Below are 45,136 nucleotides of genomic sequence, written 5' to 3'. Positions count from 1 at the left end.
TGGTTATTTAAAGAGGGGGGATGCAAATCAGAAGGTAAATCAAATTGAATGCTAGCCCACCAAGCATCTAACATAGCAAGTTCAGGGGAAATCCACGTATCAAAGCATCAGCAATTTTAGCAGCACATACTGATACTGCAGTGGAACGAATCAGAGATCATGACACAATTTTGGCAATTCAAGATACGACAGAATTAGATTTTAGTCCCAAGCCAGTCAGGCATGCCCGTAGTGAAAATCCCCGTAGACAAGGTATGGGACCATTGAGTAACCCAAAAGCTAGGGGTCTAAAAGTTCACACGGTATTGGCAGCGAGTGCACAAGGTGTGCCATTGGGAGTTTTAGACCAAAAAGTTTGGGTAAGAGAGGTCAAACAAGGAGGTAATAAGGAAAAACGGCGACGTCTTGTATCAGAGAAGGAAAGTCAACGTTGGCTTGATTGTTTAAGTGTTAGTCAAAGGCTAGTACCAAATGAAACTCGTGTGATAACGGTAGGAGATAGAGAAGCAGATATTTATCAACTGTTTGCCATGCCCCGGCGACCAGAAAGTGAGTTTCTGATAAGGGCAGCAAAAAATCGCTACACTAAGTCAAATGTGTTTGATGAGTCTGTGATACCTTTATTTGAGGCGATTCGACAGACAGCAGTTTTGGGAGAAATTAATTTAGAGTTACAGCGTACTTCTAGACGTAAAGCTCGTAGTGCTTCATTGAGCGTTTGGGTGAAGACATTATGGTTACAACCACCAGCATATCTTGAGTCTGGGAAATTTGAACCCATTGAAGTAAATGTAATTCTAGCTACTGAGGAATATCCTTCTGTTGGTGAAAAAGCAATTTGTTGGTTGTTGCTAACAACTTTACCTGTTACTTCTTTAGAATCAGCAGTTCAATGCTTGGAGTGGTATAGCTACCGTTGGTTAATAGAGCGTTACCACTATTGTTTAAAGAGTGGTTGCAGGATTGAGGAATTACAGTTAGAAAACGGTGAGAAGATAAAGCGAGCATTAGCCACTTACGCGATTGTTACATGGCGGTTGTTATGGCTGACTTATGAGGCGCGTCAGAACCCAGAACGTACAGTGGATGGTGTTTTGGAGCCTTATGAATGGCAAGCTTTATATTGCAGGATTCATAAAACTAATATCCCAAGTAGTGAAGCGCCAACTCTGGGAGAGTGTGTGCGCTGGATTGCCAAATTGGGAGGATTTTTAGGGCGTAAGGGAGATGGAGATCCAGGTATTAAAACTTTGTGGCGTGGACTTAAACAGTTGCACGATATTACACAAATGTGGTTGTTATTGCGAGAATAAAGGCGATAAATGTAAATAAATATGCGATAAAGGACAAAGAGTAAGATTTTTATGATATTAGATTGAAATTTAACAAAAATACATTAATTGATTGTTTTGTAGTATTTATGTAATATAGTTGTATATTTCAAGTAATGGATATTTTATTAATTGGAAGACGCGCGTCTTCCATGCTGCGTGTCGATAAATGTGAATTATGTTTGGGTACAGTAACTGCTGTTGTAAGTGAATTGCATATTTGATAGTTATTTTTTGGATGTAACTAGTTAATAATTGTAACTATCTAAAAATCTAACTAGTCAATATAACTAGTATGCTGTTATAACTAGTTATATGAATGAGTGAAAATAAATGTCGAGATTATTAGAGCAGAAGATAGATGAGTTATTTGAGTCAACTAAGGGGTTGATGAGTTTTGATCAATTGGAACCTTACTGTGAGCAGTTCAACGATTGGCTTAAGCAGAATACAAAATACAGTCTTAATTCTTTGGGTACAGTATTGTCGCGTCATGGGTTCTATAAGAAGTTCAAGTCAATAAAGCTTGAGCAGGGGAAGAATGGGGTGAGCATCCCCAAACATGACTTGAATGGGAATATAAAGGGCTATGAGTTGCGGCATTATGTAGTTTCGAGGTGTGGTTTGTCTAAAGAAGAGTGGGATAATCGCAACACATCTAACCGGGCGATCGCAAGATTGGAGAACGGGCGAAAGATAGAGCCCAAAGCTTATTTAGAGGAAATTGGTAAACTGCTTAATAGTAAGGACCCCCATGAATTAGCAGTGGGGTTGATAGCAGCGACAGGGAGACGACCTCATGAGATTTTGGCCCGTGCTAAGTTTAGTGTGATTGAAGGTGAAGAATACAAAGTGATGTTTGAGGGTCAGGGGAAGAAGCGAGGAGAAAAACCAGTCTTCGCGATCGCGACCTTGTTCCCAGGAAGTTATGTAATAGAAAAGCTGGGGCAGTTAAGAAATGAAGAGAGCACCAAGGAATTATTGAAGCGAGTAAGGGGGCAGTTCCCGAGAGAAATAGCTCAACAAAATCGTGCTCTAGATTCTTGTAGGAATGGCAGTCTTAATAGTGTGGTGCGTCAAGTATTTGGGGATAAAGATGATAAGAATCCAGTTTTGGCAATTCGGCAAGGAGATGAGCAAGATAATTGTAAAGCTTTAAGAGCAGCTTATGCTTGTTTAGTAATGGAGCGGGATTTATCGGGGTCAATAGGTGAAAAGTTATTATTTGCGGCGCGTCAACTGGGTCATTTTGTAAAAGAATCACCTACAGATAAAGATTTAGCGAATCTTGCGACAACTGTTGGCTACGGGGATTATTACGTTACAGAAGCTGTTCCATTTCCATCTATTTTGAAAAAAGTAAAAACTAAAATTTGTAGTGTGAAGGTAAACGAAGAAGATTTTCAGGTAATAAGAAAGCTGGAATTAGAGTGGGAGCTTGATAGTCAAAGAGCGGTGGTTCATAAGGTATTAGAAATGGCTGTTGAAGCTGTGGAGTTAAAAGAGAAATGCCTGAGACTTGAGCAATTAGAGGAGAAAGTTAAGGAGCTAAGTTGGGAGAATCAAAAACTTAATCGTGAGAATGAGAGTTTGATAAATGAAAATCAAAAACTTGCTGGTCAATTAAAAAGTGTGGGTCGGCAAGAAATGGTGAAGCAAGAAGTAGAAGATATTGATTCTAAAATAGAGCGGATAATTGAGGAGAAATTATCGTTTTTATTGGAGAATAATAAGGTTATTGATGTCCATAAAGCTGAAGTTATTGTTAATGCTCAATCTCAAGTAACAACATTAAAAGTTGATTCATATTGGGAATCGGTTCCCAGTGAAGAGTTGAAAAAGTCGAAAGGAAGGGGGGCGGTAGAGGAGAAATTGAAGCGTTCTTTTCTGGCGATCGCAAATCATAACGACTACAAAGCGCGGGATAATAATGGTCAGCCAGATCAAAGCAAGATGTGGGCGATAACCAATCAAGCATTGCGTCAGCTTAGTGGGTGTAATGGTCAGTTAGTAAAAGTTTGGATGGAGAATCACAGGATTGCGATCGATGACCATCACAATAAATATGGCTTAGGGCAATATCACAATAAGGGTAAGGGTGACATAACCCAGGCGATAAGTTGGTAATGGGTAAACGTATATTTTTCATCTTCATTCATTGATGATTACCCGGTTATTTTTAAATAAAAATACTGAATTAGAACAATGTAAGTTTTAGTTGATACTCAATATCTTCAGACATTAGTTCGCGGGAATTTACCCTAATTAATTTGTCTTGAGTTTTTCAACTTTGCTGAAGTTAAGTACATAGGCATAAAAAAAACCGCCCCTCCCGGTGCCCTTCAAGGTTTTTCCCACTGGACTACTTATCACACAGGGATTTGGGCTTTTCTAGTTCTTCTAGGGAATTCTGTAAGTATTCACGTGTCTTGCGCTTAATTTCAAGGATTTTGGAGTTTTCCATAGCCAAAACTGTTTCAGCGAATCTTTTAGTCCAGGCCCTACCTAGGTGTAAATATCGTGATTTTTTGTTGTCCGAAATGTTCGATCGTCTGTAAACTGCATTTGGATTATAAAGCTTGTAGTAGTGAAATCTTATAAAAATCTTCTCAGTTCCTCTGGTAACTGAATATCGACTAATTGATGACTTATCCGGTAGAACATCTTTCTTTTCAAGTTCAGCTATTTCACCTTCGAGTCGAGATAAATGTAGTTTTATTTCTTCTATATCGGCAAGAGGTAGATTTTCTGATTTGAGTTTCATTCTGCTTAAACAATAGTTCGCGGGAAAATTCCCTAATATTCTCCCATCTCAATAGAATAAGAATGCATTAGATAAAGTAATATATTGTTATTCTATATTTAATAACTAAATAACTGGTTACTTAAGGCAACCTAACTAGTTATTTAAGCAGCCATTAAGATAACAATTTTATGGCGAGTCAATAAATCAATAGAACTAAATATTGATAGGGCTTTTGGGACAGAAGTACTTATAGCTTCCTATTATGCAGACATGAAATTATATAGTAACCAGTTATATTTGTATTGTTTATAGATAACCGGTGAATCTAACTAGAATAGCTTAGGCGTGGAGTAAAATTGTCATAAATATAACTAGTTTATTTTTTGGGGATGAGAGATTATTGCGATCAGAAAACAAGCTAGCCTGAAACCCTTGCCTGATAGTAATTTCAGAAGTCTGCATAAAAACAGATATTGATATATGCATAAGCAAGATGACGCAGATATAACTACTAAGATAAGATAGTTATATATATGAATATCTTATGGGTCAGGCTTATAACTAGGAATATCTGTTAATTTAAATTAACAGATATTCCTAGTTATAAGCCTGACCCATAAGATATTCATATATATAACTATCTTATCTTAGTAGTTATATCTGCGTCATCTTGCTTATGCATATATCAATATCTGTTTTTATGCAGACTTCTGAAATTACTATCAGGCAAGGGTTTCAGGCTAGCTTGTTTTCTGATCGCAATAATCTCTCATCCCCAAAAAATAAACTAGTTATATTTATGACAATTTTACTCCACGCCTAAGCTATTCTAGTTAGATTCACCGGTTATCTATAAACAATACAAATATAACTGGTTACTATATAATTTCATGTCTGCATAATAGGAAGCTATAAGTACTTCTGTCCCAAAAGCCCTATCAATATTTAGTTCTATTGATTTATTGACTCGCCATAAAATTGTTATCTTAATGGCTGCTTAAATAACTAGTTAGGTTGCCTTAAGTAACCAGTTATTTAGTTATTAAATATAGAATAACAATATATTACTTTATCTAATGCATTCTTATTCTATTGAGATGGGAGAATATTAGGGAATTTTCCCGCGAACTATTGTTTAAGCAGAATGAAACTCAAATCAGAAAATCTACCTCTTGCCGATATAGAAGAAATAAAACTACATTTATCTCGACTCGAAGGTGAAATAGCTGAACTTGAAAAGAAAGATGTTCTACCGGATAAGTCATCAATTAGTCGATATTCAGTTACCAGAGGAACTGAGAAGATTTTTATAAGATTTCACTACTACAAGCTTTATAATCCAAATGCAGTTTACAGACGATCGAACATTTCGGACAACAAAAAATCACGATATTTACACCTAGGTAGGGCCTGGACTAAAAGATTCGCTGAAACAGTTTTGGCTATGGAAAACTCCAAAATCCTTGAAATTAAGCGCAAGACACGTGAATACTTACAGAATTCCCTAGAAGAACTAGAAAAGCCCAAATCCCTGTGTGATAAGTAGTCCAGTGGGAAAAACCTTGAAGGGCACCGGGAGGGGCGGTTTTTTTTATGCCTATGTACTTAACTTCAGCAAAGTTGAAAAACTCAAGACAAATTAATTAGGGTAAATTCCCGCGAACTAATGTCTGAAGATATTGAGTATCAACTAAAACTTACATTGTTCTAATTCAGTATTTTTATTTAAAAATAACCGGGTAATCATCAATGAATGAAGATGAAAAATATACGTTTACCCATTACCAACTTATCGCCTGGGTTATGTCACCCTTACCCTTATTGTGATATTGCCCTAAGCCATATTTATTGTGATGGTCATCGATCGCAATCCTGTGATTCTCCATCCAAACTTTTACTAACTGACCATTACACCCACTAAGCTGACGCAATGCTTGATTGGTTATCGCCCACATCTTGCTTTGATCTGGCTGACCATTATTATCCCGCGCTTTGTAGTCGTTATGATTTGCGATCGCCAGAAAAGAACGCTTCAATTTCTCCTCTACCGCCCCCCTTCCTTTCGACTTTTTCAACTCTTCACTGGGAACCGATTCCCAATATGAATCAACTTTTAATGTTGTTACTTGAGATTGAGCATTAACAATAACTTCAGCTTTATGGACATCAATAACCTTATTATTCTCCAATAAAAACGATAATTTCTCCTCAATTATCCGCTCTATTTTAGAATCAATATCTTCTACTTCTTGCTTCACCATTTCTTGCCGACCCACACTTTTTAATTGACCAGCAAGTTTTTGATTTTCATTTATCAAACTCTCATTCTCACGATTAAGTTTTTGATTCTCCCAACTTAGCTCCTTAACTTTCTCCTCTAATTGCTCAAGTCTCAGGCATTTCTCTTTTAACTCCACAGCTTCAACAGCCATTTCTAATACCTTATGAACCACCGCTCTTTGACTATCAAGCTCCCACTCTAATTCCAGCTTTCTTATTACCTGAAAATCTTCTTCGTTTACCTTCACACTACAAATTTTAGTTTTTACTTTTTTCAAAATAGATGGAAATGGAACAGCTTCTGTAACGTAATAATCCCCGTAGCCAACAGTTGTCGCAAGATTCGCTAAATCTTTATCTGTAGGTGATTCTTTTACAAAATGACCCAGTTGACGCGCCGCAAATAATAACTTTTCACCTATTGACCCCGATAAATCCCGCTCCATTACTAAACAAGCATAAGCTGCTCTTAAAGCTTTACAATTATCTTGCTCATCTCCTTGCCGAATTGCCAAAACTGGATTCTTATCATCTTTATCCCCAAATACTTGACGCACCACACTATTAAGACTGCCATTCCTACAAGAATCTAGAGCACGATTTTGTTGAGCTATTTCTCTCGGGAACTGCCCCCTTACTCGCTTCAATAATTCCTTGGTGCTCTCTTCATTTCTTAACTGCCCCAGCTTTTCTATTACATAACTTCCTGGGAACAAGGTCGCGATCGCGAAGACTGGTTTTTCTCCTCGCTTCTTCCCCTGACCCTCAAACATCACTTTGTATTCTTCACCTTCAATCACACTAAACTTAGCACGGGCCAAAATCTCATGAGGTCGTCTCCCTGTCGCTGCTATCAACCCCACTGCTAATTCATGGGGGTCCTTACTATTAAGCAGTTTACCAATTTCCTCTAAATAAGCTTTGGGCTCTATCTTTCGCCCGTTCTCCAATCTTGCGATCGCCCGGTTAGATGTGTTGCGATTATCCCACTCTTCTTTAGACAAACCACACCTCGAAACTACATAATGCCGCAACTCATAGCCCTTTATATTCCCATTCAAGTCATGTTTGGGGATGCTCACCCCATTCTTCCCCTGCTCAAGCTTTATTGACTTGAACTTCTTATAGAACCCATGACGCGACAATACTGTACCCAAAGAATTAAGACTGTATTTTGTATTCTGCTTAAGCCAATCGTTGAACTGCTCACAGTAAGGTTCCAATTGATCAAAACTCATCAACCCCTTAGTTGACTCAAATAACTCATCTATCTTCTGCTCTAATAATCTCGACATTTATTTTCACTCATTCATATAACTAGTTATAACAGCATACTAGTTATATTGACTAGTTAGATTTTTAGATAGTTACAATTATTAACTAGTTACATCCAAAAAATAACTATCAAATATGCAATTCACTTACAACAGCAGTTACTGTACCCAAACATAATTCACATTTATCGACACGCAGCATGGAAGACGCGCGTCTTCCAATTAATAAAATATCCATTACTTGAAATATACAACTATATTACATAAATACTACAAAACAATCAATTAATGTATTTTTGTTAAATTTCAATCTAATATCATAAAAATCTTACTCTTTGTCCTTTATCGCATATTTATTTACATTTATCGCCTTTATTCTCGCAATAACAACCACATTTGTGTAATATCGTGCAACTGTTTAAGTCCACGCCACAAAGTTTTAATACCTGGATCTCCATCTCCCTTACGCCCTAAAAATCCTCCCAATTTGGCAATCCAGCGCACACACTCTCCCAGAGTTGGCGCTTCACTACTTGGGATATTAGTTTTATGAATCCTGCAATATAAAGCTTGCCATTCATAAGGCTCCAAAACACCATCCACTGTACGTTCTGGGTTCTGACGCGCCTCATAAGTCAGCCATAACAACCGCCATGTAACAATCGCGTAAGTGGCTAATGCTCGCTTTATCTTCTCACCGTTTTCTAACTGTAATTCCTCAATCCTGCAACCACTCTTTAAACAATAGTGGTAACGCTCTATTAACCAACGGTAGCTATACCACTCCAAGCATTGAACTGCTGATTCTAAAGAAGTAACAGGTAAAGTTGTTAGCAACAACCAACAAATTGCTTTTTCACCAACAGAAGGATATTCCTCAGTAGCTAGAATTACATTTACTTCAATGGGTTCAAATTTCCCAGACTCAAGATATGCTGGTGGTTGTAACCATAATGTCTTCACCCAAACGCTCAATGAAGCACTACGAGCTTTACGTCTAGAAGTACGCTGTAACTCTAAATTAATTTCTCCCAAAACTGCTGTCTGTCGAATCGCCTCAAATAAAGGTATCACAGACTCATCAAACACATTTGACTTAGTGTAGCGATTTTTTGCTGCCCTTATCAGAAACTCACTTTCTGGTCGCCGGGGCATGGCAAACAGTTGATAAATATCTGCTTCTCTATCTCCTACCGTTATCACACGAGTTTCATTTGGTACTAGCCTTTGACTAACACTTAAACAATCAAGCCAACGTTGACTTTCCTTCTCTGATACAAGACGTCGCCGTTTTTCCTTATTACCTCCTTGTTTGACCTCTCTTACCCAAACTTTTTGGTCTAAAACTCCCAATGGCACACCTTGTGCACTCGCTGCCAATACCGTGTGAACTTTTAGACCCCTAGCTTTTGGGTTACTCAATGGTCCCATACCTTGTCTACGGGGATTTTCACTACGGGCATGCCTGACTGGCTTGGGACTAAAATCTAATTCTGTCGTATCTTGAATTGCCAAAATTGTGTCATGATCTCTGATTCGTTCCACTGCAGTATCAGTATGTGCTGCTAAAATTGCTGATGCTTTGATACGTGGATTTCCCCTGAACTTGCTATGTTAGATGCTTGGTGGGCTAGCATTCAATTTGATTTACCTTCTGATTTGCATCCCCCCTCTTTAAATAACCAAGCCCAACCTGGACGAAGAATTCAAGCTGCTTTACAGCTTTGGGCTAGAGCAAGTAATAAACCATTAGTGTTACTTATAGATGAAATTGACTCCTTGCAAGATCAAGCACTAATTTCTGTTTTGCGACAGTTACGCGATGGCTATCGCGGACGACCAAAAAATTTCCCTTCATCTATCGGATTAATCGGCTTACGTGATGTCCGCGATTACAAGGTTGCATCCGGTGGTAGTGACAGATTAAATACAGCTAGTCCTTTTAATGTTAAAGTTAGTTCCATTACCATGAGAAACTTCAATCCCGCTGAAGTTCAAGAATTATATCAACAGCATACTCAAGATACTGGACAAATTTTTACCCCAGAAGCTACTGCTACTGCCTTCCAATTAACTCAAGGGCAACCTTGGTTAGTTAATGCTCTTGCCAAGGGAGTTGTTGAAAAAATCGTTACAGATAGAAATATTCCCATTACCAAACAACATATCTTACAACAAGCCCAAATATTAATTACTCGTCGAAATACTCATTTCGAATCTCTTGAAAAAATACTCACACAACAACGAGTCAAAGCTATCATCGAACCTATATTAGCAGGCTTAGAATTGGGTAATGTACCCAATGATGATATTCAATTTGTCATTGATTTGGGTTTATGTACCATGCATCCCCAGGGTGGATTAACAATTGCTAATCCTATTTATCGTGAGGTTATTCCTCGGGTATTAACCGTTACTCCAATGGCTTCCCTACCCACTATCGCACCCACCTGGTTAACTCAATCTGGTGAATTAGACAAAGATGCTTTATTAGAAGCTTTTATTAAGTTTTGGCGACAACATGGAGAACCACTATTAAGTACTACTACTTATCACGAAATTGCACCCCACATCGTATTAATGGCTTTCTTACATCGTGTTGTCAATGGTGGTGGTTCTTTGGAACGGGAATATGCCATTGGTAGCGATCGCATGGACCTATGTTTAAAATATAAAACCGTTACCCTGGGAATCGAACTCAAGGTATGGCGCGAAAAGAAACGTGACCCCCAAGCAGAAGGAATCGAACAATTAGAATCATATTTGGCCCGTTTGGACGTAAATGAAGGTTGGTTGTTTGTATTCGATAGACGCAAAAGTGCTCCACCAATTGAAGAACGTTTATCTACACAAGTTCTTACCACACCTAATAACCGTGATATTACCGTTATTCGTGCTTGACCAAACCAAGCTCTTGAGCAGAGAGCTTGGGAGCACCGAGAATGGAAAAAGAAGCAATTGAGTTTGGCGGCATTAAACGTAAGCATAATGAATAACCCGTCCCCCTGCACCCTGCACCCTGCACCCTGCTCCCTGCTCCCCGCTCCCTGCTCCCTGCTCGGTGCCTTATTCACATTATGGACACAGTTAGAGGGCCTAATGCTAGAGAAGCTGACACAGAGTGCCAACGCATCTGAAAGCATTGCTATGAGAGACTTTCAGCCTTTGAATTCAATTTTGCATTAAAACTTAACACAGTTCCTAGAACCGCTTGTATCGGAACTTTTTCATCAAATTGGGGTAGGATTTAAAGAATTTGACACGCAGTTATGGGGTTAATTGAGGTAAAGTTCCGACTCCAAAACTTACATGGAACTTAAAGATAAAACAATGGCACTTCCTGCCAGCTTCTCTAGCAATACGCCTAGAGCTAAATCGATGAAAAGCTTATGTACTGGGGGTTTAGATACTGTATTCCACGAAACCTGATTTCTGCGTCACCTGCGATGCCTCTGAGGCACAAATCGGCATTATGTGAACACCCACTTCACCCATTATCACCCCTTTGGGACGCGTAGTGCAGATCGCACAATAAGCCAAAATTTTAACTTTGTCCGCTGTCCCGCCTTAGGTTGGTAGCCTTTTTTTGCTGCTCATTGCTTGGGAATAAGTCATACACCAAACTCAAATCTATCATTTATCAGCCTTTTAGCTGTTTATTGTCTTTTGTAAATTACACCTTGACCTTTGGTATTCTTCTTTAAGTTCTCACCAATGCCTTCCATCCTAAGTTCCATAAAATAATACCCCATAATCGCTTAACATTACTTACTTTAGTACCTTGTTAAATTTTAGACATAATTAGGCTTGTGGCATTCTACAGTAACTGGTATCTTATTTTTTTGCAAGTCCCTTATTACCTGATTTTTCCTTACTTTCTTCTTACAATTATTTTCTCAATACCTGATTTTATCCTATAGATTTTTAAGATACTTCAATCAAAATAAGAATAGAGCTAAACAAATTGAAGCTCTATGTATGATATTTCTAATTAATTGAGGATAGATTGATGACCGAGAAAAAATCAAAAAATACAAAATATCAACGCACCCGCATTGACGACCTCTCAACCATCGGAGTTGAACTGTCTGAAGCAGATTTACGAAATGTATCAGGAGGACTACCAATAGGAAGGAGAAGAAGTGCTGGAAGCTGTACTGAGCCAGGGATGTGTGATGATGAATAAGTTGAGTGCTTAGTCTAACTAGACTAGTACTCCACCACATTAATTTTGCGGGGTAGACATCCAACTGCCAGGGACTTAGAGTCCCTGCCTAATAGCAAAAGTCCTATAAATAGGACTGATGCAATACCCCTCATAACTAATGTGGTGGAACACTAGTAGTCTGTTCCATAAGTTCTGATGCCTAGGGAACAGATCCCCGACTTCTGAATCAATATCCGCACATTGTAGCAATTCCTAGGATAGAAGTCGGGGATCGCTCGCACCCGCGACTCGTCAAAATTAATGGGACAAAGTACTAGGTTAGGCAGTCGCTCACTGGAAACAACCAACCGAGCGGCTGTACTTTTTTTTAACTAAAGCTAAAAGTGAGGTGCGCTATGCTTTTGATTTTGACAGAGCCATTAGACATTCATGCTGACCATGTTGTAAAAAAGCTTAAAATGCACGGGGTGCCGTTTGTTAGATTCCATCCTGCGGATTTCCCCACAAAAGCTCAGATATCTTTTTCTTGCTCTCCCAATGGACAAACCAGTTATATACTTCATACAGAAGCAAAGACAATTGAACTAAATCAAGTGAAGGCTGTTTGGTATCGTCGTCCTCGGATACCTGTGGTTCACTCCGAACTACTAAATAGCACAGAAAGGGATTCTATCGCGGGAGAATGTCAAGATGTATTAGATGATGTATGGAATTCCCTTAATTGCCTGTTTCTCCCTGCACCTCGTGCAGTAATCAAACGAGCGCAAATGAAAGCTTCACAGCTTAAAATTGCTGGTGCATTAGGGTTCGAGCTACCGCCTACCTTGATTACTAACTCTCCGGAAGACTTGTTAGAATTTTATCGACAACATAACGGTCAAATTATCAGTAAGTTAGCCGGATTCTCCTTTTTTCGGAAGGTCGGTACGCCATTTTGCCGTTACACAGAAGTGGTTTCTAAGCAGGACATCGGCTACTTTCATGACATCCGTTATAGTCCTATGATTTTTCAAGCTTACGTGCCCAAACAAGTTGAGTTACGTGTTATTGTCGTAGGTCAACAGGTTTTTGCAGCTGAAATCCATTCTCAAATTAGCTATCGTACTCGTCATGACTGGCGGCGCTATGACCGCAACGAAACTCCTTATCTTCCCCATGCTCTGCCACTAGAGATTGCAAAGCACTGCATAGCACTCGTAAATCAACTCGAACTTTGTTACGGTGCCATTGATATGGTGTTAACTCCTGAAGGGCGCTACATTTTTTTAGAAATTAATCCTAATGGTCAATATCTTTGGATTGAATACGAAACGGGGCTGCCCATCAGCGATGCGATTTGCGACTTGCTTCTCGCTCCAATAAAAGATAGTCAACCCATTAGCATATCACCAAAATTAAGTTTAGGAGCCTAAAAATGAAAAATCAGTTTCAAAACGAACTTGAAGATGTGTTCGCTTACTTGATGCAGTTGCACCAAGACAATATCCACCCTAAGGTAGCGCGAAAAAGATTACGGAGGCTGCAACAGCAGTATCCAAATACAGAGATTAATCTACTGTGGGAGGAAGAATCTTATGACTATTCAGTTCATTATGATGTTTTGCTCCGCCATCCGGGTGAAGGAACTGTTTCGGTGAGTTTCTGTCCAGACCGTGCTTTGCCGTGGCCAATGCGCGGTGTTCATCGCTGGCATGATGCCGATTTAGTCAAAGTCAATAACACTGTTTTAACGATAGAGCAGGCAATTGGCTGTCTAGACTCAGTTTGGGATGAACCCAAGCTAGTCAATCGCCTACTTAATGCTTGCCTGATTCAAGAAGAACTAGAGAAAAATCCTATTGAGCTAACAGATTCAGAACTGCAACTTGCGATAGACGGATGGCGACGAGCACATCGACTTTACACATCCGAAGATACTTACCGATGGATGTCTCAACGGAGCATGACTCACACACAGCTTGAACAGTATGTTACGACTGAAGCAGTCGTCGCCAAGCTGCGAGACAAGGTGACCGCTAGTAGGATAAAAGACTACTTTACTCAGCATAAAGCCAATTTTGATACAGCTCATGTTGCTCAGTTCAGTATTCATGGTAAGCAAAAAGCAGAACAGCTATACCAACAGGTTTTGAGTGGTGACATTGATTTTTGGCAAGCAGCCCAGCAACAATTTTTAGCAGCAAGCCAAAAAAGCGTCGAACAAACTAGCAGAATGCTATTTGCAGAATTACAGCGCCGACAAATGACCGATCAAAAAGCAAATGCTATATTCTCAGAGAAGCCTGGCAAACTGTTAAAACCCTTAAAAACTGATGATGACTGCTATGAGTTAATCCTCGTTTTAGCAATTCCACCTACCTGTTTTGATGTTAAAATGCAGCAGACTATTAAGAGGATTTTATTTGAAGCTTGGCTAGCAGAACGCCGACAGGTCGCTAAAGTGGAATGGTACTGGGGAAACGCCGATCGGCTTTCTCAACTTTTTGTACCAGAACAAGTCGCCGCAGGCTAAGATTATGGTTGACTACAAATCCTCTATTTTTCGGAAAAATGCGGTTCAAAATTATATTAGAGGACAAGAAAAAGCAGTTTTGCCTCAACTAGTTGCTCCTCGCGTTTTTCTTTATTTGTGGACCTTATTAGGGCTTTTAGCCGCGAGCGGGACAGTCGCAAGCTGTATCCAAATTCCTACTTTTATCACTGGCTCTGCCATAATTGTGCGCCGTCCGGCGGCCTCTCAAGATAGCCAAGCAGAAGTGGTTGTAATTGCTTTGTTCCCTGCTCAATCATCACCCCCTTTAAAATCTTCCCAGTTTATTCTTCTGCGGTTTGATGGTCTAGGTAGCGATCGCATTAAACGACCAATTATCGCCGCAAACAAGCAAGTTCTCAGCCCAAAGGATATTCAACAGCAATGGGGATTGGAAAATAACGTTACTGCAAATATTACTCAACCTGTGAGGCTCGTTGTGACTCCCCTGGAGCCAATTCCAACTACTTTACCTAGCACCGCCTATATTGGAAGCGTTGGGCACGCAGAAATCGAAGGTGAGGGGAGCAGAATAATATCTTTCTTGCCAGGAGTTCATCAGTTTTTGAAACGTAAACTCAAAACTGACCAAATGAGATAAGCTATGAACAGATTTATAACCAAGCAGCGCCGACTGGCATACTTGAAAAAAACAATATTTCAGTTCAAAAATGCTGCCTGCCAACTGCTTTGCAACTTACTAAAAGGTCAAAGTTACCGCGTTCCAATTCGGTTACAATTAAATGAGGTTGAGTGCGGTGCCGCTTGCCTAGCCACGATCTTGAGTTACTATGGTCGCCATACTCGCGTTTCCGAGTGTCGGGATTGCTTTGATGTAGGTCGAGATGGGGTGAGCGCTCAACACCTTGCTGAAGTAGCTCGTAACTATGGGCTTCGAGTCAAAGCTTATGCCATTGATATGGCTGATTTTAGATATGTCCCCTTACCGGCGATCGCCCATTGGAATTTTAATCACTTTGTCGTAGTTGAATCTTGGTCGCCAAATCGAATTGGCATTGTCGATCCCGCTGGAGGCCGGTATCAACTGACTACGGCTCAGTTCGATGGGAGCTTCACGGGTGTTGTCTTAACTTTGGAACCAGGAGCTGGGTTTGAGCCACGTGGGAAAACTTCCCAGCCTCTGTGGCTTCAATTCCTCATTCGATATACTGTCTTACAGCCTCAGCTGTTCATTCAAATCATAGGTGCATCTTTGTTGCTACAATGTCTCGGCTTAGGACTACCTATGCTGACAAAAGTTTTTATCGACCGAATTTTGCCGTTCCATTTGAACAGCCTGATGCCGATTTTGGCCATTGGTATTGCTATCTTAATGTTGGCACAATTGATTGTTAGCTACTTACGTTCTGCGCTGCTCATTTATTTACGAGCGCGAATCGATATCCAAACAATCTTGGGTTTCTTCGATCATCTACTAACCTTACCCTTTCGCTTTTTTGAGCAGCGTTCGACTGGCGATCTCTCAATGCGTATGGGCAGTAACGCCATTATTCGCGAAATGCTAACCACTCAAAGTCTATCCGTTCTGCTAGACGGCTGTTTTATATTGGGTTACTTACTTATTTTACTCAGCCAACAACTGTTTTTTGGCTTAATAGTTTTGGCATTTGGGTTGTTGCAAGTTGCGTTACTTTTAGCTACAACTCGTCGCGTTCATTATCTGATGCAAAAGGAGCTTGCAGCTCAAGCAGAAGCTCAAAGTTATATGGTTGAAGCTTTAACAGGAATTTTGACTTTGAAGGCAACGGGGTGCGAAGACCAAGCGTTCGATCGCTGGTCCAACCTCTTTATGAAACATCTCAATGTGTCGCTACAGCGAAATCAATTGACAGCTATTATTGAAGCCTTTTTACAAGCAATGAGAACCCTATCGCCATTGGTATTGCTTTGGCTAGGCACATTTTACGTCCTGCAAAAAAACATGAGTTTGGGAACCATGTTAGCCATGAATGCGATCGCCGCTTTGTTTTTAGCTCCAATTGCTTCTTTGGTGACGAGTGGGCAGTATTTACAAGTTGCAGGTGCCCACCTCGAAAGACTCACGGATGTCTTGCAAGCAGAATCAGAACAAGGAATAAAAACAACGAAAGCTGCACCAAAACTGAAAGGACACATCGAATTCAAAAACGTAAGTTTTCAGTATGACAAAAATGCGCCTTTAGTCCTCAAAAATGTATCTTTCGTAATTCAACCTGGTCAGAAAGTGGCTATAGTGGGACAATCAGGGTCAGGTAAAAGCACCCTTGCAAAGCTCTTACTAGGACTCTATAGACCGAATACAGGGCAAATTCTATATGACGGTATCTCTTTAGAAAATTTCAAATGTCGAACATGGCGTAACCAATTTGGCGTAGTTTTGCAAGAACCTTTTTTATTTAGTGGTTCAATAAGACAAAATATCGCTTTCAACAAACCAGCACTTTCTTTACAAGAAGTGATTGCAGCTGCCCACATAGCAGTCATTGACGATGAAATTATGCAAATGCCAATGGGATATGAAACTAGAATTGCAGAGGGAGGAAGTGGACTATCTGGAGGACAACGACAGCGACTATCCCTCGCTCGTGCCCTTGCGGGTCAGCCTGCTATTTTGCTGCTTGATGAAGCAACCAGTCACTTAGATACGCCGACAGAGCGTTTGGTTGAACAAAATCTGGGGCAAATCTCCTGCACTCAAATTATAATTGCACATCGCCTTAGCACTATTCGTAATGCAGACTTAATTTTAGTACTACATCGAGGAAGTATTGTAGATCAAGGCTCTCACACATATTTATTAGAGCAACGAGGATATTACGCTACCTTAGTAAACAACCAACTGTGACCGAAAATCAACTTTTAGGGACTTCCAGAAAATAACATATACAATATCAATAAGAGGATGTTTAAAAGTAGGGGGCTACCGTAAAAAAACTCACAAGTTTAAGCTCAATACCCGTGAATGAAATTCTCAAGCTGCCTTTGGGCGAATAATTTCTAAATTTTTTCTCAAATCTCTAATTTCCGATTTGTGGGTGGAATTTTTATGCAGACAATTGAACGCAAACATCTAACGTTACGAACAAGAATTAAACGCTTAGCAAGGAAAAGTATTTGTTTTTCAAAATCTGTTCAAATGCATGATTTGGTAATTGCCTTATTTATTAATAGATATGAATTTCAAGTAGATATATAGTTATTTCAACTCATCTACAACATTACCACCTAAAGGCATACGTAGAGTTCTGAAGGAGAGGCGCAGTGGATAATACCACCCGTCGACTCTAACCAGCTGTCGAATCCACGATTAAACAAATAGATCGGCGATTAAAAATTTCTGGAGCGCAATGGAATGAATCTAATGTTCCTCAAGTCCTCATGCACCGCTGTGCTTATCTTAATGACAAGCTTTAGATACATACTATTCGTTCTTTTGTTCTTACAAAGTTGAGATGCTCCCTATAGAGTTTCTTATTACTTCTTACTTATTATTGATTGACGGCAAATTTGCTGTAATTCCTTTTCTTCAGAATGAATTGCTAAATAATCTTGCAACCAAGTGCAACCCATTTTCATAAAATCATCCAAATCTAAATCTAATTTCCATAGCTTGACTGTACCGTCTCTACTTGCAGAAGCTATGGTTTTTCCATTAGGGCTAAAGCTAATACTTGTTACCCAAGCGCGATGACCTTTTAGGGTTTGCTCTAATGTACCATTATTGGTGTTCCATAAATTTATTTTGCGGTCAAAACTAGCGGAAGCGAGAATTTTACTATCTGGACTAAATTTAACCTTAGTAACCCAGTTACTATGACCTTTAAGAGGTTTGATTAACTTTCCATCTCTAACCCGCCATAATTTGACTGTGTTATCTGCACTCGCTGAAGCAATAAGTTTACCGTCTGGACTAAAACTGACACTTGTAATTCTATGGCTGTGAGCTTTAGGAAAAGTTTTTACTAAACTACCATCTCCAACACGCCATAACTTTACTGCTGGTTCATCGCTCACAGAGGCTAGTATTTTAGCATCCGGATTAAAACTGATATCAGTCCATCTGCCACCTGTAAACATATTATTATAAGCTTTAAAAGTTTGTAATACTGTTGCATCAACAGAATCCCACAACTTTACAACTTCATTATCACCAGTAGAAGCGAGGATTTTCCCATCAGGACTAAAACTTACTCTTGATAGGCGATCACCATGATACTCAAAATTTTGTACTAAATTACCATTATTAAAACGCAATAATTTGATAAAACCGTCATCGCTGCTAAAAGCAAGAGTTTTACCATTCGGACTAAAACTGATACTTTTTACTTGGTCGTTATTACGAATAGTTTTTAAGAGAGATTTTTCCAAATTCCACAACTTAATAGTTTTATCCGCACTTGCGGAGGCTAAAATTTTACCATTAGGACTGAAACTAATATCCCAAACTTTAGCGCTATGCTTTCCTAGTGTTTGAGGTTCAATACCATCAATATTCCACAACCTTACAGTTGAATCGCTGCCTGAAGTTGCTAAAGTTTTACCATCAGGACTAAAAGCAATACCCCAAATATGACCATTATGACCTTTGAAAGTTTGCGGTTTAATTTCTTTTTGCTCCAAATTCCATAATTTTATTGTCCCATCTTCGCTAGCTGAAGCAATTTCTTTACCATTAGGACTAAAGCTAAGGCTTTTAACAGGAGCAATATGACCTTCAAAGGTATGAATTAAACTACCATTCTTAACATTCCATAGTTTAAGAGTATGGTCAAAACTTGCGGTAGCCACAATTTTCCCATTAGGGTTAAAAATGACGCTAGCAAGTTTATTTTCATGACCTCTGAAGGTTTTTACTAAACTACCATCCGATACGCTCCACAATTTGAGGTTATGGTCAAAACTTGCAGTAGCGAGTATTCTATTATCTGGGCTGAAATTTATACTTGAAACTGGTTCACTATGAGCGTCAATAATCTTAATTAAACTGTGATTCTCAAGATTGAGAAGTGCAATTTTACCATTTGCTGCGGCAGCAGCTAAGATTTTACTATCAAAGCTAAAACGAACGTCTAATAAGATTGGATTGTGAGCTTTTATAGTTTTGATTAAAGCCCCAGATTTGACATTCCACAGCTTGATTGTGCCATCGCTAGCGCTAGAAGCAATAATTTTACCGTTAGGGCTAAAACTGACACTCCAGACGATTTTAGTATGACCAATTAGTGATCGCAACAAAATACCATTTTTAGGATTCCACAGTTTAATAGTATTGTCTGCACTGGCTGAGGCGATAATTTTAGCATCCGGACTGAAACTGATACCTTTTACTTTGTCATGATGTCCTTGCAAGCGATTTTTTTCCCTAATGTTATAAATCGCTTGTTGTAATGCAGATAGTACCTGTTTGCGAGTATCTGTTGTAACCGGAGATAATTTTTCCAATTCTTGCAATTTGCGTCCTGATTTTAACGCTAAAAGCAATGCTTGAAAAGGACTTTTATCGAATGCTCTTTGTGAATAAACACTTGTTAAAACTATATCGGCTTCTTTTTGTTCCCACCTTGCTTGGACAAGTTGTATACCTGTAAATAGTGCTGTTAAAAAAGATATGGCTAAAAATATACTACCTAAAGATATAATTCTTTTTGCTTTTTTCTGAGCTTGAGTTAAAGTATCGTTCGCTTTTGCTAATATTTGACTTTCTTCTTCTTTGATAGTTAAACTATTTTGAATTTCACGCTGTTCTAATTCTTGAGAGGCAGATAAAAATCGATAATCTAAAGGACTTAAGCTTTGATTATTTGCCCAGGATAGAGCATCTTGTAATGCTTTTCCCCGCAACAGTCGAGATTCATCTTGATAATTAGAAGCAACCCAAATATTAAAGCTTTGAGAATAAGGACGTAATTTTGCTAATTGTTTTTCAACCCACGCTTTATTAAAAACTTGTTTGTAAATGTGGTTATATACTCTTAATTTACCTTGTCCTTGAACTACCAAGCCAGATAAACGTAAATCTGTGTGTTCTAGACTCCCATCTGCAATAACTTCTCCTCGCTGTAAAATTTCTTGATAAATAACCAATAATCTCCCTGCTTTTTGTTCGTTGCGAAGGATTCTATCTCGAATCGTTTTTAAATGTTCTGGTTCGTCTTGTCCTTCCCAATTTTCAATAATTGATTTTTGTACAATCTCTTTAACTAATTGGTTTGCACTAATATAATTTTTCTGTTGACTTTTAATCATCAACTGACATAATTTTTGCGCTAAAAAAGGTTGTCCTCCAGTCCAATTTAATATTTCTTTGATTATAGCTTGGGGATTGTCAAATTTTGCTTCTAAACCTTTCGCTAATGGCTGCACTTCATCAGCTTGAAATCCATGTAATTCTATAGCCTTACCAATATTAAAAGGAGTTTGAGTTTTATCTGTAATTAAATCGCTTGGTGTCGCAACTCCCAACAGTGCAAAAGTCAAGCGTTTATATTCTGGATTATCAACACGTTTATTGTAAAAAAATCTGATTAAAGCAAAAAAATCATCTAGAGAAAAATTTTGGCTCAAAACTCTATCAATTTCATCTACAAAAATAATTATTTTTTGGGAAATTTCTACTAATAATATTTCATCAATAAATAAATTAAGCCGCTGTATTGGTGAAAGTAAATATCGCCTTTCTTTCCACCACATTCGCCACTTGTTTTTTTTACTTAGCTGACAACTACTTACTAAAGATTGCACAATTCCAGCGTACCATTTCTCAGCGGTAACATCTTCCTTACCAATTCCGGTTAAATCGATAAAAGCACAAACAAAATCGTCTGCTTGTAACTTTTGCATAGTTTGTACTCGCAAACTTGATTTACCCATCTGTCGCGAGTTCAAAACATAGCAAAATTCACCTGCTTTTAAAGCTTGATAAAAATCTCGATCGGCTTTACGAGTGACATAACTATCGGCGTTAGCAGGAAGACTTCCACCAACCTGATATTCATATTGTGATGGTGATTGAGTCATGATTTTATCGCTAAAACTATTTTTATCACTATACTATTTCTATTTTTAAATATTTTGGCTGAAAATCAAAACCTGACTTTTTCCTATTTGTAATATTGAAACACCTGATTTTTAAACTTTGAAGATACCTGATTTATTCCTATTGGTATTCTTATTTATTGACTTGATAATTGGAACATACAGCAATAGAAGTTACTTCTAAATGCTACTAAAAATTCATAATAATTATAAAAAGGTGTGAACAATGTTAAAACAAATTACTGGATTATCTTTATTTCTCTCAGCAACAATAGCAGGTATTAATATTGCCTCAATTCAACCAGTTAAAGCGGAATTGAACGACAGTATCCTATATATCTGTATAGCGAATAAAACAAATGAAAAAGTTTATGTTGCTACTAGGGATAATATTAACGGGTCTTTCTTTGTTGAAGCTAAACCTAATGGTAGATATTGGTGGTGGCGGCGAAGAAAACGTAGTTCAAATAGAAAGATTAACGTATCGTTGAATGGCAAAAAGCATAGAGCCGAATATAAATGGACTCGGTTAGCACCAAAACAAATTGGACTAGATCAAGCATGTTTCTTTAACGGATGGAACATAAAGAAAAACCAACAGGGAAAACTATATCTAAGTAGATAGGCTTTTCCAGTTGAGTCTTGCATTCTATTACCTTAGTTTACTTCCGCTTACCTACTTAGTTCATAGAGGTTAATCATCATGAAATGCATTCCGAAAGCAACTGCAATTATAGCGACCACTGCTTTCACATTACTTTTTCCATCTATTGCTGCTTTAGCACAAGCCATCGCCATCGATCCAGTCTTTGATTCACCTACTCCCAGAACTGGACCTTACTTGGCTCAACTTGGCAGTACCCAAGCCTATGTGCCCATGAAGCATGAAACCGTAGAGGTCATCAATGGAAATTCAATTGTCAATCATGTTTTGGCAACAAAGTCTGGCAATCTGAACATGAAGGGTAAAATTGCCATGAAATGTGCTGCTGGACGCACCGTCACTTACCTTGCTTACCGTCCCAATGGTCAAAATTTGACGACTGTGGTTAACGGTAAGACAAACACCCAATCCTACACAAAAACCATTACCATGCAGCCTTTCTCACTTATAGATTTAGAGAAAGCTGGTCAACAAGCATTTGGGGGTGCCTGGGTTTCTGGCAATAAGCACCAAAATACCGAAAAGACGGTGAAGAAGACCATCAAAAAGTCCATTGAAGTTCGGGGTAAATGTTCAGGTTTAGCTGAGCAAGTAAAATCTTTTCCCGTAACAATAACAGTCACATTCGACGATAAAGACTTCCCTCCTCCTCCGGTAGGATAAATTTTTAGGTAGATGGAATAATCACTTTGTTGTAAGTCGTAAATTAAAAACGAGAAAAATAATTATAGTTTTTCAAACCAAAACTCGTTGAAAATACTCCCGATATAAATTACAGCTAGGTATAACACAGTTATCTAATGTTTGTACTAAACCCATGCTGTGCAATTTGTAAATCTGAATTGAATTTAATTCAACTGGTTTGGGTGAATTAAGCGCAATTTTAAAAGCCTGAGCCAGTTTTGGACATGAACCTATCCCACTATTCTAAAAATGCTCATTTACAGCACTTTTGAGGTAAGTGAGGTACACCAAATTACAGGACGGTTTTTAAAGCTTGGAATTTGAATTCAGTACTGTACCTCATAAACATCGAATCTGCTGTATGTGAATAAAATTTGTATGAAAAGATTTATTTTTCGTTGTTAGCTCTTAAAATATTTAAGCTTCTTAGCAAAAATCTTATTAGTGGGATAAGTTCATTAATAAATAATCCAATCACAATATCGTGCATCAAAGTAGATTTAGAAAAGCAAATAGTTTTTCGAGCTAATCTTTTAATTTGGACTTTGAACAAAGATATGTCTGAACTGCTTCCACTTCAAAGATTACTCCAAGTCGAATTTGAGGGTAAATGGCGAGCCGATCTGGCAACAATTACCGGAACGCTATCTAACCGGCAGATTTCCATGCTCGTTGACCAATTGACATGGGAAGAGCTTGGCCAGGGAATTCGTGGGGCTTTTTTTGCAGAAAAGAGCGTTGGAGTTGTATTTGGGCTTGAATTATTATCAGGCGAGCGGGTCATCCTTAAGCTTTTCCATCCATCTCAATCGCAAGAGCAACTCGCAGCCGCGCATAGGTGCTTGAACATAGTAGTGCGTTCTGGTTTCCCTGCACCGCCAACCCGGTCTCAAATATTTAAAACAGAAGACGGTATAACAGGTGTTTTCTACACATTCATGGATGGAGCAATGCGAAACCCGCACGAACCAATTGTGCGTCAAGAACTGGCACAAGTACTGGCAGAACTCACTGGCATTCTGCCGCACGAAAATCCCACAGAACTACCATTAGCACCGACACGAGAAAGTAAGCTTTGGTCTAATTCTCATCGCTCCTTCTTGAAGCTGGATAAAGATCCGGAGGCAAGGTGGATCGACCAAATTGCCCGTCGCGCCCAATCGATAATACAAGCTAAAAATCTGCCGCTCATACCTGCACATTTAGATTGGGGGGTTAAGAACTGCCGTTTTCATGAAAATAATGTGTGTGTAGTATATGACTGGGATTCGCTGTTTGCAGCCTCCGAGGCTGAGATGGTAGGACGTGCGGCAGTTCAATTTACTGCCCAATGGGAGATTCCAACACCTTTAACCCCAAGCCTAGCAGAGACACGCGCTTTCATCGATGAATATGAAACTGCTCGTGGGCACTGCTTTTGTCGTAAAGAATGGGTCGTGATTTCAGCATCTGCGGACTACTCGTTGGCACAAAATGCACGTTTAGAGTTTGCCTCCGGTAAACCTCCCCGTGATGGATTCTTGGCACTTTTACAGAACTGGGAAAGCGATATGCTTTTAAAGACAAATACTGAATAAACTACCCCACCGATAGGGTAGTTCATAATTGAAATTCAGCTTGCCTACTGCCCGTCCTAATTACAATTTTCAACGCCAACCTACTTACTCGTTCACTGAAAAAAGGTTATTTCAACTATGGAAATTCATGCTTATACCAGACAAGGAGATATCACAGGCGTACAACATCAACTAGCTAGGGGAGTTGATATCGATCATATAGATAAATGGTCAAAAACACCATTAATGTATGCAGTAAATGACGCAAATGCCAACCTTGATATGGTGCGATTTTTGGTAGAAAACGGTGCTGATGTAAATGCGGTTGAAGGCAGGTATAATCAGAATGTGCTTGGGCTAGGTGTACAATCGAGAAATGTCGAAAAAATCCAATACCTTATAGATGCAGGTGCTGATATAGATTATCAAAGACCAGGTGGCTATGATGTACTAATCGATGCGATGCATGGTCGAGATATTAATAAATGTGAAAACTTGATTCCAGTTGTCAATTTATTGATTGCCAGGGGTGCAAAAATTAATGGGACTAGTGAATATGGTGAATCAGCTCTAAATACTGCTGCATGGATTGGTAGATTTGATGTTGTTAAATTCTTATTAGCAGCAGGTGCTGACGGAAAACAACTAGAATGGACAGAATTAATATACGCGGTTGCATTTGGCAGTGTCGAAGAGATAAAGAAATTACTTGATAAAGGTGGCGAACTTGATACACGAGATTTTTGCGATAGAACACCTTGGCTTTTAAGCATTCAAGTAGGCTCCGTAGAAAAAGCGAGATTACTCCTAGATTCGGGAGCAAATCAATTCGATTGTGGAAATTGTAATAAGCCACCTGTGATGTATGCCATAGAAAATAATCATGTCGAAGTTCTAGAATGGTTAATTCAAGAAGGCTTTGATACTGAAGCTACTGATGATTTTGGCACTACTCCTTTGAGCTTAGCAGCAGAGCATGGTGCAACTGATTGCGTCAGGCTATTGTTAGAAGCTGGGGCAAATGCTTCTAGAACCTCCTACTACGCCAGGGAAGCGATCCAGAAAGCAAGTAACCTGGAAATTGTCAAAATGCTTGTTGATGCAGGTGCAGATTTAAGTGACATTAACGATTATATGCGGCGATTACTAACAGGAGTTGGTAATCCTGATGACATTTATACTATTTCCCCAGAGCAATATTTTAACGGGAAATACCGGCGATTTGGAAAAGCCAATCCAGAAGTTATGAAAGTAGCATTCTGGCAAGCTATGGTGCAAAGTGGTTTAGGTGCTTGGAGCGCCAGAGATAGGTTTGGCGATACAAATAATGCACTGTCCTATAAGGATGAGCCAGTATGGTGTTTTAGCAGATCTGGTAGAACAATTACCCAATTACCAAATGAAAGAATCATCGAAATAGGGGGCGAACACGAAGATTTCTACGACCCAGAATTTTGTATATATAACGACGTGGTAGTTTATCAAGGTGATGGTAAATTTACAATTTTAGGTTATCCGAAAGATATTTTTCCTCCTACCGACTTTCATTCGGCAACAGTGGTAGGAGAATATATTTATATAATTGGTTGTTTGGGTTATATAGATGAAAGAATCTACAATGAAACGCCGGTTTATCGACTGCATTCCGAGACATTTCAAATAGAAAAAATTGAAACCACCGGAGAAAAACCTGGATGGATTAGCCAACACAAAGCATACTATCAACAGCAATCCCAAATATATATTAATGGTGGTAAAGTTTTTGTCAGAGTTGAAGATAGAACCGACTATGTAGAAAATGACAGTGATTATATTTTAGATTTAAAAAATATGCAATGGAGCAAGAATAAGAAGTCATCAATTGGTTTATAGTTAACCATATTTGTTTCTTTTATATAAAAAATGAAATTCTCAAAAGATGTTATCAAAGCAAGATAATCTATTTTCGTGCTTTCTCTCCCACACTTGAGAGGAGGGAAATTTCAATATCTTTTTCGTCTTCTTCTATATTTTTTTGCTTGCGATTAATTAATAAATGTATTTGCAACCCACTAATTAAAAATCCTAAAAATATTTTTTTATGATAAATTATATTAATAAACCATATTTCACCAAACAATTCATTAATATTTTGGCAATTTTAATCAAAATACAAGTTTCTCTACATCAGTAACGGGTGGGAATCGCCGCCAGTTGGGCACTTCTAACTAGCACATTTTAAAACCCCTATATAGTAAAGCTTTCAGCTAAAGCCTAAAAATGTGCTAGTTTCATTCGTTGGGAGGGAGATTTGGTACTTTTGAATTTTAACTTTCCCTCCTGGGACGCTCACATGATACCCCTTTTTTTTTGATTCAATCTGTCAACAAAATAGAAACATTGTTTACTTGTAGAACAGATACACTAAAAATTTGTCTTGCCACTACATAAGAATCACTACCCATAGGGGTTCACTACCATAGCCACACCCTATTTAAATGTCACAAGTGCTTTACGAATTTCATCTCGAAGAAGTTCAGCGCGAGCGGACCAAATTCCAAATCCGTCATTTATTGTATCAGCTTTATCAATAAACAAGCCAAAAACATAATCTCTTGTTGTAACTGAATTACCGTTTTGAAAAGGAAGCTTCACCCAACCACCAATAGAAGTATATTTTTTCCCATTACCAGTTGTAAAACTACCACCTTTCCCAGCAGTTTTAACTTTACTTTTAAATGATTTAACTGTATTTGTACTTAGACCCAATTTACTTGCTTCTTCATCAATAACAGTAAGTATTCTACCTCGTCTATTGAGCATCAGTTCATAAAAGGTATCACGGTTTGAGTTAGAAGTAAAAACGCCCGTACTTACTTTTTCATAAAGTTTTCCCAAATCCTTCAAAGTCAAACTATTTGCAGGATCATTACTAGGTCCACCACAAGCAAATTTATGGTTGAGAGCAGTCTTTTTACTCATACCGAGTGAATTATAAGCGGTTTGATTGATAGTATTTCTACCCACGTTGGCTTTTCCATTTCCGAATAACTCCTGTATTGCATTGGTACTCTGGTTATTGGAGTTTTTCATCATCTTCTTTAAGGTTTCCCTCAAATTTTCTTGCTCGAATTTCTGGCCAGCATGATTATCACTGCAACTATCAGCGCGATCTAAATAAACTTTAACTTTTGTACTATTCAAGTTGACTTTTCCAGCTTCAACTTGTTTCATCGCGTGCAAATGCTCTAATACCTTAATTGTACTAGCTGGATAAAAAGATATGTCAGCTTTTAGGGATGCCAAAACAGAACCATTGACTTTCTTTAAGTACAGTCCTGAAACACCATCAGTATTATTTCGTAGCATTTCACCAATTCTAGTAGTCAATAAATTGGCATTATTCAACATCAGCACAGCGAAACGCTTTTTACCATTGACGGTGTAAGGTTCAATGTCAAAAATTCTGGCTTGATTTTGTTGCCAAAGCTGATTTACTTGCGTTGCCGTTTTACCGTAGTACCACCACCAGGTTTGTCCTTGGGATTTTTCCATGACAACCATAAACTTGTTGTCACCATGTCGTTCAATATCAACCAAACGAGCTTTATTTTCCTTGAGCTTAGAGTTAATAAAGCTTGGTAAAACATTATAGTAATACCACCATGCTTTGCGGTCACTGCCTGTATTTTTAATCATCACGGCGCTATACAGACGTTTACCGCCAACCACATAGGTATCAAGATCCACAATTCGTGCTTTGTTAACTTTTGTTTTTTCTATGATATTTTTAATAGAAGAATCGCTGTAATACCACCAACTTTTTGCATCAGCACCTGTATTAGACACTAGAGCCACAGCATATTTCTTTTGACCGTTAAGACGGTAAATTTCTAAATCAATTATCCGTGCTTTATTGGTATTTAATTTTTCTTTAACTTGTTGGGAACTTAGACCATAATACCACCACCATTTTTTAGCATATTCACCCTTATTTCTGACCATTGCCACACTAAATCTTAAGGGTGATGTTTTTTCCACTTCCCAGTCAATAATACGATAACCCTGATTTATTTTACTTTTAATTTGAGAAACAGAAGCACCATGGAGCCACCAAAATTTAGTCGGTTTTGTACTCGACTTCTCTGTGAGAGCAATTAAGTTTTTATCATTGTTCTCTAATTTATCCACATTAATTACAGATGAATTAGATGCAGTTTCTCGTGAAACTTGAGAAGCTACCAATACAGAACTATTGTTGACTAGACCTACGATTGGTAACGTAAATCCTAACACTACAGAACTCAAATAAACATACCAAGGCCTATTGCGATTAGGTTTCATTTTTAATTTCTCCTTATCGAGATACTTGCATTCTGAAATTCCTAAATTTTCCATCACAAAACTCAAAAACAAACATTTAGGACTTACCGGGACTTAGACATTTTTTCGTATCAAAAAAACCTCAAAGCTATATAAGTCAATAGTTCGACCTCAACTTGGTTATTTTCTTGATATATTTGGGTTTGAGGAATTTTTGGTGAGTTCGTCTTTGGCAAAACCAGATTATACTGGTTGGGGAGGAATGATTTTCGTCTGTACCTTATAGTACCAGTATATCAAAAAAATATACACCTATTAATGAACCAATAACAGTTAATTTACTGAGATTTTGTTGAACATAATAGGGATGTATAGGACTCTTATTTGATTATTGAAAAAACAGTTATGTTGCAAAAAAATATTCAGTTGCAATAGTCTAAGCTTATTGACAGCGTGCACTGCTTTTGTAATGCTGTCAGCATTACAAAAGCAGTCTACTTATAGTCTACTGAATAACTTTAAAACTCTTATCTTGTAAGCTTTTCAAGCTATTTTTGTGAAAAAAAGTACGAGAGAATAAGTATATAAAAGTTAAAAGCCTTGCATTTGGAACTTTTTGGACTGCAAAAAATTTGAAAAAATAGGGGGTAAAACTGTTCTCTGTTCTCCTTTCCCTGTTCCCTAACCCTACCAAAAGACTTTTTTAGCTAACGCTACGCTATGGGAACAGCAAATCCTATTGAAGGTTAGATTATCAACAACTAAGACTTGTTGAGGACACAAAATCTTTTTGCAACACAACTAGATAAGCACCTAATGGATTATGCTACAATTTGTAACTGCGGGATGCACCAGTAGTTGCACTTCAGTACGTAACGTAGCCGCCCGAACTCGTCAAGTTCAAGACACCACGTGTAGCTCGAACACCAGCAGAAATAGGGGTTAGCCAGGATCACGTTCGGAAAAACGAGATCGCCAATTGCAGGAGGTAACGGGATGCTCTGGCGCAAAGCAGACTCCTCAGGCACCTGATCGGCCATGTAGATCTCATCGGGCCCGCGCTCTTCGAGTTCGTCTGCTGTCAAGGGTTTGCCACGCTTTACGATTTTCGTCACTTCTTCTACATCAAGCTTGAACACGCGCTGATGCGCGTCCGGAATGGACTTCATATTGGTCATGATTTTTTCCATGTAATGAATTTTCATTTTGGTCTCCTTACTTAATAGAATGATTAGTATTCTTAGTTTTAAGAGTTGATTTCATCTTCTACATTAAAATTTTCAACTCTTATTTGAATAAGGCTTTGGGGTACTTGTCACCCCATGAAGTTTTTAGTATTGATATCAATGATTATTCGAGATAATCACCAAACCTGCCATAGGTAAAAGTCAGGTATTTGAACCAGCAGTTAGATATTTTTGATAATGTTTTATAGGAAAAAGTCAGGTTGAGCATCAAAACCAGGACATTTATTGCTGCTAATTATAAACAGTGGTTTCCACGATTGTTACATCACAGTCAGTTCAACCGACGTTTGCAGAAACTGGAATGTTGGAAATACTCAGAAGACAATGGGTTGAGCAACTAATACCTTGTACTTCATCCTATAGTGTGTTTTGATTACACGATTTCATTACTAACTTTATTGCAGACATCTAAGGCTTTTCAATATTTATACTGTATTTATTTTAATTTTTAGTATATTAAAAATAGGACATTTCCTATGTAAATTCAAGAAGAAAATTGCTGTATCTTTTGAGTTTTTGTGACAATTGATTTTGATTATTTTTACTTAGACGAGGAGTAATGACATGCATTTTTCCGGATTTCTCACAAACAATGTTTTAGAAGCTATAACCCTTATCTGCTCAAATCCAAGCAGATAAGGGTTTCAAAAGTGTGTGTTTTTTGAATTTATTTTGAGCAGAATCAAACCCAGATGGCATAAAGCTTTCAGCATTTACGACTACAAAACTTGTGAGAAATGCAGGATAACAGGTACTGAAGAACCATTTTTCCCTGGAGTACGTACGGCACGCGCCACAAAGTCGGAATACTGTGCGCAAACTTTCACTCATCACCTTTTCTAAAAGTTGCCCATCTACTGAACTTTGCTGTTCTAGTTTTTTCAAAAATCAAATATTATTTCTATACTTACCAAAAGTTAGGAATATTACCGCTTTATTTTGTATACAAGTATATTGCAGACGAATAAAGATACCATAGATAGTAGTTCAAATGCTTAACAATTTCTATGACTCAGATTTCACTTGGAGCAATGCCAAAGAAACTGCAGATGTTGCTTTATATCGTAGTACAGGCAAATATCTCAGCGACATTGAAATTAAATTACTTCAAGGTTCATGGGAAGATAAAACCTATGATGATATGGCAATAATCTATGGCTATAGTGCTGAATATTTAAATAAAGATGTAGGGAATAAACTATGGCACAAGCTTTCTGAAGCTTTAGAGGAAAAAGTTACAAAAAGAAATTTTAAAGCAGCACTGAGGAGAGAATGGGAAAAACAAAGAGATTCATCTGCTATGGAGGAAAATCTAGAATTACAAGTATCTCCATCAGTGGCGCAGCTACCTTTCCCAGAAAGTTCTGTACCACCAGATTCTCATTTTTACGTTGAACGAAATAATGTTGAAAATCTCTGCTGTGAAACAATCATTAAACCCGGTTCTCTAATTCGGATTAAAGCACCCAAACTCATGGGTAAAACTTCTTTAATGAATAGAATTATTCCTTATGCAGTTGCTAAGAATTATCGAACTGTTTACTTAGATTTAAGTAGTGTTCAGCGAAAAATTTTAACTAATTTAGATCAATTCCTTCGCTGGTTTTGTTGTATGGCTGGTAGGCAGTTAAAGTTAGAAAATCAATTAAATGATTATTGGGATGGGGAGATTTTGGGCAGTAACGACAACTGCACAGTTTACTTTGAAGAATATTTACTAACTCAAATAGATTCTCCAGTTGTCTTAGAATTAGATAACGTAGATAAGATTTTTTCTTATACAGAAGTTACTGAAGACTTTTTTGGGATGCTAAGAAGTTGGCATGAAAAAGGAAAAATTTCTGCTATTTGGAAAAAACTGCGACTGCTATTAGCACACTCTACTGAAGTATATGTTCCCCTAGATATAAACCAATCACCATTTAATGCAGGCGTTCCAGTAGAATTAGTGGAGTTTGATAAACAGCAAGTCAAAAAATTAGTTTTTATACATAGGTTGAATTGGGATGAAATACAGGTAGAGCAGTTGATGGAACTGGTAGGAGGACATCCCTTTTTGATAAGGTTGGCAATGTATGAAGTAAGCTTGAGAAATTTAACTCTGAAACAATTATTACAAGAAGCTTCCACAGAAGCAGGTATTTATAGCAATCATTTGCGGGGATACTTGGAAGCACTACAAAAATGTCCAAAACTAGCTCAGGCTTTCAAAGTTGTAGTTAATTCACCTGAACAAGTGGAATTAGATTCAATTCAGATTTATAAATTACACAGTATGGGTTTAGTACAACGCCGGGATAATCATGTTGTACCTCGGTGTAATTTGTATCGAGAGTATTTTCAACGAGTTTTAGTTTGAACAGCTACAATTATTTTCCTTATTTTGATTAATGACCCACAACACATTCAATGCATACTTTTAGAAAAACTTATCCTACTGGAGAAGGAGGGAAGTCCTTTTAAATGATTAAAAAAAATCAGGTTCTTCAGGGGTGCATCCCAATTTTTATTTCGCAACTACAGAATAAAGGTTTAAGTCTCGCAGGATAGATTGTTTGACAATTAGTACTTTTACCCCAGTCAAAAAAGTTGGATGCTCCCGTTTTTCAGTATCTGTTATGTCACACTATTAGTTAAAAATCATACATTAGCTTGAGGGACAAAACCCAACATTTATCAGGTTTTTTTGGGTTGCGCTATAGCTTAACCCATCCTAACAAAAATGCTTAAATAAACCGTATTGAATTACATTGCTCTATGTCTCAATAATAAAGCAAATGCATGAAGATACCAATAGGGAAAAATCAGGTATTATCAATAAAAAATTAGGATAACGATATTGAATATTGGTAAAAATCAGGTTTTGTCTTCAAACTCAAATAATTTTGAGCAACAATACTATACTCATAACAAGGGTTAATCTTCTAAAATCATGACTAACTCACCATCACACTATGAATACCAAGTTGGTGGAAGTCTCTCTACTAATGCCTTAAGTTATGTCACTCGCAAAGCGGATTTAGAATTTTATGAAAATCTAAAAGCAGGTGAATTTTGCTATGTGCTTAACTCGCGACAGATGGGTAAATCTAGTTTGCGAGTACAAACGATGCAAAAATTGCAAGCAGAAGGTTTTATCTGTGCTTTTATTGATTTAACCGGAATTGGGAAGGAAGATGTAACGGCAGAAAAGTGGTATGCTGGCATTGTCCAATCTTTAGTTAGTAGTTGTCAGCTAGGAAAAAAAATCAATTGGCGAATCTGGTGGAAGGAAAGGCGAGATTTACTTTCACCAGTGCAGCGACTGAATTTATTTATTGATGAAGTACTGTTAGTAGAAATTCAGCAAAGAATTATTATTTTCGTGGATGAAATTGACCGAGTTTTGAGTCAAAGTTTTTCCCTTGATGATTTTTTTGCTTTAATTCGGTTTTTTTATAATAAACGAGTTGATAACCCGGCATATAAACGTCTGACTTTTGCACTTCTGGGAGTAGCAACTCCTAGCGATTTAATTGCAGATAAGACTCAAACACCATTTAATATTGGTAAGGCGATAGAATTATATGGATTTGAGCTTGATGAAGCGCAACCCTTAATAAAGGGATTAGAAGGGAAGGTAGATTATCCCCAAAATATTATTCAGGAAATATTAAATTGGACTAGAGGACAACCATTTTTAACACAAAAACTATGTCAAATCGTTACTAATTATTCTCACCAAGATTATAGTATTAATTCCAAATCTATATCGAAGGTAGTACAAAGCTCGATTATTGATAATTGGGAAGCACAAGATGAGCCAGAGCATTTAAAGACAATTCGAGATCGAATTCTCCGCAACGAACAAAAAGCCGGAAGATTATTAGTAATTTATCAAGAAATTTTGCATAAAGGAGAAATATTGGCAGATGGAAGTCTTGAACAAACAGATTTACGTTTGTCTGGTTTAGTAATAAAAAATCAAGGTAAATTAAAAGTTTTTAATTCGATTTACAGAAGTGTTTTTCATGAGAATTGGGTTGAAAAAGAATTAGGCAAGCTACGCCCCTATTCTCAAAATTTTAATGTTTGGGTAGCTTCTAATTATGAAGATGAATCTCGACTGCTGCAAGGAAAAGCTTTAGAAGATGCTTTATCCTGGGCAAACAATCAAAACTTAAGCCCTTTAGATTACCGATTTTTATCTGCTAGTCAAGAATTAGAGCAGCGTCAAACTCAACAGAGTTTAACTGTCAAAGAAGAAGAGAGTCAAATATTAGCAAAAGCCAATGATACTTTAACTCAGGCACAGAAGAAAGCGAAGAAAATTTTAGCGGTAGGCAGCATATTTTTTGTTATATCTTTAGTCGCAGCCTTATTTATAGGTATACAACTTGTCAAAGCAAGAAGAGAAAGAAGAGAAGCTAAGATTTCTTTTCGAAGTTCAGCTATAGAAAATAAACTTTATGAACAACCATTTGATGGGCTGATAGAAGGATTAAAAGTAGCAAAACAAATACAAGATTTGGCAAAGCTTATGCCAGTACAAGAAGAAGCAGAAAAACAGGTAAAAAAAACTTTAAGTCAAGCAATATCCCTTGTTAGAGAATGGAATCGTTTAGAAGTTAATAACGTTCAATTTAGAGATGTTAGTGTTAGTCCTCATGGTCAATTAATTGCTACTGGTGCTAGTGACAATATAGTGAGAATTTGGGATGGAAAAGGAAATTTAATTACAACACTTAAAGGTCATAGTGATAAGATTTGGAATGTTAGGTTTAGTCCAGATGGAAAAACTTTGGCTTCCAGTAGCTATGACGGTACAATTAAGCTGTGGAATGTTAAAGATGGTAAATTTAAGAAAACTATCCTTGCTCATAACAATACCTGGGTAAGAAGTATTAGTTATAGCCCTGATGGAAAACTGCTTGCTTCCTCTGATTCCAAGGGGTGGGTGAAATTGTGGAATGTTAAAGATGGTAAGTTATTACAAAAAATTCCAGCCAATCGCAAACCAGTTAATTGGGTTACTTATGTAAAATTTAGTCCAGATGGGAAAACTCTTGCTTCAACTAGTACAAATCATACAATAAAACTTTGGCTAGTTGAGGATGGCAAATTACTTAAAACCCTCAAAGGTCATTATGGTGGTGTTAGAAGTGTTGATTTTAGCCCAGATGGAAAAACTCTTGCCTCTGCTAGTCAAGATAGCACAGTGAAGCTGTGGGATCTGGAAACTGGAAAGCAGGTACAAAACTTTCTAGGACATCGTGGTACAGTTTGGAGCGTAAACTTTAGCCCTAATGGGAAAAAACTTGCTTCTTCTGGAAATGATGGAACTTTGAAACTGTGGAATTTGGATAATTTAGATACTCTACCACAAACTTTAAAAGGTCATACTGGTACTATTCGCAGTATTACTTTTAGTCCAGATGGGAAAAAACTTTTTTCTGTTGGCGATCACACTTTGAGAATATGGTCCCTTAAGGATATGGAACCACAAACTTTAGTTGGTAATGGTGGGGAAATTGCAGCAGTCAGTTTCAGTCCTGATGGTAAAATTCTCGCTTTTGCTGATACTGATAACAGCATTAAATTATGGGATACTAAAAGCCATAAATTACAAACAAATCTCAAAGGTCACAAAAAAAGGGTTTGGGATGTTAGTTTTAGTCCAGATGGTAAATTACTAGCTTCTGCAAGTTCTGACAAAACAGTGAAGTTATGGAACTTAGAAAATAGAACAGAAATATATAGCCGTCTGGGTCATACAAAAAAAGTTAATAGTGTTAGCTTTAGTCCAGATAGTAAACTATTAGCTTCTAGCAGTAATGACCATACGACAAAAATATGGCGTGTTGAAGATGGAGAATTGTTACAAACCCTTAAAGGTCATATTAATCTTGTTAAAGCTGTCAGTTTTAGTCCAAATGGTAAATTACTAGCTTCTGCTAGTACAGACAGTCGGATAATATTATGGAATATAGATAGTGGTAAAATATCCCAGATTTTTGATACTGGTATGGGTTACTTATTAAATGTAGCTTTTAGTCCAGATGGTAAATTAATTGCTGCTGGCGATCAACAAAGAATAATTAAAATGTGGCGTGTAAAAGATAGAAAAGAGTTGTACAGCCTTACAAATCACCGCAATGGGGTCAGAAGCATCAGTTTTAGTCCAAATAGTGAATTGCTGGCTTCTGGTAGCTTTGACAATACTATAAAACTGTGGAAAGTGAAAGATGGCCAACTGCTAACAACATTGGAAGGTCATCTAAATGGGGTTAATAAAATTAGTTTTAGCCCTAATGGAAAAACCATAGCTTCTGCAAGTAGAGATGGTACCGTCAAGCTATGGAAGTTAAATTTAGATTTAGATGATTTAATGAAATTAGGTTGTGGATGGTTGGAAGATTATTTGGCGATTCATCCTAAAGAAAAGGAATTGCAAAAAATATGTAATCAGCACAATACAATTAATTGATAAAGGATATAAGTTAAGTAGCTGGAAGTTCGTGTGAATATATTTTTAATATGATTAAGTGCTGTGTTTATTGCCCTGTATAACTTTTAGGGTTTATGGCAAGATATAACTTGTATTTCTAAAAGAGCCCTACCCAAAATATTTATATATATTACTCATTGCTCATTTAAAGACCTTTTCACTATACCGCGCAGGTGCGGTAAATGTGCTTTATCCACTATTGAGCGAAAATGTGAAATAGGGGCTTGAAATGATTTGAGGGTATGACTTGATTTGCTATCTCATGGTTATTTGAGGCACTACCAAGTTATTCATCCTACCCATGTAGGCTCAGTAAATCCAAGGTCATTGAGTACATAAATATATCCCCTAGAATCACCTTGTGTTTCTATTTGCTTCCATTGAAAATGATTTGGGTCAAAAGTAACCAAATAAGTGCCCATTTCTTGACGTTCCCAATCTTTAACCCAATCTGGTAGAGGGGTAGGCAAAGATCGACAAGTAAACTGATGTCTATGAAAAAACTCATAGATATGTCAAAAGAATCTACCTCAAAAATTATAGCAATTATTACTGACTGTATATTCTCAAGACATAAATAAGTTTATAAATCTGGCGTTGGTGAGTGCGTAATGCTTTTCATACAACTATCTACAAAAAATCAATATTTCAATAATTCGGATTAAAGCACCCAAACTCATGGCTAAAACTTCTTTGATGAATAGAATTATTTCTTATGTAGTTGATAATAATTATCGAACTGTTTACTTGGATTTAAGTAGTGTTCAGCGAAAAATTTTAACTAATTTAGATCAATTCCTTCATTGGTTTTGTTATATGTCTGCCAGGCAGGGTAAGCGCATCTCAAATCCTATGGTCTTCAATTTCGCTAAAAACTAATTCCATTTTTCTGTCAGGGAAATTGCATTAGTTATACTCAATTTTTTGAGCTTTTAATTCTTTGTTTTGCAGACTTAAAACCTGATGTCATAGCGAAGGAAGAGGGAAGAAGGAAGAAGGTTTTATGTTTGGAAAGAGCTTGTACTCCTCCCAAACCTTCTCCGTCCGCTCATGGACGGGGCTTGTATCCTTTCCTGTCGGTTCGTGGCGCTGCCGCGCGTCTTCCAAGGAAGATTTTTTTTTTGGAAAACGCGTTTCTTGACATCTTCCTTCTTCCTTCCGACGAAGTCGGTCATGAAGTTAACCCTGTCAGACAAGATAGATAATTTACTTATCAGCGTACTAATTAATGTCTCTAATACTTAAATGACTTGAATTATCTCTTGCTAACTAAAAATTTGAATAAATATCTGTAATTTTAGTTACAAATTTAGATGTGCTTACCCTGCTTCCTTACCAATTCCAGTTAAATCAATAAAAACACAGATAAAACCTTCTGCTTGCAACTTTTGCATAGTTTGTATTCGCAAGCTAGATTTACCCATTTGTTGTGAGTTAAGTATATAACAAAATTCACCAGCTTTTAAATTTTCATAGAATTCTAAATCTGCTTTACGGGCAACATCACTTGAAGCTTAAGCAGAGAGAATTCCGCCAATTTGATATTCATAATGTGATGGTGATTTAATCATAGCTAGAGGAAATAAATCATTATTTTTGAGTATAATATTTTGAATTTTAAATTATTTAAATAAAAAATAAATAACTGATTTTATCCTATTTTTTGATGTTTAGGAATACCTGATTTTTTCCTATGGTTTTTTTATTTCTCAAATCACACAATAATAAGCATAGTTTGAATTTATTTAGTGAAATACAACATATGATTTACTTTTTTATATTATCTAGCGGATACAAAATATTTCTCTTCAAACGTAATCAAAGAAAGAACACCAAATAATCTTAAGGATAAACATGAATTTCCAAAAAATAATTGCAGCACCTATTGCTCTCGGATTAATTATAGGTAATTTTCCTTTACTCGCTGCTGATACTAAAAATGTGAATATTTCCGCTTCTAACACATTTTCTCAAGTGGTAGAAGCACCTGAGAGTAAAGAAAATCCAGCTTCTAAACAACCCCAAGACGAAGAAAGCTCTACAGAAAATCAAACTTCTGAACAAACCCAAACCGAAGAAAGCTCTACAAAAAATCAAACTTCTGAACAAACCCAAACCGAAGAAACTTCTGATAATGAGACTACTGTAGAAGAACCTGCTGAAGAAATTGAAAAATCACAACCATCTGAGAAGTGTCTCAATGGTGGTGAACATATCAATATTGGAGGTATTATCTCAATCTCTAATTGTCATAAATTAAAAAATTCTGATTCCTTCACTCAACCTAATAGAAAACCTATCAGGAGACGTAGAAAAAAACCAGATTTAGTAATTAGAAAAGTTCGTTTCTCTAAAGCAAGAGCAAAAGTTATACGAGTGCTTGTATCCAATATTGGTAATGCTCCTGCAAAATCTAATATTCTAAAACTAACTATTAGAAGTATTAAAGGTAAAAATGTCAGACGTACAATTAAGGTAATTGCTCCTCGTTTAAAGAAAAAACAATCTAAATGGATTGTCATTCGAGCTAAAAAACTACTTCCGAAAAAGGTAAAAATTCAAAATACAAAGTTCCGATTATTTATTGATGCAGGTAAAGTTATTCGAGAGAAAAACGAAAAGAATAATATTTATTGGCATAAACATTAGTTGGATTACCACATTAACTCGGACATATAAGTAGGTCGGCGTTAAAAAACCAAATTATGTCATTGCGAGGGAACGTAATGAAACGTTCGCGGAGCGCGTCCTCAGCAACCGCAGGGGTTTTAGAATCGTTTAACTTTTGTTACGTAGTTACTTTTATTTGTGCCTACTTACTTATATGTAGTCGTAATTGGCATTTCTTGTGGAAGTACCTAGTTTTTTTTAATCACTAGAATATTTTAGACAGCCACTATTGATATTAATAATATTAGTTTTCATAACTGCACCCATTTGCGTATAGAATGTCAAAAAACTATGAGGCACAGAAATATTCATGAGTATCTTTGGAAGTCCCTTGCGCTCTAAAACACAGACATCTTGCCTTTCACAACGCTACGCTAACTGCCTTCTGCCTACGTCCTCTCTAGGGCGCTACACGCACACATAATGCGTACAAACTTTCACTTTCCAGTAAAATAATATACTAAGATCAATCAGACTAGGTAGATATAAATCTGTAATTAGCATTACAGTTTTTCAATATCTTATTGTTAACTAAACCTTGCCTTCTGAGAAAATGACTAATATCAAAAATTATAAATTCAAAATTTGTCACTGTATCGCTGGAACTGTACTATTCTCTTTAGCTCAATTTGTATTACTTGTTGCTGCACAAATCAACAGTTCAAATGGGATGGAAAAAACCCAATTAGAAAACTCTACTCCCAGATGTCAATTTACGCAACATTTTGACTCTATTGAATCTATAGATATTAGCCCAGATGGGAAAAGATTTATTAGTGCTAGTCGCGATAATACTATCAAGTTGTGGGATATTTCCACAGGTAAATTACTCCGTACATTTAAAGGTACGGGATATAGAGGTTCATTAAGTTTTAATGGTCAAACTCTAATTAGTGCTGGTTATGATAACACTATTAAATTATGGGATGTCTCAAAAGGAAAATTACTTCGTACATTAGCAGGACATTCCCAGTCAATTACTTCTCTGGCGGTCAGTCAGGATAGTAAAACACTTGTTAGCAGTAGTTCGGATAAAAATATTAAAGTATGGGATATTTATTCGGGGAAGTTACTACGCATACTTAGGGGACATTCTGAATCGGTTAATTCCGTTGCTATTAGTCAAGATGGCGAACATCTAATTAGTGGTAGTAGCGATAAAACTATCAAACTATGGCATATTCCTACAGGCAAATTACTCAATACATTGACACAACGTTCTAATATAGTTTCTGCCCTAGCCCTTAGTCCGGATGGTAAAACCATTTTTAGTGGTAGTGGTAGCACCATCAAAGTGTGGAATATAGCTACCGGAAAGTTACTTCGCACACTTAAGGGACATTCCCAGATGATAAAATCATTATCTGTCAGTTCGGATGGAGTAACCTTAGTTAGCGGTGCTTGGGACAGTACAGTTAAATTATGGAATATTAAAACAGGACAGTTAATACGCACATTTAGTAAACCTATTAAAAAATCAGTTTTATCAGATTCATTACCCAAAAACTCTCCGAGTGGTCTACTCATAAGTTATGGGGGTTCAGCTACTACAGCAGCTATTAGTCCAGATGGTAATACCATTATTAGTGGTAATAGCAATAATATTCAATTATGGAATGTAAAAACAGGGAAAATAATTCATACAATTAAAGGACATTATGATTGGTTCTCTTCTGTTGCTATCAGCCCAAACAATAAATTTTTGGTTAGTTTAAATTCTAACGATACTGTTAATATATGGGATAAATACACTGGAAATAAAATTCGCACATTCAAGGATAAGTGGATTCGTTCTATTGTTATTAGTCCAGATGGGAAGAAAATAGTTACTGGTGGTTGGGATGAAAAACCAATTAAGTTATGGGACATGCAAAGTGCACAGTTAATTCGTGCATTTAAAGATGGTGGTGTTAACTCTGTCGCTATTAGTCCAGATAGTACTGTTCTCATTAGTGCTAGCAATGAGACAATTAAATTACGAGACATTAATACTGGCAAATTGCTTCATAAATTAGAACATTCATTTCCTGTTTCAGCAATTGCAGTTAGCAAAAATGGCAATCGTTTGTTAAGTCTTAGTAGTGGAGATGAAATTATCTTGTGGGATATGCAGACTGGAAAGTTGATCCGTACCTTGAAAAAGGAAACGGTATACGAGTATGCAAATAATTCTAAAGATGTAACTCCGGTTACTTCCATTGCTATTAGTCCAGATGGCAGTACTGTTGTTAGTGGTTATTTAGATGGTACGATAATACTTCAGGATGCTAGCACTGGAGAGAATATTCGCACACTTAAAAATCAAACTCCTGGAGTTTATAGTATTACTATTAGCCCAGATGGAAAGACACTTGTAAGTGGTAGCTATTATGACAATAATATTAAATTCTGGAATATTAGCACTGGAAAATTAATTCGTACTTTGGAAGGTCATCTCTACAATATTTCCTCCCTAGCGATCAGTTCTAATGGCAAAACATTAGTCAGTGGTAGCTATGATAACACAATGAAAATGTGGGATATGACTAGGGGAAAGTTGCTTCATACCTTTTGTAAATCGAAGTAAGAGACTTCAAATTAAGGTAGTCCTAAACACGTAATGATACAATGTCTGAAACACACTCGGGCAAACAAATAGCATCCCTAATTCCACGTTTGTGCTCTTACGTGCACACATAACACCCAACACAAAAAATCTTAATCAAACCAAATTTCCATTTTTTATCATTACTCAAAATCTGCGTATTGAGGAGGACTAACCCCAAGTCTTTTAGTGATTCTGGGGTACTTACCCGATTTAGCCTTATCTGCAATATTCGTTACATCAATTTGGTGCCACCAATCATCACCAAAATCGAACCAGTAACCAAAAGCTTCATCCATAGATAAGCCTAAGGAAGCAATTGAGGTACTAGACACGTCCCCTGCAGGCGCTTCTCTAAAACCACAACTTGAGAATGCTTGTTTTAAGCAGTACCGTCTAGCATTTGGATCTTGCGGCCCACGACCTCCCACTTGAAATTCATACATGTGTTCATCGGTACGATCAAATGCTTTGAAAATAATTTTATGCAAATCCTCCAAAGTATTACTGCCTTTTATCTCAATGGTTCGAGACACCACTGGATTTTCAGCAATAAATTCTTCTGTTACTGGACCGTCAATTAAAAACACATCTAGTACATACAGCGCATTGGGAGAAGAGTTAACTGCTTTATTGAGTTGTTCGGGTGATGTTTCCGATTCGTCAATGTCCTTCGATTCGCCATTGCCCGGAATGTAAGGAATAAAACCCTGTGCATATGCCACTTCCTGAATTTCTCGGGGAGCAGACCTTGCATCTATAATAAATCCATCAATAGAAATCATCCAAGCCATGGGGTTCTTGTCTAACTTACTGGGCAAACACCAGTTAGGATCCATTTGACGGATGTTCAGGATATCTCGTACCTGTTTTGATTTCGACTGCCCAGTACTAGAACTCACGCCAAACCATTTGTAGATTTCCTTGGCGCTAATATGGGGGTCTTGTGAAGAGTCAAAAAGAAAATTGACCATGCCAATTGCATGGGTAATTCCACAAGCCCAAGTTTTCTCCCTACCTTTTACCAGTGGAGATGGTCTTTTCCGACACAGGGCTGCTGCTGCAAAGCGAATTATCTGGGCATATTCATCATTCAAGTGTTGTTTGGCAAAATCATCCGTTATCGCCACAATGCCATTGAACTTTTCTTGCATTGCCTTAGGAACATTTTCTGATTTCTTAGTTTTAGCCATACTTAAATACTTTGCCGATTCTCACCCATATCTGATCAGCTACAGTTTTTTTCAAAGTAAGAATAAATTAAAAGTTTACCACCAAAAGCCCATACCCAATCATATATTAATAAGTATTAATGCTTTGGATATATAGAAATAGTCTCAGGGGATAATAATGTTCTTGTTTAATCAATAGAAAATTGAGCAAGTAAAAATTATGACTTCACAACCTGAATCAGAAATTCTGCTTCTACGAGAAAAAGGTTTAACTCCCAAAGAAATAGCTCGTAAGTTAAGTCTAAAACCATTCCAAGTAAATGCAATACTAAAATCTAGTGCCACACAAACAGCTACAACCAAAGCAGAAAGTGGAGAATTAGCCGCAATTACCCATTATAAAAATGATATGGGAGAAGCTAAACAATCCAACAAGCTAGATTCTAATTTTAGTAAATTCCAATTCGTCACAAGCCCTGAAGAATTTAAAAAGTTAAGTCCCAAAAAAAGAGAAATACAGAAAAAAGAAGTTATTGCTTCTTTAGGATCTGACTGGGAAATGACTAGTTATAAAACTCTTTTACAGGAAGCAATAGATTTGACAATCTTATATGAAAGAGCTCAATATTCAAAAGATCTATATTTACAACTACTAGAAGAAGAAACTACATACCCAGATTTCAAACCAACCATAATAGTTGACCTTGGAACTGTCTATCATTCTCTGAGAAAAACATTTGGCACTCAAATAATGTTGCCAATCATCGAGAATATCCTTATCTCACCTAAACAATTATTAGCTTATTCTGTTTGTGGCGATTTTCAAGTTTTAATTTCTTTGTCTCCAAACACGATCGATAAACTTATTGAATTCACTCAAGACTACCAAGGTAATGAAATTATTAATCTCAAGGTCGAGTTTCAAGAAACTAAACCTTTAACTGTCAATTTCTACTATTTTATCCCGCAAAAGATGATTCCACTTCGACTTATTTCTATGGAAAAAGGAGACCCTCGTTATTTTTATCAACGAGACTTTGGCAACAATACTTTCTAAATCACACTCTTTTTAGCTTGATATTAAATACTTGCGTCTACACCTTTTATAAATACTTATTTAGAAAAATATTGGTTTTAAAACAAATTAGTTCCCCAATATCTATCTAAATAGTTCGGGAGTAGCCTGGGAAATTTAAGCAGAGCAATTAAATATGACTGTTCTATCCTTTAATATACCTTTTTCAAAATAAGACTATTGGGAATTAATACAGCTTCCGTCGCTTCTATAGACATTTATTGAAGGGTAAACCACACAACTTAAATCATAAGTTTTCATCAAATGGAGTAGACGCAACATAATTGGGTTATTTTAAATAATACTATTTACCAGGGGTAGACGCACTTTTTATAGACGCAACAAAACAGACGTATTCAGATCCATTAAAACAGCGTCTTACGTCGTTATCAAATGATGTTTGGTTTATTCTCTCTTTAGAGAGATGTTTGCAGAAAATTATTTAAGCAGCTACTGCCATGCATTCATAGATGTAATTAGTTTGCTCAGCAGTAAATTGTCCAACCATATGGTCAAACAATTCTCTGTCTGTGAGATCTAAATCTCTCGCTGCTATTCCTACTGTTTCTGGGTCAGTCCAGTATTCGGCGATCGTTTCAATCCAAGGAGTGAGTTTATTGTCGAGTACAGATTGTGGGATAATTTTGGTTTCTTGCTCTTGTACCAACCTTTGTTCTTCCAAGACTTTGGCTGCTTCCATCTCTTCAGAAAGTTTCTTGTTCCTCAATTCCAAATCTCTAGCTTCCCACTGCTGGAAGATTTCTTCTCTGCCGTCGTCAAGGGGAATTGCAAAACCATTACAATCCATCACGGGCTTACCATCAATCTTCACACAGTCAGCTACTGGCGCACCGTAGATGTACACGCGCTTATTCTTTCTACCATCACCTTTTCTTTTTAGGCGAGGCATTTTTAAACCAAGTCGTTGTAAAATTCCTTGTACCAATTGGATCGGCGCTTCACATCTCTTAAAGTCTAACCCTATAGTTGCCAATGTCCATTGGTTCTGTTTGGCAAAGTTGAATATTTCTAAAATCGTGGGATGATTCTCATGGAATATTTGACCTGGTTCCCAAAGCTTCTTAATTCCTAGGGCATCCAAAGCTACAATCATGGAGACAATTGCTTTCTTATTAAAATCTGGTAAAAAATAATTACCATCTCCGTGTTTAATAGCTGTTTCCAATATTCTCAAATCTCTTTCTTGCAAGAATTGGCGACCTTCATCAAAATAGAAATGCAGCATTAGACCTGTCCGGAATATTAACTTGGTGCCAAAAAAATGGTAGAACGGAGTTTTCACCGTCTACCAAAATGAAAAATCCACTTCA

At 37.3% G+C, this 45,136-nt stretch carries 28 protein-coding genes and 5 pseudogenes; 21 read left to right on the top strand and 12 right to left on the bottom strand.

Annotation, left to right across the window (positions count from 1 at the left end):
• Positions 1-92: 92 nt before the first annotated feature.
• Positions 93-1,313, top strand: a pseudogene (locus BC008_RS45335) (IS4 family transposase); the annotation flags it as partial.
• A gap of 351 nt (positions 1,314-1,664) precedes the next feature.
• Positions 1,665-3,458 (top strand): protelomerase family protein, encoded by a 1,794-nt coding sequence (locus tag BC008_RS47325; RefSeq protein WP_058184898.1) that lies wholly within the window; start codon positions 1,665-1,667, stop codon positions 3,456-3,458.
• Positions 3,459-3,693: 235 nt separating this feature from the next.
• Here the strand turns inward: BC008_RS47325 and BC008_RS45325 are convergent, their stop codons facing one another.
• Complete coding sequence (locus BC008_RS45325) at positions 3,694-4,095, bottom strand: hypothetical protein (protein WP_058184900.1); 402 nt, start codon at positions 4,093-4,095, stop codon at positions 3,694-3,696.
• Between the two features lie 1,126 nt (positions 4,096-5,221).
• Here BC008_RS45325 and BC008_RS45320 point away from each other — a divergent pair.
• Positions 5,222-5,623: a hypothetical protein gene (locus BC008_RS45320; protein ID WP_058184900.1), complete on the top strand. Its 402-nt coding sequence runs from the start codon at positions 5,222-5,224 to the stop codon at positions 5,621-5,623.
• Between the two features lie 235 nt (positions 5,624-5,858).
• On the opposite strand, the gene BC008_RS47320 is transcribed toward BC008_RS45320, so the two are convergent.
• Together BC008_RS47320 and BC008_RS45310 are read right to left on the bottom strand one after the other, a co-directional pair.
• On the bottom strand, positions 5,859-7,652 hold the full coding sequence (locus BC008_RS47320) for a protelomerase family protein (protein ID WP_058184898.1): 1,794 nt from the start codon (positions 7,650-7,652) through the stop codon (positions 5,859-5,861).
• 351 nt (positions 7,653-8,003) lie between these two features.
• A complete protein-coding gene (locus BC008_RS45310) occupies positions 8,004-9,176 on the bottom strand; it encodes an IS4 family transposase (protein ID WP_058184896.1) in 1,173 nt (390 codons plus the stop codon).
• Positions 9,177-9,233: 57 nt separating this feature from the next.
• Between BC008_RS45310 and BC008_RS45305 the strand changes: the two are divergent.
• The 8 genes and pseudogenes from BC008_RS45305 to BC008_RS49180 all read left to right on the top strand — a co-directional run.
• Positions 9,234-10,532: pseudogene (locus BC008_RS45305) on the top strand (ATP-binding protein); the annotation flags it as partial.
• Between the two features lie 1,108 nt (positions 10,533-11,640).
• A complete protein-coding gene (locus tag BC008_RS50200; protein ID WP_161938071.1) occupies positions 11,641-11,817 on the top strand; it encodes a hypothetical protein in 177 nt (58 codons plus the stop codon).
• Positions 11,818-12,194: 377 nt separating this feature from the next.
• Complete coding sequence (locus BC008_RS45300; protein WP_058183230.1) at positions 12,195-13,211, top strand: MvdC/MvdD family ATP grasp protein; 1,017 nt, start codon at positions 12,195-12,197, stop codon at positions 13,209-13,211.
• Between the two features lie 2 nt (positions 13,212-13,213).
• Complete coding sequence (locus BC008_RS45295; protein ID WP_027843531.1) at positions 13,214-14,311, top strand: TIGR04500 family putative peptide maturation system protein; 1,098 nt, start codon at positions 13,214-13,216, stop codon at positions 14,309-14,311.
• Between the two features lie 4 nt (positions 14,312-14,315).
• Positions 14,316-14,930 carry a hypothetical protein gene (locus tag BC008_RS45290; protein WP_027843532.1) on the top strand — a complete coding sequence of 205 codons (615 nt, stop codon included), beginning with the start codon at positions 14,316-14,318 and terminating at the stop codon, positions 14,928-14,930.
• 3 nt (positions 14,931-14,933) lie between these two features.
• Positions 14,934-17,174 carry a peptidase domain-containing ABC transporter gene (locus BC008_RS45285; RefSeq protein WP_027843533.1) on the top strand — a complete coding sequence of 747 codons (2,241 nt, stop codon included), beginning with the start codon at positions 14,934-14,936 and terminating at the stop codon, positions 17,172-17,174.
• A 189-nt stretch (positions 17,175-17,363) separates the two neighbouring features.
• Positions 17,364-17,525: pseudogene (locus BC008_RS47315) on the top strand (IS1 family transposase); the annotation flags it as partial.
• A gap of 95 nt (positions 17,526-17,620) precedes the next feature.
• Positions 17,621-17,743 (top strand): annotated as a pseudogene (locus BC008_RS49180) (ISKra4 family transposase); the annotation flags it as partial.
• Between the two features lie 60 nt (positions 17,744-17,803).
• Here the strand turns inward: BC008_RS49180 and BC008_RS45280 are convergent.
• Positions 17,804-21,346 carry a WD40 domain-containing protein gene (locus BC008_RS45280; protein ID WP_027843534.1) on the bottom strand — a complete coding sequence of 1,181 codons (3,543 nt, stop codon included), beginning with the start codon at positions 21,344-21,346 and terminating at the stop codon, positions 17,804-17,806.
• Positions 21,347-21,590: 244 nt separating this feature from the next.
• Between BC008_RS45280 and BC008_RS45275 the strand changes: the two genes are divergently transcribed.
• Both BC008_RS45275 and BC008_RS45270 read left to right on the top strand, forming a co-directional pair.
• Entirely contained in the window at positions 21,591-21,989 is a 399-nt protein-coding gene (locus tag BC008_RS45275) for a hypothetical protein (protein ID WP_027843535.1), read from the top strand.
• Positions 21,990-22,067: 78 nt separating this feature from the next.
• Positions 22,068-22,691, top strand: coding sequence for a hypothetical protein (locus BC008_RS45270; RefSeq protein WP_027843536.1), 624 nt, complete (start codon positions 22,068-22,070; stop codon positions 22,689-22,691).
• A 72-nt stretch (positions 22,692-22,763) separates the two neighbouring features.
• Here the strand turns inward: BC008_RS45270 and BC008_RS47310 are convergent, their stop codons facing one another.
• Both BC008_RS47310 and BC008_RS52895 read right to left on the bottom strand, forming a co-directional pair.
• Complete coding sequence (locus BC008_RS47310) at positions 22,764-22,928, bottom strand: AAA-like domain-containing protein (RefSeq protein WP_268768197.1); 165 nt, start codon at positions 22,926-22,928, stop codon at positions 22,764-22,766.
• A gap of 172 nt (positions 22,929-23,100) precedes the next feature.
• Positions 23,101-23,259 (bottom strand): annotated as a pseudogene (locus tag BC008_RS52895) (IS1 family transposase); the annotation flags it as partial.
• A 10-nt stretch (positions 23,260-23,269) separates the two neighbouring features.
• Here BC008_RS52895 and BC008_RS51055 point away from each other — a divergent pair.
• On the top strand, positions 23,270-24,289 hold the full coding sequence (locus tag BC008_RS51055) for a phosphotransferase (protein WP_058184892.1): 1,020 nt from the start codon (positions 23,270-23,272) through the stop codon (positions 24,287-24,289).
• A 117-nt stretch (positions 24,290-24,406) separates the two neighbouring features.
• On the top strand, positions 24,407-26,140 hold the full coding sequence (locus BC008_RS45260) for an ankyrin repeat domain-containing protein (RefSeq protein WP_027843538.1): 1,734 nt from the start codon (positions 24,407-24,409) through the stop codon (positions 26,138-26,140).
• A gap of 597 nt (positions 26,141-26,737) precedes the next feature.
• Here the strand turns inward: BC008_RS45260 and BC008_RS45250 are convergent.
• The 3 genes from BC008_RS45250 to BC008_RS50190 all read right to left on the bottom strand — a co-directional run bounded on the left by BC008_RS45250 (position 26,738) and on the right by BC008_RS50190 (position 30,702).
• Positions 26,738-28,591 (bottom strand): serine hydrolase, encoded by a 1,854-nt coding sequence (locus BC008_RS45250; protein WP_161938072.1) that lies wholly within the window; start codon positions 28,589-28,591, stop codon positions 26,738-26,740.
• 800 nt (positions 28,592-29,391) lie between these two features.
• Positions 29,392-29,775 (bottom strand): hypothetical protein, encoded by a 384-nt coding sequence (locus BC008_RS45245; RefSeq protein WP_027843539.1) that lies wholly within the window; start codon positions 29,773-29,775, stop codon positions 29,392-29,394.
• A 663-nt stretch (positions 29,776-30,438) separates the two neighbouring features.
• Positions 30,439-30,702 carry a hypothetical protein gene (locus BC008_RS50190; protein WP_161938073.1) on the bottom strand — a complete coding sequence of 88 codons (264 nt, stop codon included), beginning with the start codon at positions 30,700-30,702 and terminating at the stop codon, positions 30,439-30,441.
• 106 nt (positions 30,703-30,808) lie between these two features.
• On the opposite strand from BC008_RS50190, the gene BC008_RS45240 reads away from it, so the two are divergent.
• Complete coding sequence (locus BC008_RS45240; RefSeq protein ID WP_027843540.1) at positions 30,809-32,176, top strand: AAA-like domain-containing protein; 1,368 nt, start codon at positions 30,809-30,811, stop codon at positions 32,174-32,176.
• A gap of 573 nt (positions 32,177-32,749) precedes the next feature.
• Positions 32,750-36,283, top strand: a complete 3,534-nt coding sequence (locus tag BC008_RS45235; protein ID WP_058183235.1) for a WD40 domain-containing protein — start codon at positions 32,750-32,752, stop codon at positions 36,281-36,283.
• A 311-nt stretch (positions 36,284-36,594) separates the two neighbouring features.
• On the opposite strand, the gene BC008_RS45230 is transcribed toward BC008_RS45235, so the two are convergent.
• Positions 36,595-36,774 carry a hypothetical protein gene (locus tag BC008_RS45230; protein ID WP_058183238.1) on the bottom strand — a complete coding sequence of 60 codons (180 nt, stop codon included), beginning with the start codon at positions 36,772-36,774 and terminating at the stop codon, positions 36,595-36,597.
• Between the two features lie 169 nt (positions 36,775-36,943).
• Between BC008_RS45230 and BC008_RS47300 the strand changes: the two genes are divergently transcribed.
• The 3 genes from BC008_RS47300 (at position 36,944) to BC008_RS45220 (ending at position 41,540) form a co-directional block, all read left to right on the top strand.
• Positions 36,944-37,183, top strand: coding sequence for an AAA-like domain-containing protein (locus BC008_RS47300; RefSeq protein ID WP_321170114.1), 240 nt, complete (start codon positions 36,944-36,946; stop codon positions 37,181-37,183).
• A gap of 975 nt (positions 37,184-38,158) precedes the next feature.
• Positions 38,159-38,953, top strand: a complete 795-nt coding sequence (locus tag BC008_RS45225; protein WP_058183240.1) for a CARDB domain-containing protein — start codon at positions 38,159-38,161, stop codon at positions 38,951-38,953.
• Positions 38,954-39,527: 574 nt separating this feature from the next.
• On the top strand, positions 39,528-41,540 hold the full coding sequence (locus BC008_RS45220) for a WD40 repeat domain-containing protein (RefSeq protein WP_058183242.1): 2,013 nt from the start codon (positions 39,528-39,530) through the stop codon (positions 41,538-41,540).
• Positions 41,541-41,701: 161 nt separating this feature from the next.
• Here the strand turns inward: BC008_RS45220 and BC008_RS45215 are convergent, their stop codons facing one another.
• Entirely contained in the window at positions 41,702-42,751 is a 1,050-nt protein-coding gene (locus BC008_RS45215; RefSeq protein ID WP_027845806.1) for a DUF6398 domain-containing protein, read from the bottom strand.
• A gap of 199 nt (positions 42,752-42,950) precedes the next feature.
• On the opposite strand from BC008_RS45215, the gene BC008_RS45210 reads away from it, so the two are divergent.
• Positions 42,951-43,787, top strand: coding sequence for a hypothetical protein (locus BC008_RS45210; RefSeq protein ID WP_027845805.1), 837 nt, complete (start codon positions 42,951-42,953; stop codon positions 43,785-43,787).
• 460 nt (positions 43,788-44,247) lie between these two features.
• Here the strand turns inward: BC008_RS45210 and BC008_RS45205 are convergent, their stop codons facing one another.
• A complete protein-coding gene (locus BC008_RS45205; protein WP_036267578.1) occupies positions 44,248-45,051 on the bottom strand; it encodes a hypothetical protein in 804 nt (267 codons plus the stop codon).
• Positions 45,052-45,136 lie beyond the last annotated feature (85 nt).

Origin of the sequence: Mastigocoleus testarum BC008 (assembly GCF_001456025.1) — a bacterium.
GTDB lineage: Bacteria > Cyanobacteriota > Cyanobacteriia > Cyanobacteriales > Nostocaceae > Mastigocoleus > Mastigocoleus testarum.
This window is presented reverse-complemented; position numbering and strand designations above follow the sequence as displayed.

Coding starts and splice junctions, on each gene's coding strand:
- BC008_RS51055 (WP_058184892.1), top strand. CDS start 23,270: ATGTCTGAACTGCTTCCACTTCAAAGATTACTCCAAGTCGAATTTGAG.
- BC008_RS45250 (WP_161938072.1), bottom strand. CDS start 28,591: ATGAAACCTAATCGCAATAGGCCTTGGTATGTTTATTTGAGTTCTGTA.
- BC008_RS45260 (WP_027843538.1), top strand. CDS start 24,407: ATGGAAATTCATGCTTATACCAGACAAGGAGATATCACAGGCGTACAA.
- BC008_RS45205 (WP_036267578.1), bottom strand. CDS start 45,051: ATGCTGCATTTCTATTTTGATGAAGGTCGCCAATTCTTGCAAGAAAGA.
- BC008_RS45270 (WP_027843536.1), top strand. CDS start 22,068: ATGAAATGCATTCCGAAAGCAACTGCAATTATAGCGACCACTGCTTTC.
- BC008_RS45290 (WP_027843532.1), top strand. CDS start 14,316: ATGGTTGACTACAAATCCTCTATTTTTCGGAAAAATGCGGTTCAAAAT.
- BC008_RS50200 (WP_161938071.1), top strand. CDS start 11,641: ATGACCGAGAAAAAATCAAAAAATACAAAATATCAACGCACCCGCATT.
- BC008_RS45285 (WP_027843533.1), top strand. CDS start 14,934: ATGAACAGATTTATAACCAAGCAGCGCCGACTGGCATACTTGAAAAAA.
- BC008_RS45325 (WP_058184900.1), bottom strand. CDS start 4,095: ATGAAACTCAAATCAGAAAATCTACCTCTTGCCGATATAGAAGAAATA.
- BC008_RS45245 (WP_027843539.1), bottom strand. CDS start 29,775: ATGAAAATTCATTACATGGAAAAAATCATGACCAATATGAAGTCCATT.
- BC008_RS45320 (WP_058184900.1), top strand. CDS start 5,222: ATGAAACTCAAATCAGAAAATCTACCTCTTGCCGATATAGAAGAAATA.
- BC008_RS45295 (WP_027843531.1), top strand. CDS start 13,214: ATGAAAAATCAGTTTCAAAACGAACTTGAAGATGTGTTCGCTTACTTG.
- BC008_RS45280 (WP_027843534.1), bottom strand. CDS start 21,346: ATGACTCAATCACCATCACAATATGAATATCAGGTTGGTGGAAGTCTT.
- BC008_RS45275 (WP_027843535.1), top strand. CDS start 21,591: ATGTTAAAACAAATTACTGGATTATCTTTATTTCTCTCAGCAACAATA.
- BC008_RS45240 (WP_027843540.1), top strand. CDS start 30,809: ATGCTTAACAATTTCTATGACTCAGATTTCACTTGGAGCAATGCCAAA.
- BC008_RS45220 (WP_058183242.1), top strand. CDS start 39,528: ATGACTAATATCAAAAATTATAAATTCAAAATTTGTCACTGTATCGCT.
- BC008_RS47320 (WP_058184898.1), bottom strand. CDS start 7,652: ATGTCGAGATTATTAGAGCAGAAGATAGATGAGTTATTTGAGTCAACT.
- BC008_RS45235 (WP_058183235.1), top strand. CDS start 32,750: ATGACTAACTCACCATCACACTATGAATACCAAGTTGGTGGAAGTCTC.
- BC008_RS47325 (WP_058184898.1), top strand. CDS start 1,665: ATGTCGAGATTATTAGAGCAGAAGATAGATGAGTTATTTGAGTCAACT.
- BC008_RS45215 (WP_027845806.1), bottom strand. CDS start 42,751: ATGGCTAAAACTAAGAAATCAGAAAATGTTCCTAAGGCAATGCAAGAA.
- BC008_RS45210 (WP_027845805.1), top strand. CDS start 42,951: ATGACTTCACAACCTGAATCAGAAATTCTGCTTCTACGAGAAAAAGGT.
- BC008_RS45225 (WP_058183240.1), top strand. CDS start 38,159: ATGAATTTCCAAAAAATAATTGCAGCACCTATTGCTCTCGGATTAATT.
- BC008_RS45300 (WP_058183230.1), top strand. CDS start 12,195: ATGCTTTTGATTTTGACAGAGCCATTAGACATTCATGCTGACCATGTT.